Below are 53,741 nucleotides of genomic sequence, written 5' to 3'. Positions count from 1 at the left end.
TGACCGATGACAATCTGGCGGCTGTCGAGGGGGAGCTGACCAGACTGGATCAGCAGATCAGCGGTTATGGCAAAGCCTTCAACGATCTGGTAGCCCAGCAGCAGAAGATTGGTCTGGGGCCGGAGGAGGGGCTCTATGGCAAGCTGAGGGCGGCGGTGCATGAGGTGGAGAATGGGCTCAAGCAGCTGGATCAGCAGGGGTTGCTCATCACCATGTTGCAGCTGAGGCGGGCGGAGAAAGATTTCATGCTGCGCTCCGATATCCAGTATCTGGAGCGTTTCGAGGCCTTGCACAAGAGTTTTCAGGATAGCCTTGCCACTTTGCCGGAGGCGGGTCGCGGCAAGCTGGAGCAGGCCAGCAAGCAGTACCGGCAGGACTTTGTGGCGCTGGTGCAGGGGATGCAGGTACTGGGGCTGAAAGAGGATGAGGGGCTGCGCAACCAGATGCGGGATTTGGTGCATCAGACCGAACAGGGGTTTGCCGCCGTCGATCAGCACATTGTCGCTGAGCTGGAGCGGCAGAGCGCTCGCCTCAACAGCCTGATGCTGGTCTGTGGCGGGGTGATTGTGGTGCTGATCGCCATCATGAGCGTGTTGCTGGGGCGCAGCATCGACCGTCCCATTACTCAGGTGAATGATACCGTCAACCGCATTCGCCAGGATAATGACCTGCGCCTGAAGATAGAGCTGCGCGGGGCAGATGAAATGTCCCAGCTGGCAGGCAATCTCGACGTGATGCTGGACGGGTTTCGCAACCTGATTGGCGAGGTGAAGCAGAGCGTGCACACCCTGACCGAAGCGGCGGATCACCTCTCGGCCAACGTCAAGCGCACCAGTGAAGGGGCGGCGCGCCAGCTGCAGGAGACCGACATGGTGGCGACCGCTTCCACCGAGATGGGCTCCACCATCGAAGAGATCGCCCGCAACACCGAGCAGGCGGCCAACAATGCGCAGGCGACCAACAACAAGGCGATGGAGGGGCGGGCTGCGGTCGAGAATACTGTCGAGCAGATCCGCTCACTGGCGGGCAATCTGGAGAGTTCATCCCGCGAGGTGAGCCAGCTGCAAAAAGAGAGCGAGACCATCGGCTCCGTGCTTGACGTGATCCGCGGCATTGCCGAGCAGACCAACCTGCTGGCTCTCAACGCGGCTATAGAAGCAGCCAGGGCAGGGGATCAGGGGCGCGGCTTTGCGGTGGTGGCCGATGAGGTGCGCAATCTGGCCATCCGTACCCAGAAATCGACCCAGGAGATTGCCGGCATCATCAGCTCGCTGCAGAAACAGACCGGCAGCATCGTCGATGTGATGGCGACCTGCCGCGAGCAGGGCAACCGCAGCTCGGATCAGGCCAGTACCGCAGGGGAGTTGCTGGGGCAGATCACTCAGGATGTTACCCACATCATGGATATGAGCACCCAGATTGCGGCAGCCATCGAACAGCAGAGTTTGGTGGCCAACGAGGTGAACCGCAACGTCAACAACATCCGCGACATCGCCCAGGAGTCGAGCATCATGGCGGAGGAAAATGCGAGATCCAGCGAGGGCCTCAACGAGCAGGCCCAGCTGCTCAACAAGGCGGTGGCAAAATATCGGGTTTAGTGAGCGGACTGGCATCCTTGTGAGGTTTTTGCACCAGAGTGGCAATGATTTGATCGTAATGGCTGTTATTGGGGAAATTCGCTCATATAATCGCCGCCACTATGATGATTCGGAAGGATTCGATGGCAAAGTTGCTGGTGGCCGTATTCGGGCTGCTCTGTTCCTGTCTGGTGTTGGCAGGTTCGGCGCCTCAGGCTACCCCACTCAAGCCCGGTATGGAACCGCTGCTCAGCTGGTTCAACGGGGCCTTTACGAGCCGGGAGCAGGCCAGTTACGACAGCCGCTTTACCAGTGCCGAGCTGCGCCTGATGGAGATCTGGCCCGGCTATCAGGGCTATCGCTGGGTCTATGCCGAGCAGTATCTGAGCATGCGCTCCATTCGCCCCTTTCGTCAGCGCATCTATCGCTTCTCACCCGCCCCTGACGGGCGGATCCTGATGGCCGAACTGACCATGCCCCGTGCCACCGATTTTGCCGGTGCCTGGCATGATCCCGCCCTGCTCGACAGCCTGACCCCACAGCAGCTCTCCTTGCGCCACGGTTGCGAGATCTGGCTGACACGCACTCCCTCCGGCGAATATGCCGGTCACACCCGGGTGGGCCACTGCTCCACCGATTTTGGTGGTGCAACGACGCTGGTGCAGCATATCTGGATTGGTCCCGACAGCGTCAGATTGCTGGATCGCGCCTATGACAACGCAGGGAGCCCGCGCTGGGGTAGCCCGGGTGAGGGGTATGTCTATTTGCGTCGTTCCAAAGGGTTTGGCCAGTAGGGGAGAGTGCGTCTGGCTGCGGGAACATGAAGGATGAAAAACAGGGATCGTAAAAAAGGCGCCCGATGGGCGCCTTTTTCAGAATTCTTCAGAAGTAAAATTACTTCTTGGTGGTCATCGCACCGAAACGCTTGTTGAACTTGTCTACGCGGCCGCCGCTAGAAACTTCTTTCTGCTTGCCGGTGTAGAACGGGTGGCACTCGGAGCACACGTCCAGGTTCAGATCTTTACCGATGGTAGAGAAAGTGTTGATGACGTTACCGCAAGAGCACTTGGCGGTGATGGCTACGTAGTCAGGATGGATACCAGCTTTCATGGACAACCTCAATTAATAGGCCGTGTCGCCATCCGATCTCTTGTCGGACACCACACGATTGTTGAACACAGTTTCAAAGGCTGCGAATAATATAGGAAATGCCTGAGATCAGGCAAGTGGCTTCGCAGAAAAAATAGGCAACCCCTGGTGAATTCTTCCCAAACGCTGGATCTGGTTCGTGTCGCTGTCCCGGTACCGTTACGCCGTCACTTCGACTATCTCTCTCCCCTGCCATTACCTGCCCCCGGTTGCCGGGTCGAGATCCCTTTCGGTCCCCAGACCCTGGTCGGGCTGGTGGTGGATCATCCGGCCGACAGCCAGGTGCCCCGCAACAAGCTCAAGCCCATCAAACGGGTATTGGACACGGCACCAGTGCTAGGGCCGGATATTCTGGCGCTGATGAACTGGAGCGCCAGCTACTACCAGCATCCGCTGGGGGAAGTGCTGCCCCATGCCCTGCCGGTGTTGGTGCGCAAGGGGGAGCCAGCCGCCTATCGGGAGCTGGAGTTCTGGTTTGCCACCGAGGCTGGCATGGCCATCGACCTTAACGAGCTCAAGCGGGCGGCCAAGCAGCAGCAAGCGCTCGCCTTGCTGCGCAAGGGGCCGCAGACACCTTCCGCCCTCAAGCAGGAGGAGATCCAGAGCGCCGCTCTCACCGCGCTGGAGAAGAAGGGGCTGCTGGAGAAGCGCTCGCTGGAGCCAAGCCATGACGGCGACTGGGCCGCCCGTTTTGAACCGGGGGAGGGGCTGCGCCTCAACGGCGAGCAGGCGCTGGCCGTCTCTGCCGTTACCAGCCAGAGCGACAAGTTCGGTGCCTTCCTGCTGGACGGCATCACGGGCTCCGGCAAAACCGAGGTGTATTTAAGCATCCTCGAGCCCTTGCTCAAGGCGGGCAAGCAGGCGCTGGTGATGGTGCCGGAGATCGGCCTCACCCCGCAGACCATCAACCGCTTCCGCCGCCGCTTCAACGTGCCGGTGGTGGCGATGAACTCCGCCATGAACGATCGGGAGCGGCTCGACGCCTGGCTCGCCTGCCGCGACGGCGGCGCCGCCATCCTGATCGGCACCCGCTCCGCGGTGTTCACCCCGTTTCACAACCTCGGCATCATCATCATCGACGAAGAGCACGACGGCTCTTTCAAGCAGCAGGACGGTTTTCGCTACCACGCGCGGGATCTGGCGGTGATGCGGGCTCATCGTGCCGGTATCCCATCCTGCTTGGCTCGGCTACCCCGTCGCTGGAGACGCTGCACAACGCCCGCACCGGCAAGTATCACCACCTCGCCCTGACCCGCCGTGCCGGCAATGCCCAGACCGCCCGGCAGGTGATTCTGGATATCAAGAACGTGCGGCTGCAGGCTGGGCTCTCTCCCCAGCTGGAGCAGCTGATGGCAGAGCATCTGGCGGCGGGCAATCAGGTGATGCTGTTTCTCAACCGCCGTGGCTATGCCCCGGCTCTGATCTGTCACCAATGTGGCTGGAGCGCCGCCTGCGAGCGCTGTGACGCCTGGTACACCTGGCATCAGGCCGGGCGGCGGCTGCATTGCCACCACTGCGACAGCGTGCGTCCCTTGCCCCACCACTGCCCCGAGTGTGGCAGCAACGAGCTGATTGGATCGGGAGTGGGCACCGAGCAGTTGGAACAGCTGCTTACCACTGTGTTCCCGCAATATCCGGTAGTGCGCATCGATCGGGACAACACCCGCCGCAAGGGGGAGCTGGAGACCCATCTCGGCGACATCAAGGCGGGCAAGTACAAGATCCTGATCGGCACCCAGATGCTCGCCAAGGGCCACCACTTTCCGGATGTGACGCTGGTGGGTCTGCTGGATGTGGATGGTGCCCTGTTCAGCGCCGATTTTCGCGCCGCCGAGAAGCTGGCCCAGCTTTACACCCAGGTGGCGGGTCGCGCCGGTCGTGCCAGCAAACCCGGGTTGGTGGTGCTACAGAGCCACCATCCGGAACATGCCCTGCTGCAGGATCTGACCCAGAACGGTTACGGCCACTTCGCCGATACGGCGTTGAAAGAGCGCCGCCTGCTGGGGCTGCCGCCCTTCAGCTATCAGGGGCTGTTTCGGGCCGAGGCCAACGGCCGCGACGAGGTGCAGCTGTTCCTCTCCCGCCTCGCCGATACCCTGCGCAGCGCCCGCTATCCCCACGTTCAGGTGCTGGGGCCCATCAGCGGCTTTATGGAGCGCAAGGCGGGCAAATTTCGCATGCAGTTGCTGGTGCAGGGGCCGAACCGGGCACCGCTGGCCCAACTGCTGGATTGGGCGGTGAAGGAGCTGGAAGGCTGGCCCGAGACCAAAAGGGTTCGCTGGAGTCTGGATATCGACCCCACCGAGCTGAGTTGATGGAGCGGAATTGGTCGCTGGCAGATCTCGTCAGCGACCGGGTTTGCCATGCGGGTGCGGGGTTCAGACCCGCAGATCGATCTGCTGCACCCAGCCTCCTTTACCCTGTTCGGTGAGATAGAGGCCGGATTGGCGCAGCACCCCCTGATTGCCGCTCTCCCCCAGATGGTTGAAGGGGGTGTCGAGGGGGCGTAGCAGGATGGCACCGATCCCCAGTTCGACCAGAGCTATAGGTGCGTGCTCCGGATGCCAGAACTGCAGGGCTGAAAACTGGCTATCCCCCTCATCCAGCACCCCGTTGCCATCCTCATCCAGGGTTGCCAGCTCGCCGAAGCCATTGCCGGAGCGGGCACCAAACAGCTCGCCGCCATCGTCTATGGTGCCGTTGCCATTGCGATCCAGCGCCACAAAGCCGCTGCCTTCACTCAAGCCCGGCAGGCTATCCTCTTTGCTATCCTGATCGATATCGAAGTTGACCCGTGCCTCGGTCAGATCGGCAATCTTGCCATCCAGACTGAGCACCAGCGGGTCTTTCAGGGCATTGAGGGTGGTGCGCCGCTGGCTCACCTCCAGCTGACGCCAGTCGAGCACAAAGCCGAGATCGAGCTGAATAGTCTGACCATCCCGAGTCGCTACGCTGGCCGATGCCACCACGTTGAGCTGCTCCTGTTGCAGCAGGGTGTCCGTCACCTCCACCAGTTGATCCGGCTCGGCGGCCTGAGCAGCGGCATCTCCTTGGGTCACTCCATCGCCCCCCTCTTCGGAGGGTTTGATCGGCTTGGGCAGCTCGATTTCGTGGCCCAGCATCGCCTCAATCATCAGCTTGATCAGCCGCTGGCGGTTATCCAGCCCATCGTCGGGAATGCCATCCTGCTCTTTGCCGACTTCCCCTGCGGGCGGGGAGGGCGGTGTTGCTGCTTGCTGACTGGCGGCTGATTGCCTTGCGGTTTGCAGCGTCAGGGCGCTGGTGAGGGTCAGGGTGCTGCTGCGTTCGCCGCTCACTGCCGCGTTGTTGCCTTCCGGTGGATTGACGACGGGTGGCACGGGCCCGAGGTTGCGCACCTTGCGGCTCTGGGCCTGTTGTTGCCGGTATTGCACCTCCCCCTGGAGGTCGTAGTGATCGATGCGCATATGATCGCCCTCGGCGCTATACATCTGGTCAGTTATCGACCACTTAATGCACAGGGCTTAACACCAAATCGGACTAATCAGGGAGGTGGTTAGTACTAGGTTGCAAGGTGGCGGCGTGGCAGGATGGCAAGAGACTGGATGGTGGCGCTGTAGTTGAACATTTTCAGGTAGCGCGGCGCACTCTGGCTGACAAGCGGCATCGGTGAAGATAGGGAGAATTACATGGGAAATTGTCTGGTGATGGACGTGGCGGGCTATGGTGGATTCCTGTCTGGCGCCCCTTGCATCAATGATGTTGAGGGCTTCACTCATGCGTAACTGTCTGGTGATGGGAGCGGCAGGATATATCGGTTCCTATCTGGTGCCCCACCTGCAGACCCTGGGCTACAGGGTGATTGCCGGGGCGCGCCGTCCCTGCCGCTTGCCTGAGGGGGTCGAGTTTCGCCTCGCCGACAGCCTCAAACCCATCACCCTGCTGCCTGCGCTGGCGGGCATAGATACCGTCTTCTATCTGGTGCATGCCATGGGGGCGGGGGCTGATTTTCACCGGCTAGAGCAGCAGGGGGTAAAGAATTTTGCCGCCGCTGCCCGCGCCGCCGGGGTACGTCGCATCATCTATCTCGGGGCGATCCAGCCCGAGCAGTGCAACAGCCGCCATCTCAACTCCCGCCGCCACTGTGGCGAGCTGTTTCGTGACTCCGGTGTACCGACGGTGGAGCTGCGCGCCGGCATCATCATCGGGCCCGGTTCGGCGGCGTTCGAGGTGATGCGGGATCTGGTGTTCAACCTGCCGATGATGGTGACGCCCAAATGGGTGCGCTCGCGCACGCCGCCGATTGCGCTGTCCAACCTGCTGCACTATCTGGGTGGGCTGGTGGAAGCCGACGAGGTGGATGGCTGCATTTTCAATGCGGTCGGCCCCGAGCTGCTCAGCTATCAGCAGCAGTTGCAGAAGTTCGCCGCCCATATCGGCAAGCGCTGCCCCATCATTCCCATCCCGTTTCTGAGCCCGCGCCTCTCTGCCTGGTGGCTGCAGTTCGTCACTTCTGTGCCGCAGCCGGTGGCCAAGGCGCTGGTAGGTGGCCTCAAGCACGATATCCCGGCCGACGATGGCCCGCTGCGGGCCCTGCTGCCCCAGACTCTGCTCAGCTTCGACGAGGCGCTGGCGGAGAGTCTGGCGCTGGAGCAGAAGCTGGGTGCCGAACAGCAGGGGCAGGAGACGCCCCTTGGCCTGCGCTGGCGCCATCCCGAATATGGCTTCTACGACCGTACCGCCAGCGGCGAGGCCATCTGCCTCGCCTCTCCCGAGGTGGTGTGGCAGGTGTTGCAGCAACTGGGGGGTGAGCAGCGCTACTTCTACATGAACCAGCTGTGGGTGGTGCGCGAATGGATGGATCACCTGATCGGCGGTCCGGCCCGCACCCGTGGCCGCACCAATCCGGATCGCTTCGTGAAGGGTGACATGCTCGACTCCTGGCAGATCCTCGGGGTGGATGAGGGGCGCAGGCTCGATCTCTTGTTCAACATGAAGGCCCCGGGCGTCGGGCGGCTGGAGTTCAACATCCTGCCGGAGGAGTCCGGGTTGACCCGCATCCGGGTCACCGCTCACTGGCACCCGCAGGGCGCCTGGGGGCTGGCCTACTGGCTCGCCATGCTGCCGTTCCACCTCTTTATCTTTCAGGGGATGACCGAAGCCATCGCCCGTCAGGCCGAAGCGAGGGCAGGTATCCCGGTGATGGATTAAACCCTCTTCACACCATTCCCGCTTATAGAGTGCCCCGTTCGGGGCATTTTTTATGCGGCGGCCATGCCCGGTTATGGCAGATAGTGGTAGGCGTCTTATGGCAAAGGCTGGCATCATGCCGCGGTCTTGTTTACCGCGGATAGATAATCAGTCAGAAAAAGAAGGGATTATGAAGAAAAAACCGTCAATTTTGGGGGGCGCCTGCATCATTGCCAGCGTCTGCGTGGGAGCCGGCATGCTCGGTCTGCCGAGTTCGGGGGCGGGGGCCTGGACCCTCTGGTCGGTGCTGGCGCTGACCGTCACCATGGTGATGATGACCCTCTCCGGCTGGATGTTGCTGGAATCCTTCCAGCACCACGATATGCGGGTCTCCTTCAATACCGTGACTCGCGAGCTGCTGGGGGAGAAGCTCAATCTCCTCAACAACCTCTCGGTCTACTTTGTTGGCGGCATACTGCTCTACGCCTATATCACCTCCTCCGGTGCCATCCTGCAGGGCATTCTGGGGATCGACAGCAAGCTTGCATCCGTGCTGTTCGTGGCGCTCTTCTCTGCGGTGGTGTGGCACTCGACTCGCGCCGTTGACCGTATTTCGGTGGTACTGATCGCCTTCATGATCCTCAGCTTCGCTCTCGGTGTGGCCGGTCTGCTCGGCAGTATCAAGCTGCCGACCCTGCTCGATCTGGCGGGCAGCGAGAGTCGCTACGCCCCCTATGCCATGGCGATGCTGCCGGTGGCGCTCACCTCGTTCGGCTATCACCACTCTGTTGCCTCCCTGCGTGCCTACTACCAGAACGAGCAGCAGGCCAGATGGGCCATTCTGGGGGGAACCCTGATCGCGCTGGCGCTCTACGTGCTCTGGCTGCTGGGGATCTTCGGCAACCTGCCCCGTCAGGATTTTGCCCCCGTGATTGCCAAGGGAGGGGACGTGAGCGTGCTGCTCTCCGCGCTTTCAGGGGTGATCGAATCGGAGAAGGTGGCCAGCGCAATCAACGGCTTCTCCATGGCGGCGATCCTCTCCTCCTTTATCGGAGTGGGGCTCGGGGTGTTCGACTATCTGGCTGATCTGTTCAAGTTCGACAACAGCCGCGCCGGTCGCTGCAAGACCTGGGCGGTCACCTTCCTGCCGCCGTTGGTGCTCTCCCTGCTCTTCCCGTTCGGCTTCCTGCTGGCCATCGGCTATGCCGGTGCCGCCGCAACCATCTGGACCTGCATCATCCCGGCATTGCTGGTGCTGCGCACCCGGGCGCGGGCCGAGCGGGGCGAAGTCACCCCCCATTTCGTCACCCCAGGCGGCAAGCTGATGGCCTGGCTGCTGATCCTGTTCGGATTGGCGACCGCGCTGTTCCACTTCCTGTCGATGGCAAATCTGTTGCCGGTCTATCTGGGCAACTGAGTCAGGTCTACAGCACTGACAGAAAGGGCGGCAAGGCCAATTTGCCGCCCTTTTTGCGCCATTTTTATCCCACGCAGCAGAATCTATAACTAAAGTGGTAGGTTTGGGTGGGGTAAGTTGCTGAAATAACTGGTCTGATCTGGCTAGCGGCAGCATGATCTGCTGGGCATGCCCACCGCTTTCTTTTATGATCCCCGCCCTTCTGTGTGCCCCCTGTCGGCACCTCATTTGCACCAACCACATCGGGGTCCCCCATGTCCGATCTGCGTCAAGAAGCACTCGATTACCACGCCCTGCCCGTACCGGGCAAAATTGCCATCGCCCTGACCAAGCCTGCCGAAACCGCCCGCGATCTGGCGCTGGCCTACAGCCCGGGTGTTGCCGAGCCGGTGCGCGAGATCGCCGCCAACCCGGCCGATGCCTACCGCTATACCGGCAAGGGCAATCTGGTGGCCGTCATCTCCAACGGCACCGCCATTCTGGGGCTGGGCAATCTGGGGCCGCTCGCCTCCAAGCCGGTGATGGAGGGCAAGGCCCTGCTGTTCAAGCGCTTCGCCGGTATCGACGCCATCGACATCGAGGTGAAGCACGAAACCAGCCAGCAGTTTATCGACACGGTGGCGGCTATCGCCGATACCTTCGGTGGCATCAATCTGGAAGATATCAAGGCGCCGGAGTGTTTCGAGATTGAAGAGGCGCTGATCGCGCGCTGCGATATTCCGGTGTTCCACGATGATCAGCATGGTACCGCCATCGTCACCGCCGCCGGTCTGCTCAACGCGCTGGAAGTGCAGGGCAAGCAGATCAGTGACAGCCGCATCGTCTGCATGGGGGCGGGGGCTGCCGCCACCGCCTGCATGGATCTGCTGATCAAGTGCGGCGCCAGAGCGCACAACATCTTCATGCTGGATCGTCAGGGAGTGATTCACACCGGCCGCAGCGATCTCAACAAGTACAAGCAGCGCTTCGCCAACGAGACCCCGCTGCGCACCCTGATGGATGTCATCGAAGGGGCGGATGTGTTTGTCGGTGTTTCAGGCCCCGACGTGTTGCCCGCCGAAGCGGTCGCCCTGATGGCGCCCAACCCGGTGATCTTCGCCTGCTCCAACCCGGACCCAGAGATCAAACCGGCGCTGGCCCACGCGGTGCGTAGCGACATCATCATGGGTACCGGCCGCTCCGACTACCCGAACCAGATCAACAACGTGCTCTGCTTCCCCTTCATCTTCCGCGGTGCGCTCGACGCCCGTGCCAGCCGCATCAACGATGCCATGAAGATTGCTGCGGTCGAGGCGATCCGCGCGCTGGCCAAGGAGCCGGTGCCGGCCGAGGTGCTGACCGCAGCCGGGGTGAGCGAGCTCGCCTTCGGCAAGGATTACGTCATTCCCAAGCCGATGGATGCCCGTCTGCTGCCGCGCGTAGCCCGCGCCGTGGCGCTGGCGGCGGTTGCCTCCGGCGTCGCCCGCATCGAGCTGCCCGCGGACTACATGCTGTAATCCGGCGTTGCAAACGGCCCCATAGCGGGGCCGTTTTGATTTCTGCTTCTGGCGACAGCCAGAGACGCCAGTCGGGTGACAGGTTGGGGCTGATGGAGGCAAATCGGGTTCAAAGGTGGTCAAACAGCGCTCTCCTCTGACACAATATTGCCACTATGACGCTAACGAGAATCAAGATGCAGCAGCCTGTCAGCGGCCGTTTGGCCCACGCCCTCTCCTTCTTGCGCCATGATGGTCGCCACTTTGCCCAGTTTGTCTGGGGCCGTTTCCAGCAGGACAGATTGACGGTTACCGCCGGTTATCTGGCCTATGTCACCCTGCTTTCGCTGGTGCCGATGATCGCCGTGGTCTTTGGCATGATGTCCGCCTTCCCGGTGTTCCAGAGCCTCAAGCAGGCGATGGAGCAGTTCGTCTACCACAACTTTGTGCCGACTGCGGGCGACATGCTCAAGGAGTACATCGACGGCTTCGTCGCCAATGCAACCAACACCACGGCTGTGGGGATAGGGGCGCTGGTGGTGGTGGCGCTGATGCTGATCTCCGCCATCGACAAGAACCTCAACTACATCTGGCGTTCGACCCAGGGCCGCCCGCTGGCGCAGGCCTTTGCCATGTACTGGATGATCCTGACCCTGGGGCCTGTGCTTATCGGGGCCAGTATCGCCATCTCCTCCTACATCTTCTCGTTGCGGCTGTTTGGCGCCGAAAGCCTGTTCGGTATCGGTTATCTGCTGCTGCGCGGTTTGCCGTTCCTCTTCTCGGTGCTCACCTTCCTGCTGGTCTATACCGTGGTGCCGAACTGCAAGGTGCGGCTGATCCACGCCTTTATCGGTGCGCTGGTAGCGGCGACCCTGTTCGAGCTGGCCAAGCGCGGCTTTGCCATCTACATCACCAACTTCCCCTCCTATCAGGCCATCTACGGCGCGCTGGCCACCATCCCGATCCTGTTTGTCTGGGTCTATCTCAGCTGGCTGGTGGTGCTACTGGGGGCTGAAACCACGGCCTGCCTCGGTGAATACGAGAAGCCAGCCAGTGAAGAGCTTGGCTAAGCCATCGCCCTGCCCACCAGTTTATTGGTAGCATCGACGACCGCCCCTGTGAGGGGGCGGTCGTTCTGTTTTCAAAGGAGAGGGATGTGATTGCATTGATTCAGCGGGTCAGCGAGGCCAGCGTGACTGTCGAGGGGGAGGTGACCGGCGCCATCGGTCAGGGATTGCTGGTGCTGCTCGGGGTGGAGCAGGGGGATGATGAGGCCAAGGCCGACAAGTTGCTGCATCGGGTCAGTGGTTATCGCATCTTTCCGGATCAGGAGGGCAAGATGAACCTCAATGTCAGCCAGATCGGCGGCAGTCTGTTGGTTGTCTCCCAATTCACGCTGGCGGCGGATACCAAGCGAGGGATGCGTCCCAGCTTCTCCTGCGGTGCTCACCCGAGCGAGGCCGAGCGGCTCTATGACTACTTCGTGGCTAAGGCCGCCGCCAGCGGCATCCCGACCGAAACCGGCCGTTTTGCCGCCGACATGAAGGTGGCGCTGGTCAACGAGGGGCCAACGACCTTCTGGCTACAGGTCTGAAGATGTTTCGTCCCGCGGTGTGACGTGGACGATCACGTTGATAAGCCCCGCAACCGGATAGGGGGTGGCGGGGCCAATCCACTGCTCGATCAGTGTCAGGGCGTGGGTTAGCTCCAGCGCGGTGCGCGGCAGCAGGTTGATCACCAGGGTGCCGCAGAGGCGGGGAGCCAGCGCCCGGTAGAGCCGCTCCTGAAACAGCAGCAGCGGGTTGCCATCCAGACTGAAGAGATCGAGCAGGATGAGGTCGTACTGCTGCTCGCTCTGCTCGAGAAAGGCGAGGGCATCGGCCTGATGGAGTGCCGGCGCGGCGCGTTCATCGCTCTCCTGATGCTGGAAAAACTGCTGATAAACGGTCAGCACCTCTTCGTCGAGGTCGACGCACTCGTGGCGAGCATCTGGCCAGCGTTGGCAGAGATGGCGGGTGAGATCGCCGCCACCCAGACCCAGTTCTAGGATCCGGGTGGCCTGCTCCGGCAGCAGGCAGGCGATGACCCGTTGATGGGGCAGACAGAGGGCGGCGGGGTTGGCGAGCGACATGGCGGATTGTACCACGCCGTCTATCTCCAGCCAGCGGTGCTGGTCATTTTCCTGTACCGTGAGGCGGCGCTGGGGTTTGACGCTGAGGTGCAACAAGTGATCGGCTTGGTACGCTTGCAGATTGAAGTCCATGAATTTGCACGGCAAGATGGTTTCCGACCAGTGTAACTCAAGGATGAAACTATGTACCGGGTAGTCACCCCTCAGACAGTCGCCGAGCTGGATGCCTACTACCAGTTGCGCTGGGAACTTCTGCGTAAGCCCTTCAATCTGCCCGTCGGTTCCGAGCGGGACGAGTACGACACCGTCGCCATTCACCGGTTGATGCTGGCACCCGATGGCACTCCCATCGCGGTAGGCCGCCTCTTTATCGGCGGCGACGAGGCACAGATCCGCTTTATGGCGCTGCGGCCCGAATATCGCGGCCAGGGGCTGGGTGCCCAAATGGTGGAAGATCTCGAGCAGTTGGCCCGCAGCGAGAAGGTGAAACGGCTGGTGATGAACGCCCGTCAGGAAGCGGTGGAGTTCTATCGCAAGTGCGGCTTTCTCGAAGTGGGGGGCGGCCCCGTCTCCTTCGGCCGGATTCCCCATCGCCAGATGATCAAATCCCTGAGCCCGTTGCAGACTATCCAGTACCGGCCGGAGTGGTGTCAGGATCTCACCACCCGCTGGTCGCGCGGGGTACCCATCAGCGAGAAGATGGGGATGCACATCAGCCACTACGATGGCCAGACCTTCCATCTCAAGGCCAATCTGGCGGCCAATTTCAACGTGCATGGCAGCATGTTCGCCGGCAGTGTCTACAGCCAGTGCGTGCTGGCGGGCTGGGGGCTGATCTGGCTGCAGCTTAAAGAGGAGGGGCTGGTGGGCGAGCCGGTGCTTGCCGAGAGCACCATCAAATATCATGGCCCGGTCGATGAGGAGCCTGAGGCGCGAGTGGCCCGCGAGGGGATGCCCGCCGTGCTGCAGCCGCTCAAACGGGGGGAGCCTGCGACTTTCAGCCTCAAGATCCAGCTGTTCAGCGGCGGCAAGCTGGCTGCGGAGTTTTGCGGTCAATACGTGGTGCAGCCGCCCCGCCGCCCGGGCCAGTAACCGCGTCGTTTCCCCATCAAACAACAAGGCCTCATCATGAGGCCTTGTCTGTTTTTACCCTTGCTGGCTGTCGCTTGTCTGCCCGGCTTGGGTCTGCACTTGGGCCTGGTTTTGGGCTCTCGTTGCGGGAGCCGGTCGCCAGAGCGGGGCGCTGTTGCCTTGCGGCGGATAGCGTACTCCCACTTCCCAGCCGCAGGCGTCCTGCTTCTGCGGGAAGCTCCAGGCCAGTGTGGGTTCCGTCAGCGGCCCGCGCCACTGGCCGAGCAGCTCGGCGCAGCGGTTACCATTGAGCACCCCCAGATCGAGCTGCCACTGTTCGTTGACCAGATCGATCCCCCCTTGCAGCGCCAGCAGATGGGTGATGGTGGAGGCGCCAGCCTGCTCGATCTGCAGTTGCCCCTTGTCGATCTTGCCCTGCACCCTGATGCGGTAGAAGGGGGTGTCACCCTCCTGCATCGCCTGCCACAGCTGATCCGGCGTCAGGGTGGGCGGGGTCGTCCCTTTGAACCACTCATCCAGCAGCGGATCTATCTTCACCTTGTCCCAGAACGGCTCGTCGGCATCGAGGGCAAAGCTGCCTTGCAGGGTCTGGCGCCACTCGCCCGCCGTTTTGCCGTGTTCGGCTTGCAGGTCGGCGCTCACGTCCGCTTTGCCAGCGAACGAGACAGGGGAGTGGAATATCTTGCCCCATTGCTGCAGATCCAGCTTGGTCGCCTGCAGTTGGAGGCGGCTGCTCTGGCCCGGTTCGCGGCCCCACTGGCCACTCAGGCTGAGAGTGCCCTCATCCGGCAGCGAGCTGGTGAGTTTGCCCAGTTGCCAGGAGCTGGGGGTCAGCTCCCCATCCAGCTCGCCGCTGCGGGCGCTGAGGCCATCCCACACCAGCTCGAACCATTTGCTCTCGATGCGGGCTCGGCCGAGCAACGGGCCGGGCTGGTTATCGCGCAGGGCGAGATCGCTCAGATAGAGCTGCCAGCCGGTCAGCGACAGGGGCAGGGTATCGTCGAAGGAGAGCACCTTGAGCTTGTCGAACGCCAGCTTGCGGATATCCACCTGCTGCGGGCGCCAGCCCTGCCAATCCTGCCACCACCCCTGTGGCAGGCTGATATCCATGCCGCTCAGCGCCACGTCTTTCAGGGTCAGCTTCTGCTGCTGGCTATCGAGGGAGAGCTCGACATTGAACTCCCCTTCATAGGCTTTGCCCCGCAGTTCCCCGTCGATCTGTTGGGGCGAAAAGGCGAGCTTGCCCTTGATCTCCTCCAGCTGGAACAGGCCACGCCCCATGTCGCCCAGGGTGCCGCTCAGATAGCCGGTGGGCTGGTTGCCCGCCTGCCAGTTGAAGGCGGTGAGCTGGCCGCTGAAGTTGTTGAAGGAGAGCTCCTGATTGATGTCGTTGAGGCTGACGCCGTCCAGCTGGCCGCGATCCAGCGACACGCTTTGCAACGGGAAGCGCTGCGGGAAGCCTTGTTGTGTCAGATCCCCCAGCTCCACCCGCATGCCGCGCGCCTTGAGGTCATGCAGTTGCAGGGCGCGGGCGGGCCAGTCCAGCACCATGCCGGTCTCCAGCAGACCGTCGAACAGGTTGGTCACCAGCTTGTCGGTGCGCAGCACTTCTCCTTCCAGCCGCCCTTGCAGGTTGAGACGGGCGAAGGTGAATTGTGGAGTCTCCAGCTGGCCGATATTGAGGCTCAGGTTGGCCTGTGGCTGGCGTTTCGGATCGATCAGCTCCCAGTCACTCAGGGTGGCATTGAGGCCGCGCAGGGTCAGCTCGGGGCTCTCCAGACTGAGCCGATCTATGGTGCTGTCACTGATGGTGAGGGAGTGCACCGGCAGGTTCGGCAACTGGTTGGGCAGCGGCAGCTTGATGGCGGGGCGAATGAGATCGAGATGGGCGATGCGCACGTCGCGGCTCAGCCAGTCGATGCTCTCGATCTCCAGATAGATCTTGTCGAGTGAGACTGCATCGCCGTAACGTACCTGCTCAGCCAGCAGGGTGTAAGGGTGCAGCGGGTTGAACACCAGTCGCCCTATGGTGACCGGTACGCCGGTCTGCTGGCTGATCCAGCTGGCGATGGGGCCTTTGGCGCGCTCGGCGTCGAACAGGCCGAGGGCAACCCAGACAAACAGCAGCAGGAAGGCGAAGGTGTAGAGCAGGCCGCGTAGCCAGGAATTCATGGTTGCTTTCCTCCTGTTTTGGGATTGGTTGTCAGGCGTTTGAGTAGTGGTCTCGCAGACCGAGCCAACGGCGAATCAAGGGTTCGACATGACTAGGATGCCTATCCATAAGGAAGCGCGCCATTTTTTGCACCTGCGGAATAAGCGGCTGATCCCGCACCAGATCGGCGATCTTGAGATCGGCCAGACCGGTCTGGCGGGTGCCGAGCAGTTCCCCGGGCCGCGCAGTTCCAGATCGCGCTGGGCGATCAGGAAGCCGTCGTTGCTCTCCCGCAGCACCCCGAGCCGGCTCTGGGCCGTCTTGGACAAGGGGGCATGATAGAGCAGCACGCAGTGAGAGGCTACCGCGCCCCGGCCAACCCGGCCGCGCAGTTGGTGCAGCTGCGCCAGCCCGAGCCGTTCCGGGTTTTCGATGATCATCAGGCTGGCGTTGGGCACGTCCACCCCCACCTCGATGACGGTGGTGGCGACCAGCAGTTGCAGTATGCCTGCCTTGAACTCCTCCATCACCCGCTGTTTCTCGACCGGGCGCATCCGGCCGTGCACCAGCCCGATATGCAGACCGGGCAACAGGTTCTGCAGCTCGGCAGCGGTATCCTCGGCGGCCTGACACTCCAGCACCTCCGACTCCTCGATCAGGGTGCAGACCCAGTAGGCCTGCTTGCCCTCGGTGCAGGCGAGTTTGACCCGCTCGATTACATCGCCGCGACGGCTGTCGGGCAGCGCCACCGTGGTGATGGGGGTACGGCCCGGCGGCAGTTCGTCGATGACCGAGGTGTCGAGGTCGGCATAGGCGGTCATCGCTAGGGTGCGGGGGATGGGAGTGGCGGTCATGATGAGTTGATGGGGATGCACCCCCTCACGTTCCCCTTTCTCGCGCAGGGCGAGGCGCTGATGTACCCCGAATCTGTGCTGTTCATCGATGATGACCAAGGCGAGGCGCTGGAACACCACCTGCTCCTGAAAGATGGCGTGGGTGCCCACCACCATCTTGACGCTGCCATCTTTGATCGCGGCCAGCGCCTCTTCCCGCGCCTTGCCTTTCTGTTTGCCCGCCAGCCAGCCGACTCCGATGCCGAGCGGCTCCAGCCACTTGGCGAAGTTGATGGCGTGCTGTTCCGCCAGCAGCTCGGTCGGTGCCATCAAGCCTACCTGACAGCCGTTGCCAATAGCCTGCAGGGCGGCCAGCGCTGCAACCAGAGTCTTGCCGGAGCCCACGTCGCCCTGCACCAGCCGCATCATGGGGTGGCTCTGTTGCAGATCCTTGCTTATCTCGGCCACCACCCGGCTCTGGGCGCCGGTGGGCTTGAACGGCAGGGCGCCGAGCAGCTGTTCGACCAGCGCAGGCGCAGGTTTGAGGGCGCGGGCCAGCTGGGTTTGCGCCTGAGCACGCACCTTGAGTACCGAGAGGTTGTGAGCCAGCAGCTCCTCCAGTACCAGTCGCTGTTGGGCCGGATGCTGGCCGCTTTCCAGCAGCGGCAGCGCTACCGAGGGGGGCGGGCGATGCAGCAGCTTCAGGGCGGCGGCCAGTTCAATCTGGTGGGGATAGAGGCCGGCGGGCAGCAGCTCCTCCACACCATAGAGGTCGAGCTGGGCCAGCGCCTGATCGGTGAGGTTGCGCAGGGTGAGCTGGCGCAGCCCTTCGGTGGTCGGGTAGACGGGGGTGAGCGCCTCTTCGGTCTGGCCTGCCTGCTCCTCGCCGAGCAGCTTGTACTCGGGGTGGGCCATCTCCAGCCCGTATTTGCCGGGGCGCACCTCGCCAAAGCAGCGGATCAGACGACCCGCCGCCAGACTGTTTTTCTGGGCGGCGGTGAAGTTGAAGAAGCGCAGGGTGAGGGTGCCGGTGCCATCGCTGATGCGACAGACCATCATGCGGCGGCGCCCCATCACCAGCTGAGTGTCCTGGATTTCGCCCTCGACAGCGCCGTGCAGGCCGGGCGGCAGATCGCCGATGGGCCACACCTGGGTGCGGTCCTCGTAGCGCAGGGGGAGGTGGAACAGCAGATCCTGTACCGTGGCCAGCCCCAGCCGCTCGAGCTTCTCCAGCATCTTGCTGCCGACACCCTTGAGGCTATCGAGAGGAATTTTATCCAATTTCATCAATTAGATGCCCGAAAACACTGTAAATATGTCCAGATGATAGGGGTTGTTGAGGGGCCGATGCAAGCCGAGTTGCTGCTGGCAGGGCCGCCAAGGCGGGGGAAACGGCGGATATAACAAAGGCCTGCCGAAAACGGGAGGCCTTTGTGCGGCTGCCAACAGGCAAGGTGCGGGCGCATGGCGCCCAAGGTCAGATGATGCGTTTAAGCAGCAGATGGGCCTTGACCCGGTGGATCCGTCCCAGCAGCTTGCGCACCTGTTCCGGGTAGTCCTGGATCTGTTCCACCTGATCGAAGTGGCTGATCCGCTTGGTGTTGGTCAGGATGTTCTCCCGCTCCGCATTGAACTGGGGACGCAGCAGGTGGCGACGATCGTGCACCAGCAGGCCGTTCTCCAGATCCAGCGCCCAGGCGCGGGGGTTGAGGTTGTTGCCGGTGAGCAGGGCCCACTCGTCATCCACGAAGATCCCCTTGAGATGGTAGGAGTTGCGCTCGCAACACCAGAGCATCAGGTTGAGGCGACCGTCGTCGATGTGGCGCTGGTTACGCTCGGCAAACTTGCGCAGGTTGGTTTCGTAGAGATAGGGCAGGCCACCGATGGTCGAGAACTTCTCTTCCGGTGGAATGAAGAAGTCGTTGGCGGTCTTGTCGCCCACTACGATGGTGACTTTGCAACCGCGCTGCAGCAGATCCTCGATATCCTTGCTCAACTCTTTGGGGGGGTTGAAGTAAGGGGTGCAGATGAAGATCTCCCGCTCGGTGGCGCGTACCAGATTGCGGATCATCAGGTTGAGCTGATTGTTGCGCTTGCCCAGACCCACCATGGGGGTGACGGCCACTTCCTGAGTATTGACTGGCATGGTGCTGAAGCGGTACTGGCTCTGGCGCAGGTTCTGCTTGAAGCGGCGGATCGGCCCCTTCAGCTGTTTGGCGCTGGGGATATCGCTGTGATCCAGTCGCTGCACCGCGTCGCTCTTCACGAACAGGTCATCCACATAGTTGACCATGCTGCGGGCCAGCTCCGGGCTGGTGATCTGGTGATAGCGATCGAAGCGGTAGCGATCCTGCTGATGCAGGTAGATGTCGTTGAGGCTGGCGCCGGAGTAGAGCACCACATCATCGAAGATGAAGCCCTTGAGGTGGAGCACGCCGAGCAGCTCGCGCCCCTTGACCGGCACGCCGTAGATTTCGATCCGGTGCTCGTGTTCGGCAGCCATGGCCTGATACATCAGGTGGTTGCCGCCCTGCTTGCCTCTGCCGATCAGGCCGCGCTGGGCACGGTGGAAGTCGACGAACAGCTTGATGTCGAGGGCCGGATTGCGCTGCTTGGCGGCGTAGAGGGCGGAGAGGATCTCCCGGCCAGCTTCGTCATCCTGCAGATAGAGCGCGACCAGATAGATGCGCCGGGTGGCACTGGCGATAAGCGCAAGAATGCGGCGTTTGAAATCCTGGGCGCTGTAGAGCACTTCAAACTGATCCGCTGCGACGGCGATCTGGGGCAGGCGCGCCAGCAGTTGTCGATAATGGGCCGATGAATGCATAGATAAACCTGAAATCACGGGGTTAAGCGTTCCACTCGGAGCGATGAATAGGCGATTCTAGCAATCTCGCCCTCTCAGCCAAAGAAAGAATCATCAGAAAGATGAAAAAGGCCTCACGAGTGAGGCCTTTTTGTCAGCATTTCGCCCTTGTCAGAGGAAGCTGTAGATGATCATCGCCATCACGCCGCCAGTGGTGCCGATGATGGTTTCCATCACGGTCCAGGTCTGCAGGGTCTGCTTCTCGGTCAGGCCGAGGTAGCGGTTCGCCAGCCAGAAACCGGAGTCGTTGACGTGGGAGAGCACGATGGCACCGCCGCCGATGGCGATGGTGACGGCAGCCAGCTGGGCGCCATTCAGGCCGAGCGGCTCCAGCATCGGCAGCACCAGACCGCAGGCGGTCAGCATGGCGACGGTGGCGGAACCCTGAATCACCCGCACCGCAGCGGCCAGAATGAAAGCCAGTGCGACGATGGGCAGACCGGAGTCGGCCAGCATGTTGCCCAGCGCGGCACCCACGCCGGAGTCAACCAGCACCTGCTTGAACACGCCGCCGGCACCGGTCACCAGGATGATGACACCGGCGGGCTGGATGGCGCTGTTGCAGACGCTCATCACCTCGTCACGGGACATGCCGCGGCGAATACCCAGCAGATAGAAGGCGGCCAGACAGGCGACCATGATGGCAGTGAAGGGGTGACCGATGAACTCCAGCCAGTTGTGCAGGGTGGAGCCCGCCTCGACGAAACGACCGACGATGGTCTTGAGGCCGATCAGCAGCAGCGGCAGACCGATGAGGCCCATGGCCAGCCCGAAGGAGGGCAGGGATTTGCTGTCATCGTGGACGCTGTTCTGGGCATCGGCAGGCAGCGGTACATCGACGATCTTGCTGATGAAGTCACCGAACAGCGGGCCAGCCAGGATCAGCGCCGGTACGGCGGCGATCAGGCCGAACAGGATCATGTAGCCGAAGTCGGCACCCAGTTGGGAAGCGACCAGGATCGGGCCCGGCGCCGGGATAAGGAAGGCCTGGCAAGTGGCGATACCGGCCAGCAGGGCGATACCGATCTTCACCACGCTGCCGCCGCCACGACGGACGATGGCGAAGGCGACGCCGATCAGCAGCACCACGGCCACGTCAAAGAAGAGCGGCAGGGCGCAGACAAAGCCGGTCAGGGCCATGGCCCAGTTGGCGCGCTTGACGCCAAACTTGCCGAGCAGAGTGTGGGCTACCCGGTCGAGAGCACCAGTCACTTCCATCACCTTGCCGAACATGGCGCCCAGCGCCACCACTACCGCGACGAAACCGAGGGTGCCACCCATTCCTTTCTGGATGGTGTTGGCGATATCGGCCGGGTTCATGCCGGCGGCGAGACCCGCCACCATGGAGACCAGGATCAGGGCTACCACGGCGTGGAGCCGGGCCTTCATCACTAGGAAGAGCAGCAGCACAATCGAGCCGGCGGCTGTCATGATCAGGGAGAGGTCAGACATTGTTATGCGTTCCTTTTTCCAAGTTCAGTCGTGACACCTTGCCGATCCGTCGGCAAACCATATCTTTATGATTTATTTAGATTTATGGCAAGGGCTCAACATCATATGCCCAGGTGACTATGGGTTTGCTCAGTCTGTGGCAGACTTCACATTTTCAATCGTTACCGGTAACATGTTACCGGTAACGTGTTAGATTAGAACCCATCAACAGCTGGTTTTTTGAAAAGTGGGACAGAGGTCAAATTATGGCGGGTAAGTGCATTATCGTGATGGGTGTGTGTGGTAGCGGCAAATCCAGCGTGGGTCTGAAAGTGGCCGAAGCGCTGGGCGCCAAGTTCATCGATGGTGATGACCTGCACCCCAAGGCCAACATCCAGAAGATGGCTGGCGGCAACCCCCTCAACGATGAGGATCGTGCCCCCTGGCTGGAGCGGATCCGCGACGCCGCCTACAGTCTCGAGCGGAAGAACGAGACCGGCATCATTGTCTGTTCCGCCCTCAAAAAGAAGTACCGCGACCAGATCCGCGAAGGCAACGAGTCGGTCAGCTTCATCTTCCTCGATGGCAGCCAGCCGCTGATCCTCGAGCGGATGCGTGCCCGCAAGGGCCATTTCATGCGTGAAAGCATGGTACAAAGTCAGTTCGATACGCTGGAGCGCCCGGATGGCGAAGCCGGTGTATTCCACATTGATATAGACGGCACCTTCGAACAGGTGGTTGACCGCGCCGTCACAGCATTGGAGCAAGCCCAATGATTCATCAGGTAATTTCCGACGTCACTGCCCGCATCCGCGAGCGCAGTGCCGCCCGTCGTCAGGCCTTTATGGCCCGCATCCAGCGTCAGGCCGAGCAGGGCAAGACCCGCGCCGCACTGGCCTGTGGCAACCTGGCCCACGCCGTGGCCGCCTGCAGCAGTGACGAGAAGGGTCGTATCCTCGACATGACCCGCGCCAACGTCGGCATCGTCACCGCCTACAACGACATGCTGAGCGCCCATCAGCCCTATCAGGGCTATCCGGATATCATCAAGGGGGCGCTGGCCGAGCTGGGTCACAGTGCTCAGGTTGCCGGTGGCGTTCCCGCCATGTGCGACGGCGTGACTCAGGGTCAGCCGGGGATGGACATGTCCCTCTTCTCCCGCGACCTGATCGCTCAGGCAACCGCGCTGTCGCTCTCTCACAACACTTTCGATGCCACCCTGCTGCTCGGTATCTGCGACAAGATCGCCCCGGGCCAGATCATGGGGGCGCTCTCCCACGCCCACCTGCCGACGGCGTTTGTTCCTGCTGGCCCGATGGCGAGCGGTATCAGCAATGACGAGAAGGTGAAGGTGCGTCAGAAGTACGCCGCCGGTGAAGTGGGCCGCGACGCCCTGCTGCAGATGGAGTGCGGCGCCTACCACGCGGCGGGCACCTGCACCTTCTACGGTACTGCCAATACCAACCAGTTGGTGTTTGAGGCCATGGGCCTGATGCTGCCGGGCTCTGCCTTCGTCCACCCGCACAGCGAGCTGCGCCATGCCCTGACCGTTGAGGCGGCCCGCCGCATCAGCGCTATGATCCCGGGTTCCCCGGCCTATCGCCCGCTGAGCGAGGTGCTGGACGAGCGTTCGCTGGTCAACGGTCTGGTGGCCCTGCTCGCCTCCGGCGGCAGCACCAACCACAGCATCCATATGGTGGCGCTGGCCCGCGCCGCCGGTCTGGTGCTGACCTGGGATGATATCAGCGATCTCTCCGACGTGGTGCCGCTGCTGGTTCGCATGTACCCGAACGGCCCGGCCGACGTCAACGCCTTCGAACAGGCAGGCGGCGTGCCCGGCCTGATGCGCCGTCTGGCGCAAGAGGGGCTGATCCACATGGACGCTACTCCGGTCTTTGGCGAGATGCAGGATTACCTCAGCCGTCCGGCACTGGTCGATGGCCAGCTGGTATGGCAGCCGGTCGGCGAAAGCGGCGATGCGAGCGTGCTTTCACCTTCCGGCAGCGTATTCCAGGCCACTGGCGGCACCAAGCTGCTGGCGGGCAATCTGGGCCGCGCCGTGGTCAAGGTCTCCGCCGTGGCTCCCGAGTATCGGGTGATTGAAGCGCCGGCGCGGGTCTTCTCCTCCCAGCATGCGGTGGAAGCAGCCTACAAGGCGGGCGATCTCAATCAGGACGCCGTGATCGTGGTGCGCCACAATGGCCCGGCCGCCAACGGCATGCCAGAGCTGCACAAGCTGATGCCGGTGCTCGGCAATCTGCAAAAAGCCGGTTACAAGGTGGCGCTGGTCACCGATGGCCGTCTCTCCGGTGCCTCCGGCAAGATCCCGGCCGCCATCCACGTCACCCCGGAAGCGCTGCACGGCGGGGCCATCGGCCTGCTTGCTGACGGTGACCTACTGCGGGTTGATGCGGTAAACGGCAGCCTCGACTGCCTGACCGATTTGAGTGGCCGTACCCAGGCCGAGATTGACCTCACTCTGGAACAAGAGGGGTGGGGCCGTGAACTGTTCAGCGTGATGCGTCGCGCGGTATCGAGCGCCGAGTGCGGCGCTACCATCTTTGACTAAGGAAGAGCTATGCAGAACTGGAAAGTGACCCCGGCCGAGGTGTTTGCCGCCTCCCCGCTGGTACCCGTGATGGTTATCAACGAGCTGGATCAGGCCCTGCCGATGGCCAAGGCGCTGCTCGACGGCGGCATCTCTGTCTTCGAAATCACCTTGCGCACCCCGGTGGCGCTCGATGCCATCGCCCTCATCGCCAAGGCGATGCCGGATGCCATGGTCGGTGCCGGTACCGTGCTCAACTGCGAGCAGTTTGACGCCGCCGTCGCTGCCGGTGCCCGTTTCGTCATCTCCCCGGGGATGACCCCGGTCCTGCTGGCCCACGCGGCCAAGAGCACTGCGCCGCTGATCCCGGGCGTGGCTACCCCGTCTGAAGTGATGCAGGCGCTGGAAGCGGGCTACGACCACCTGAAGTTCTTCCCGGCCGAAGCGAACGGCGGTACCAAGGCGCTCTCCGCCATCGCGGCGCCGCTGCCCCAGGTGAAGTTCTGCCCGACCGGCGGTATCGGCCCGAAAAACGTGGCCGACTATCTGGCACTCAAGTGCGTGGCCACCGTCGGCGGCTCCTGGATGCTGCCGGCCGATGCGGTCAAGAGCGGCAACTGGGAAGAGGTGACCCGCCTCTCCCGCGAAGCGGTTGAGCTGGTAAAACGCTAAGCATCAGTTGTGCCGAAAACCAAACAGGCCACCCTCGGGTGGCCTGTTTGCTATCAGCGTGACTTAAGTGGGTGAGGGAAGGGATTACCCCAGACTCTCCCCGACATAGAGGGAGAAGCCGATATCCTTGCGGGTGTCGGGTTGGGATTGGCCGCTGAGACGAGCCAGCAGCATGGTGGCCGCCTCCCGACCGATCGCTTCCCGCGGGGTGGCGATACTGGCCAGTTTGGGGGTCATGGCGTGGCCGATGTCGAGAGCGTTGCAACCGGCGATGGCGATCTGCTGGGGCACCGGGATCCACTTGGCCTGACACTGCAGCAGAGCACCCACCGCCAGGTCATCGTTGGTGCAGAACAGGCCGTCGAGGTCGGGATAGCGTACCAGCGCCTGATCCAGCAGCTCGCCCCCCAGAGTGAAGCTGGAGGATTGTTCGGTCAGCAGATGCTGGCCGGTGAGGCCGAAGTCGGTCATCGCCTGATAGTAACCCTCCATCCGCAGCTGGGTGCGCACGTCGAGCCGCGCCCCCAGATAGACCACCTTGCGTCGGCCCCGGCGCAGCATCTCTGTTACCATGGCCCGGGCCGCGGCTCTATGGTCCATGCCGACCACCATATCGATGGGGGTTTGCGGCAGATCCATGGTCTCCACCACCGGAATGCCGGCGGTGGCGATCATCTTGCGAGTGCGCTCTGTGTGCTGGCTGTCGGAGAGGATGAGGCCATCCACATGGTAGGAGAGTAGGGACGCGACCTGCTCCTCCTCCCGCTCCGGACTGTAGCCGTAGTGGGCCAGCAGGGTCTGGTAGCCGGCCGGTCGGGTCACCGACTCGATGCCGTGGATCACCGCCGAGAATACTTGGTTGGAAAGTGAGGGGATCAGGATGCCGATCGCCTTGCTGGTCGCGTTGGAGAGAATATCCGGCGCCCGATTGGGGATATAACCCAGCTCTTCCACTACAGCTGCGATCCGCTCGCGGGTCCCCTCCGCCACGGTCTGCGGGTCGCGCAGATAGCGGCTGACAGTCATCTTGGTCACGCCGGTCTGGTCGGCGATATCTTGCAGGGTGGGGCGGCGCTTGCGGGTGGGGCTCATAGGGGTGTCCAGCGTGGATGTTACATGTAACATTACCGTTTTTGGCGGATAAAGTCAGCATATGAAGCCGTTTTGGCAGGAGTTTTCCGATGATCAGAGGCAAGCAGTTTGTGGATGTCCGGTTCGAGCAACAGGATGTGGAGGGGGAGCAGTTCTCGGAGTGCCGCTTTATCGGCTGCAACTTCTCCTGGCTGGATCTGAGCGATAGCCGCTTCATCGACTGCAGCTTCTACGATCGGGAGAGTGAACGGGGCTGCCTGTTGCAGGGTTGCGATCTGCGCGAGGCCAGCTTCCTGCGCTGCGATCTCACCATGGCCGATTGCAGCCGCAGCCAGTGTCTGGGGTTGGAGATGCGCGACTGTCAGGCGGTCGGTATTAACTTCGGCCACGCCAGCTTCGCCAACCAGATCACCGCCAAAAGCTACTTCTGCGAGGCCCATCTGACCGGCAACAACTTCAGCTATGCCAGCTTTGAGGGCTGCCTGCTGGAGAAGTGCGAGCTGACCGGCAACCGCTGGCAGGGGGTCAACCTGTTTGGTGCCTCGCTGGCGGGATCCGATCTCAGCGGCTCCGAGTTTGGCCAGATCGACTGGACCAGCTTCAAGCTGCAGGGCTGCGATCTGCGCCAGTGCGATCTGCCGGGGCTGGATCTGCGTCGGGTCGACCTGCAGGGAGTACAGATCAACGAGGATCAGCAGCAGACATTGCTGGAGCAGATCGGTCTGGTTGTCTTCCCCTGAGCCGAGCGAAAAATTAGGTAATTTTTCATCAAATGGGGCCGACGGTGGGGAGGGCGCTCCTGAAATGACAAAAGCCTGCGTGAGGCAGGCTTTTGCTAGTGAGCGTATGACGCGTTTGTCGGCCGGGTTGACTCAACCCTTGGCCAGCCATTTGGTCGGGTTGATCGCCTCGCCCTGATAGCGAATTTCGAAGTAGAGGCCCGGTCTGTCCTGACCGCCACTGTCACCGACCAGCGCTACCGGTTCACCCTGTTCCACATTCTGGCCAACCTGACGCAGCAGCGACTGATTGTGACCGTAGAGGCTCATATAGCCTTTACCGTGGTCGATCACCAGCAGCATACCGAAGCCGTCGAGCCAGTCGGCGTAGACCACTTGTCCCGGTGCAACCGCCTTGACCTGGGTTCCTTCGCTGGCGCCGATCAGGGTGCCTTTCCACTTGAGCTGGGCGGTACGGGGCGAGCCATAGGAGATGAGGATCGGTCCCTGCACCGGCCAGCGCAGGCTGCCATTGGTCTTGAGGCCGCTATAGTGGCCAGCACTGCTGATGCCCGAGCCGCGCTCCGGTTTGCTGCTGGCCACCTCTTCGGCAGGTTCTGCCGGTTTGACGGTTTTGTTCTGCTGGGCAGCGAGTCGTTGTTGCTCGGCGCGGCGCTGTTCAGCCAGCTTGCGCTGACGCTCCTGCTCCGCTTTCAGCTTGGCCAGCCGTTCCCGCTCGGCCCGTTCACGGCGCTCTTGCTCTTCACGCTGGCGGCGCAGCTCTTCCAGCCGGGCTTTCAGCGCCTTCTCCGCCTTGACCAGCTTGGTGAGCTTCTGCTCGTCATCCTGTACTGATTGCTGCAACTGGTTGCGCACCTTGGCCCGGCTCTGCTGGCTGGCCAGCAGGGTCTGGTGATGTTCCTGCTGTTCGGCAAGCAGGGTCTGCAGTCTGGTTTCGGTCTCTTTGGTGGCCTGCTGGTTTTTCGCCAGCTTGTCGCGGGTGGCGCGCAGGGCGTCGATGGCCTCGATGCGGGCCTTGTTGAGGTAGTCGTAGTAGTCGAGGGAGCGGCTCAGTTTGGCCGGATCCTGCTGATTTAGCAGCAGTTTGAGGTAGTCGTGGTTGCCCGCCTGAAAAGCGCTCTCCGCCTGTTTGGCCAGCAACTGCTTCTGATGTTTGGCTTGAACTTCCAGCGCCAGCTTGTCTTTTTGCAGGGTCGCCAGCGTCTGCTGGTTCTGCTTCAACTGCTGCCTGGTCTGGTTGAGTTTGGCGGCGGCGGCCGAGATGGCCTGCTCGTCAGCCTTGAGCTGGGTATTGAGCTTGGCAAGCTCCTGCTTGCTGAGCTTGATGGTCTTCTGTTGCTCTTTGATCTGGGACTGCATGGTGCCCAGCTGCTGATTGGCGGCCAAAGCCGGTGTGCTGGCGCCAAACGACAGGCAAAAAAACAGCGCGCCGGCCAACAGGCCGACGCGACTGGTTTTCTGTGAAATAACTTCGCATCCCCGCATGGGGAAGGATTATTTCAGAATCATCAGGGGCTTGCCAGTCATTTCCGGCGGCACCGGCAGACCCATCAGGGTCAGCATGGTGGGGGCCAGATCGGACAGTTTGCCACCTTCAACTACCTCGGCTTTGCGACCGAAATAGATGAGAGGAACCGGCAGATTGGTGTGGGCGGTGTGGGCCTGACCAGTCTCTTCGTCCAGCATCTTCTCGGCGTTACCGTGGTCGGCAGTGATCAGGCACTCGCCACCCACTTCGGCCAGGGCGTCGGTGACGCGACCGATGCAGTGGTCAACGGCTTCACAAGCTTTGACTGCGGCATCGAATACACCGGTGTGACCAACCATGTCGCCATTCGGGTAGTTACAGATGATGACGTCGTACTTGCCGCTCTTGATGGCCGCAACCAGCTTGTCGGTCAGCTCTTCGGAGCTCATCTCAGGCTGCAGGTCATAGGTCGCCACTTTCGGGCTGGCCACGATCTCGCGATCTTCGCCGGTGAAGCAGGACTCCTCGCCACCGTTGAAGAAGAAGGTGACGTGAGCATACTTCTCGGTTTCGGAGATGCGCAGCTGGGTCTTGCCCTGCTTGGCCAGCCACTCACCCAGGGTGTTGACCAGAGCGGTCGGCGGGTAGGCACAGGCAGTTTTGATGTCGGCCGCGTATTCGGTCAGCATCACGAAGTTCAGTTTCGGCTCGACTGCACGGGCGAAGCCGGTGAAGTCGGTGTCAACGAAGGCGCGGGTGATTTCACGGGCACGGTCGGCACGGAAGTTCATGAAAATCAGCGCATCGCCATCTTCCATCGGGGCAGCTTCGCCGATGCGGGTCGCTTTGACGAACTCGTCGTTCTCGTCGCGGGCATAGGCGGCAGCCAGCGCTTCGGTGGCGCTCTCGGCGGTGAACTCGCCCTTGCCCTGGGTCATCAGGTCATAGGCTTGCTGCACGCGATCCCAGCGGTTGTCACGGTCCATGGCAAAGTAACGACCGATCATGGAGGCGAAACGACCTTTGCCCAGCTTGGCGAACAGGGCGTCGAACAGCTCGATGGAGGACTGGGCGGAGCGCGGCGGAACGTCGCGGCCATCCAGGAAGGCGTGCAGGTAGATCTTCTCGGCGCCACGCTTGGCTGCCATTTCGATCATGCCCATGATGTGCTCTTCGTGGCTGTGTACACCACCCGGAGACATCAGGCCCATGATGTGAACGGCTTTGCCGTTGGTGACGGCAGCGTCAACAGCCTTGGCCAGCTCGACGTTCTGGAAGAATTCGCCGTCCTGGATGTCTTTGGAGATGCGGGTCAGCTCCTGATAGACGATGCGACCGGCACCGATGTTGACGTGGCCCACTTCGGAGTTGCCCATCTGGCCATCCGGCAGACCGACATCCAGACCGGAGCCGGAGATCAGGGTGCTGGTGTAGTCACGGGCCAGACGATCGAGGTTGGGAGTCTTGGCGGCAGCGACGGCGTTGTGCTCTTGCTTGGTGCTGTAGCCCCAACCGTCCATGATGACCAGAACCAAAGGTTTCTTAGCTGTTGACATAAGACTATGTCCTCTCGGATTGGAAAAAATGCGGGAAATGAAACTAGCGTAATATTACTACATCTGCCGAAATAGTCACCTGATAGCCAAGGGGCGCTCCCGCGGCCCCGCAAGCCACGCCTTTCCTGCCATGCTCGCTGCCCAATGATGATGGGAGCCTGCTCGCGCTTTGCCGCCAAGATGGCTGATCTTATCAATACCCCCATGTATACTCGGGCCCTTGTCTTGGTCCCTGGATAGTAGAAGATGCAAGAGTATTTGGATTTTGCGGCCCGTAACCCGCTGCTGACCGCAGCCTGGTTGGGTCTGGCTGGCACCCTGGTTTACACCACTGTGCGTGCCCGTTTGTCCCCGGTAAAAACCGTCAACAACCACACCGCGACCCTGCTGATCAACCGTGAAAACGCCACCGTGGTGGATATTCGCAGTCAGGAAGAGTATGCCAAGGGCCATCTGGCCGGTGCCCAGCACCTGCCGCTGACCCAGATCCAGAGCAATAATCTGGGCCCGGTTGAAAAGCATAAAGATGCCCCCATCATAGTGGTGTGCGAGTCGGGAATGACTGCGGGCGGCGCGGGCCGTCAGCTGAGCAAAGCTGGCTTCAAGCAGGTTTATGTGCTCGGCGGTGGCATGGCCCAATGGCGTGCAGAAAATCTGCCGGTAACCAAGAAACGCTGATTTAAGCAGGGCCTGAGCCCACTTATCCATATAACAAGGAATCAAACGAAATGGCTGACGAGATCAACAACCAGGAAGTACAACCGGAATTCCACATCCAGCGTGTTTACACCAAGGATGTCTCTTTCGAAGCGCCGAACACCCCGCACATCTTCCAGAAAGAGTGGCAGCCGGACGTCAAGCTGGATATGGATACCAAGACCAACATCCTGGCTGAGAACGTCTACGAGGTTGTCCTGACCCTGACCGTGACTTGCAAACTGGAAACCGAAACTGCCTTCCTGTGCGAAGTACAGCAAGCCGGTATCTTCACCATCGGTAACCTGCCTGAGCCGCAACTGGCTCACTGCCTGGCTGCCTTCTGCCCGAACATCCTGTTCCCGTATGCCCGCGAAGCCGTGGCCAACATGGTGAGCAAGGGTTCCTTCCCGCAGCTGAACCTGGCACCGGTCAACTTCGATGCCCTGTTTGCCCAGCACATGGCGCAAGCACAGGCCCAGCAGGCGACTGCGGAAGCCTGATAATGGCTGACCAGATCGCTATCTCGGTCTTGGGGGCGGGGTCTTATGGCTCCGCCCTTGCCATTTCTCTGGCGCGCAACGGTCATCCGACCCTGCTGTGGGGTCACGACCCCGTTCATGTCGCCGAGCTGGAACAAGACCGCTGCAACAAGGCATTTTTGCCTGATGTCCCTTTTCCTGCTGATTTGCAACTGACTGCGGATCTGCAATGTGCGGTACAGGCTGCCCCCGTGCTGCTGCTGGTCGTGCCAAGCCATGTCTTTGGCGATGTGCTGACCCGGATCAAACCCTTCCTGCGCCCCGATACCCGTATCGCCTGGGCCACCAAGGGTCTGGAGCCGGACAGTGGGCGTCTGCTGCAGGATGTGGCCCGTGAAGTGCTGGGTGACGAGATACCGCTGGCGGTGATCTCCGGCCCCACCTTCGCCAAAGAGCTGGCTGCCGGTCTGCCGACCGCCATCTCGGTCGCTTCGACCCACGACGAGTTCGCCGACGATCTCTCCCATCTGCTGCACTGTGGCCGCTCCTTCCGGGTCTATACCAATCCGGACTTCGTCGGTCTGCAGCTGGGTGGGGCGGTGAAGAACGTCATCGCCATCGGTGCCGGTCTCTCCGACGGGCTCGGGTTTGGCGCCAATGCCAGAACCGCGCTCATCACCCGGGGTCTGGTGGAGATGCAGCGTCTGGGTGCGGCACTGGGTGCCGATGCCAAAACCTTTATGGGGATGGCGGGGCTCGGGGATCTGGTGCTCACCTGTACCGACAACCAGTCGCGCAACCGTCGCTTCGGGCTGGCCCTCGGGGCTGGCAAGGATGTGAACACCGCCATGACCGAGATCGGTCAGGTGGTGGAGGGGTATCGCAACACCAAAGAGGTGCATCTGCTGGCGGCCCGCTGCGGCGTCGAGATGCCCATCTGCGAGCAGATCTTCAAGGTGCTCTACGAGGGTAAGAACCCGAAAGAGGCGGCCATCGCTCTGCTGTCGCGAGACAAGAAGGACGAGTAATCTGCCGATTGCCCATGCAAAAGGCCCCGCCAGATGGCGGGGCCTTTTCTTTGCTGCAAGGGCTGCAAATCAGTAGTAGGAGTGGTCGCCGCGCTGGTGCTCGGTGGCGTCTTTCACGCCGTTGAGCTCACCCGGGAACTTCTCCAGCAGCTGCTTCTCGATCCCCTCTTTAAGGGTGTAATCGACCATGGAGCAACCGTTGCAACCACCCCCAAACTGCAGGATGGCCAGTTTGTCTTCAGTCAGCTCGACCAGGGTGACCTTGCCACCGTGACCGGCCAGCATGGGGTTCACTTCGGACATCAACACGTACTCGATGCGCTCGATTAGCGGCGCGTCATCGGCCACTTTACGCATCTTGGCGTTCGGTGCTTTCAGGGTGAGCTGGGAGCCCATCTGATCGGTCACGAAGTCGATGGTGGCATCCACCAGGAAGGGGGCGCTCAGGGGATCGACCATGCAGTCGAAGCCGCTGAAGGGCAGGTGTTGATCTTCCGGGTCCACGGCATCGGGCGGGCAATACGATACGCCACACTCGGCATTCTGGGTTCCCGGATTGACCACAAACACCCGGATATTGGTGCCATCAGGCTGTTTTTCCAGCAGTTTACGGAAATGGGCCTGGGCGGCGTCGGAAATGCTGATCATCACTATCCTCATAAACCTGAGTGTACGACTAGGGTATTCATGATAACGCGGTTATTAATGCTTGGGTAGCATGCCGATGGCTACTTGCTGTGCCGCAGGGTACGACAGATTGCCCACACTTCTACGTTTGTGATGCCGCTCTCATGGAGCAGGCGGCTGAGCTGACCGGCGGTGGCGCCTGTGGTCACAACGTCATCGAGCAGGGCGACATGATGGTATTGGTGGGAGCGGATCCGGAATGCCCCGCGCAGATTGCGGCGCCGTTGCCCGGCGCTCAGGGTTGTTTGCTGCGGTGTTGCCTTGATGCGCTGCAACAGGGTGTTGTCGCAGGGAATGTCGGTGAACTCGCCAAGGGCTTGCGCGATCTCCTCCGCCTGATTGAACCCGCGCCGCCACTGCCGCCACCAGTGCAGGGGAACTGGAATGATCGCCTCCGGCGGCTCGCAGCCATCCAGATGATCGGCCAAGAGGCGTGCCAGTAGCGGTGCCAGCAGGATCTGACCGGAATATTTGAGCCGGGGGATCAGCACGGGGTAGGGGGCCCGGTAGTCGCCAATCACCTGCAACCGCTCCCAGGGAGGAGGTCTGCGCTGGCAGCGACCACAGACCGGTATGCTCTCTTCTATATAGTCAGCCAGCGGTGCGGCGCAGAGGCGGCATCTTGGCTCTGATTGTGCAACGCCTGCCGACACCAACTGCAGAGCAGGGGCTCGTTGTCGCAAGGCTGATGGCAGAGCAGGCAGCTCCCTTGCCAGTCGCCGTGGCTGCCGAGCAGCGGGCTTGCTTTAGCGAGCAGTCGCTTTAACATGCTGACCCCAAGAGCATGAACAGGGATCTTGAGTCTAGATGAGCATATCGGTAGAGCAGTTTGGCCAGGGGCCCGATCTGGTGCTGTTGCACGGTTGGGGGATGAATGGTGCGGTCTGGCATGGTATTGCCCAGCAATTGGCGCTCCACTACAGGGTTCATCTGGTGGATTTGCCCGGCTTTGGCAACAGCCCGCTGGCAGACGAGGTGGATTACAGCCTGCCCTGGCTTGCCGAGCAGGTGGCCGCCATCTTGCCGCAGAAGTGCCATCTGCTTGGTTGGTCGCTCGGCGGTCTGGTGGCAAGCCAGTTGGCGCAGACTCATCCCGATCGGTTGCACTCCCTGATCACGGTAGCCAGCTCCCCCTGTTTTATGGCCCGTGATGAGTGGCCGGGGATCGCCCCCAAGGTACTGACCGGCTTCAACCAGATGCTGGCGGGGGATTTTCGCCAGACCATAGAGCGCTTTCTGGCGATCCAGGCAATGGGCAGCGAACATGCCCGGGACGATATCCGTCAGTTGCGCCACTGGCTGGCCGAGCGCCCGACACCCCAGTTTGCCGCACTCGAGGCCGGGCTGACGCTGTTGGCCGACATTGACCTGCGCGAACCGCTGCGGAAGCTGGATCTGCCTTGGTTGCGGATCTATGGCCGACTGGATTCATTGGTGCCCAAGGCGGCCATTCCCCTGCTGGATGATCTCTACCCTGCCAGCCGCAGCGTGACCCTTAATAAGGCCTCACACGCACCTTTTATCTCCCATCCTGACGAATTCATTGAAATCGTTCGAGATTTTGTTGGCTAAAAAACAGCCTGCAAGCTTCATTAATCCTCTGGTCTGGCGGATAATTAAGCTGTGACCAGAGGAGTAACACCATGCGTATTGATTCTGCTTTCAACAGCGGGGTTCAGGGGTTTCAGCGAGCCGAGCAGATTGCCGACAAGGCATCCAGTCAGATCGCCCGCCTTAACACCCCCAGCGGGGATCAGGTGCAAGTGACCGATGAGCTCGTCAATCTCAAGGTGGCCGAGCAGCAGGCTGGCGCTTCTGCCAAGGTAGTGCAGACGGCCAGCGAGATGATGGGAACCCTGATCGACATCCGGGTGTGAGATGAACATCAATGTCAGTCTGCCTCCCCTTATCCCGACACAGCTGCAACCCCAAGTGGAAGCGGCGAGGACGGATAATCGCCGGGCAGAACTGATCCCGCAGGCCCGAGCGGGCCAAGCCTCCGTTGCCGAATCCGAAGTCGGCTCCCAGAAAGAGAAATCCAAAGCCGCTCAGGCCTCCAGCAATCAGACCTCCCAGAACAGCCGTGAAACCGGGCAATTAGCCCCGACGACACTGCCAGACAATCGCTTTGTTGAGGCAACTGCTGAGGATGGGCAGCGCAAGCAGCAAGATCCCAAACAGCAGGAGCAGCAACAGCGGCAAGAGCAGCAGGTTCAGGATCTTGTCGAGCGTGACAAGGAGGTGCGCACTCACGAGCAGGCGCACCAGTCTGCGGGTGGAGAGTACGCCAGCTCGCCCACCTATCAGTTTACGCAAGGGCCGGATGGCAAGCGTTATGCGACGGGTGGCGAAGTCCAGATCGATACCAGTGTCGTACCCGGTGACCCTGCCGCCACCATCGCCAAGATGCAGCAGATCCGCGCTGCAGCGCTGGCGCCTGCCGAGCCTTCCGCGCAGGATCTGGCCGTCGCGCGCAGCGCCGCCGCGAGTGAGGCCAAGGCACGCAAAGAGCTGATGGCCGAGCAGAGCGCAAAATCGGGCGGCGTGCTGAGTGCCTATATGGACAAGCGCAACAGCGTCATCGCGGGCCACTATCAACAGGCTGTCAGCCCGGCCTCGACCCAGTCCCTCAGTCTGCATATCTGAATCACTCTCGCCAAACTTTCAGCTGCTTTGCCTGTTTTGCAACTAACCTGAAGATCAGGCCCATTCCAATTTCACAGGAGCTGTCATGCATTTCGATGAAGTCAAAGCGGAAGATTTCACCACCTTCTCCCGTGTACCGCCTCCCCACCTGCAGATGGAGCAGTTTCTGATGCAGCTCGGGGGAGGGGGAACTGAAGGAACCAGTTTCAAGAAGAAAGTGATGCTGGCGGCTGGCTGGAGCCACACCGGTGTCGTCTCTTACGGCAAGTATCCGCAAGAGGCCTGCAAGGCATTCAACCGACTGCGGGAGGTGCTGGCCCAGCATGGAGAGCCCGAGAGTATTCTTGCTGCCCTGATGCAGTGATCCTGAGCTTCGCGTGTAAAAAAGCCCCTTGCGGGGCTTTTTGCATTCAGAGGTGTTCTGGAAGGTGTCGTTACTTTTTCGCTTTGGAGAGCGCTGCCGCGAAGGCGTTGCCCATGGCACCACCCATAGGGGGGCTTTGCCGCGGCTCATTTCTTGGCTTGGTGTTGCCGGCACTGCTATTGCGCGCTTCAGCCGGCTTGCGGGAAGCTTGCCCGGCTTTCTCGTCGAGGCGCATGGTGAGGCTGATCCGCTTGCGCGGGGCGTCCACTTCCAGCACCTTGACCCGCACAATGTCGCCCGCCTTGACCACCTCGCGGGGATCCTTGACGAAACGGTCGGTCAGGGAGGATATGTGCACCAGCCCGTCCTGATGAACACCGATATCGACGAAGGCGCCGAAGTTGGTGACGTTGGTGACCACCCCTTCCAGTACCAACTCTGGCACCAGGTCGCTGATCTGCTCCACCCCTTCCTTGAAGGTCGCGGTTTTGAACTCGGGGCGCGGGTCGCGGCCCGGTTTGTCCAGCTCGCCGATGATGTCGGTGACGGTGGGCACACCGAATTGCTCATCGGTGTAATCGTCCGGTTTCAGGCTGCGCAGCAGGCTGCTGTTGCCGAGCAGGCTCTCCACGGTCTGCTCCAGCTTGGCGAGGATCCGCTCCACCACCGGATAGGACTCCGGGTGTACCGCCGAGCTGTCGAGGGGATTGCTGCCGCCGCGAATGCGCAGGAAGCCGGCGCACTGTTCGAAGGCTTTGGGGCCGAGTCGGCTCACTTTCAGCAACTGCTGACGGCTCTTGAATGCGCCGTGCTCATCCCGGTAGGCGACGATGTTCTGGGCCAGCGTCTGGGATAGGCCGGAAACCCGGTTGAGCAGGGCGACCGAGGCGGTGTTCACATCCACCCCGACCGCGTTTACGCAATCCTCGACCACGGCATCCAGCCGGCGGGCCAGCTGGCTCTGGCCAACATCGTGCTGATACTGGCCCACCCCGATACTCTTGGGGTCGATCTTGACCAACTCGGCCAGCGGGTCTTGCAGGCGGCGGGCGATGGAGACGGCGCCACGGATCGAGACATCGAGATCCGGGAATTCCTGGGAGGCAAGCTCGGAGGCGGAATAGACCGAGGCTCCCGCTTCGCTTACCACGATTTTCTGGGCCTTGGCGGCCGGATAGCGTTCGAACAGATCGCTCACCAGCCGGTCGGTCTCCCGCGAGGCGGTACCGTTGCCGATGCTGATGAGCTCGACCTTGTGCTTCTGGCAGAGCTCGCTCAGGGTCTTGAGGCTCTGATCAATCTGGCGTTTTGGTTCGAACGGATAGATGGTGGCGTGATCGACCAGCTTGCCGGTGGCATCCACCACGGCAACCTTGACCCCGGTGCGGATGCCTGGATCCAGCCCCATGGTGCAGCGCATGCCGGCCGGGGCCGCCATCAGCAGATCCTTGAGGTTCATGGCGAACACCTTGATTGCCTCCTCCTCTGCCGACTCGCGGATACGGCCGATCAGCTCGGTCTCCATCTGAAGCGACAACTTGATCTTCCAGGTCCAGCTCACCACCCCTTGCAGCCATTTGTCAGCCGGGCGGTTCTGCAGATTGAGCTTGAGGTGGTGGGCAATGATCCCTTCGCAGGGGCTGGCACTCTCATCGTCACCGGTTACCAGCGCCAGATTGAGGATCCCTTCATTACGGCCGCGCAACATGGCCAGCACCCGGTGGGAGGGGGCCTTGTGCAGGGGTTCGTCGTGTTCGAAATAGTCCTTGAACTTGGCCCCTTCCTGCTCCTTGCCTGCCACCACGCGGGCGCGCAGGGTGGCATTCTGCCACAGGTAGTCGCGCAACTTCTCAAGCAGGTCGGCCTGCTCGGCGAAGCGCTCCATCAGGATATAGCGGGCGCCGTCGAGGGCAGCCTTGCTGTCGGCAATGCCCTGTTCGGGATTGAGGAAGGTGGCTGCAGCTTGCTCGGGATCCTGCATCGGGTCGCTGAGCAGCAGGTTGGCAAGCGGCTCCAACCCGGCTTCGATCGCCATCTGCCCCTTGGTGCGGCGCTTGGGCTTGTAGGGGAGGTAGAGGTCTTCCAGTCGGGTCTTGCTGTCGGCGTCATTCAATTCGCGCATCAGCTCGGGGGTCAGTTTGCCCTGCTCTTCGATGGAGCGAATGATCACCTGACGGCGATCTTCCAGTTCACGCAGATAGCCGAGGCGGCTCTCCAGAGTACGCAGCTGGCTGTCGTCCAGACCGCCAGTCACCTCTTTACGGTAACGGGCGATAAAGGGCACGGTCGAGCCTTCATCCAGCAGGCGCACAGCGGCCTGCACCTGCTCCGGGCGAGCATTGAGCTCACCGGCAATCTGTCTCTCTATGGTTTGCATCATGATGTTGTTGAGGGCCTCTGTGGTCGAGTCCGCGCCATCAGGCGCCAAGTGTGAGCACTATATGGGGTCGTGTTGCGGGATGCCACCCTGCGCCGGGGTCTGCACCAGTCAGACTGATAAGTCGCAGGGGAGAGCGCATATCTTGCCATTGCACCTGTGACTCAGGATGTGCCTGTGGCAAGCAGCTCACCAGCAGCCCGGCTATTTGGGGTAGCTGATCTCGTTGATATACCAGCAGACGTCACCAACTGGCGTACGGACGATGGCCTCATCACCGACCTCTTTCTTGAGCAGGGCGCGGGCCATGGGGGAGTCGATGGAGATGTAATCCTTGCGCTCGAAGATCTCGTCATAGCCGACGATGCGAAAGCGCTTGGTCTCGCCCTCTTCGTTTTCCACCTCGACCCAGGCGCCGAAGAAGACCTTGCCCTCCTGCGCGGGGGCATAATCGACGATCCCCAGCTCTTCGAGGCACTTGCGCAGGTAACGCACCCGCCGATCGATCTCCCGCAGCCGCTTCTTGTTGTACTGGTAGTCGGCATTTTCGCTGCGATCCCCCAGACTGGCGGCCCATGCCACCTTCCTGGTGACCTCGGGGCGCTCCTGGCGCCAGAGGAAATCGAGCTCTTCTTTCAGCTTGTTGTAGCCTTCGCGGGTGATCAGCTTTGTCTTCATGGTGATGCGGACCTGGTCAAAGGGGGGTATTCATCGCTAACTGCTCGGGAATATTAGCTTTTGTCCTCTTGCTGTCGAGGGAAATCGTGATGGCTCGGCTGGCGCCATTCAGGGAGTCGCTGGCCAGCGCAGTGACTTGATGGCCGTCACGCTCTCGGGACGGGTAATAACCGGTAACATATTTGTGCTTTGCTCCCGCTATATCCCCCCCTAGTATTGGGGGCAGCTAAAGAATGAAGAGGCAAAGCAATGAGTCAGCAGCAATACAAGGTCCTGGTCGTGGACGATGACCTGAAATTACGTTCCCTGTTGGAGCGCTATCTCACCGAGCAGGGATTCGTAGTGCGCGGCGTGGCCAATGGCGAGCAGGCCGATCGCTTGCTGACTCGTGAAAATTTCAGCCTGATGGTGCTCGACCTGATGTTGCCGGGGGAGGATGGGCTCTCCATCTGCCGTCGTCTGCGGGAAGCGGGCAACCAGATCCCGGTGCTGATGCTCACCGCCAAGGGGGATGAAGTGGATCGCATCGTCGGGCTCGAGATGGGGGCCGATGACTATCTGCCCAAGCCGTTCAACCCCCGCGAACTGTTGGCGCGGATCCGTGCCGTGCTGCGCCGCCATACCGTCGAGCTGCCGGGGGCTCCCTCTGCTGCAGAAAAGGTGGTCAACTTCGGAGCTTTTCAACTCAATCTCGCGACCCGCGAGCTGAGTCGGGATGGCGAGCCGATGGCGCTCACCAGCGGTGAATTTGCGGTGCTCAAGGTGCTGGTCAGCCATCCGCGCGAGCCGCTCTCCCGCGACAAGCTGATGAATCTGGCCCGTGGCCGTGAATACACCGCCACCGAGCGCAGCATCGACGTGCAGGTCTCTCGCCTGCGCCGCCTGCTGGAACAGGATCCGGCCCAGCCCCGCTATCTGCAGACCGTCTGGGGTCTGGGGTATGTGTTCGTGCCAGATGGTGACGGTGCATGAAAAAGGTCGGCAGCATGTTCTCGCGCATGCTCTGGTTTCTGGCTGCCGTTCTGGTGGTCTATCAAGCGGTTTCCTATGTCACCTTCTACAACTATCTGCTGGCGCCAACCGTCAAGCAGATCAGTCACTTGCTGGCCAATCAGGTCAAGCTGATCTTTCCGGTCAACACGGAACAACTGGCGCTGAGCGAAGATGCCGAGGCGCTGGTCTATGTGACGACCGGTACCGATATCTATACCCAGAGCGAGGCGGTGCAACATGGCTTCAACGAGGCCAAGCCATACCCCTATCTGGAGGAGAACATCAGTCGCGAGCTGGGTGGCCCGGCCAAGGTGCGGGTCGAGATCCAGGATCACTACATCATCTGGATCCAGCCGCCGCAGGCCAGCAAAATCTGGGTGCGGATCCCGCTGACCGAGATTGAAGATGACGATATCGAACCCCTCATCATCTATCTGAGCGTGCTGCTGGTGATCACCCTGTTTGCGGCCTGGCGCTTTGCACGGCAGCTGGTGCGCCCGCTCGAGGATCTCGAGGCTGGTGCAGTTGCGGTGGCCAGAGGCCATTTCCCCGAGGCGCTGGGGGAGCTGGGATCACGGGAAGTAAGGCGACTGACCCGCACCTTCAACCACATGTCGCACTCCATCAAGAGCCTGATCGAGGAGCGTAACCTGATGATGGCGGGGGTTTCCCACGATCTGCGCACTCCGCTGACCCGCATCCGGCTGGCGACCGAGATGATGTCCTCCGGTGACGAGTACCTCAAGGAGAGCATCAACGCCGACATCGATGAGTCCAATGCCATCATCGATCAGTTCATCGATTACATCCGCCCGGATGAGGGCCAGGATCTGGAGCCGATCGATCTGACCCAGCTGGTGCACGATACCTTGCTGATCTACTCGGAGCAGGGGCTGGAGGTTGATCTGGCGCTGCCGCAAGAGGCGGTGCGGGTGGCCTGCAATCCGGTCAGTATCCGGCGGGTGTTGAACAACCTCTCAAGCAACTCGCAGCGTTATGGGGCGAGCCGCTTGTATGCCGAGTTGAAGGACGATGGACACTGGGTGCGCCTGCGCCTCTCCGATGATGGCCCCGGCATTCCGGAGCAGGACTATTCCCGGGTGCTCAAGCCGTTTACTCAGGGGAATGTGGCGCGTACCGTTGGCGGCAGTGGCTTGGGGTTGGCCATCGTGGCCAAGATAGTCGCCCAGCACCACGGCACTATCCGGTTGGGAAGCTCGGATCTCGGCGGCTTGTTGGTCGAGATGCGGCTGCCGAAACATCAGCCACAGGAGTGGATGGATTGAGAGAAGGGCGTATCCGTGGATACGCCCTTCTGCATGGTCAGCTCTTTGTTTCGACTGATGCACGATAACGTTTGCCGTACTTGAGTTGCTGGATCAGCAGGGCGGCAACGATGAGCGCCAACCCGATGGGAGTGGCTGGATGGATGGCTTCGCCGATCAACAGGTTGAGCAGCACCAGTGAGGCAAACGGCGAGATAAAGATGAGGTTGCTGATGGGGGCCGTGTTGGTGGCATGGCGCAGCGCCATCAGCCAGAGCACAAAACCGAAGCCCATTTCGAACAGTCCCACATAGATGGCACCAGCCCATCCCTGCCAGGCGGTCATGGCAAAATCGGAGAGCAACCAGGTCGCCACGACGATAAAAGGCAGGCTGATCATAAAGCCGAGCAACAGGCTGACGATGGGATCTCCCTGATTGCGGGTGTTGAGGATCCAGTAGCTGGCCCAGATGAGGGTCGAGACCAGCGCCAGCGTCACGCCGAGGGGGCTGTCGAACTGGAGGCCGAATACATCCCCTCTGGTGGCGATCACCAGCGCGCCAAAATACCCCAGCACGATAGCGACGCCATCACGCCGACGCAGCTTCTGGCCGAGGAAGGGGACGGCCAGCAGACTGAGGGTAATGGCCCAGGTGTAGTTGAGGGTCTGTGCCTGCTGGGCAGGCAGCAGATCATAGGCTTTGAACAGCAACAGGTAATAGAGAAAGGGATTCAGCACGCCCAGAGTCAGGTAGTAGAAAGGGCGGGCTTTGATGTAGCTCCTCAGCAGCGGCAGTTTGCCCTGTTTGGCGACGACGGCTGTCAGCGTGAGAGTCGAGGTGAAGGCGGCCACAAGCAACAGTTGCACAGGTTCGAAATAGGCGAGGGAGATCTTGAAGGCTGTGGCGACCGTCGACCAGAGGGCAACGGCGCAAAGGCCATACTGATAGGCTTTCTTTTGATCTTTGAGCATGGGATGTCGTTCCACTGACAGAGGCAAGCGCACAGTCTACCAGTCTGCTTGTAACATTGTCGTTACCTGGGTGTTGGCAGCAGAGTGCGCTGCCGCAGGCGAGATCCATCTGTCACATAAAACTGCGCATAATCTGTTCGCTTTCCCTTGCGCAAATTTGAAAAATCCGTATAATCCCCTCCGCTTACCCATGAGGTAAGCCAGACGATATGTCTGCTGCTGAGTTTCCTGTTTACAGGAGCCAGCCATACAGTCCTCCCGATATGGGGGGAAACGTGAAAAATCACACCTCTGGCGGGAGAAATCTCGGTCGGGCGGTGTTGATTTATGTTCTTTTATCTATTGGAGCTCTGTCAATGCAGAACCAAAGAATCCGTATCCGCCTGAAGGCTTTTGATCATCGCCTGATTGATCAATCCACTGCGGAAATCGTTGAAACTGCTAAGCGCACTGGCGCGCAGGTTCGCGGTCCTATTCCGCTGCCGACTCGCAAAGAGCGCTTCACCGTCCTGATCTCCCCGCACGTCAACAAAGATGCGCGTGATCAGTACGAGATCCGCACTCACAAGCGTCTGGTAGACATCGTTGAGCCGACTGACAAGACCGTAGACGCCCTGATGCGTCTGGATCTGGCAGCTGGTGTAGACGTCCAGATCAGCCTGGGTTAATTACGGAAAGAGGTTGATAACAATGACAATCGGTCTTGTAGGTCGCAAAGTGGGTATGACTCGCATCTTCACTGAAGATGGCGTTTCTATCCCGGTGACTGTTATCGAAGTTGAAGCTAACCGTGTAACTCAGGTCAAATCTGTAGAAACCGACGGCTACAACGCTATTCAGGTTACCACTGGCGCCAAAAAAGCCAGCCGTGTGACCAAGCCGGAAGCTGGCCACTTCGCCAAAGCTGGTGTAGAAGCCGGTCGCGGTCTGTGGGAATTCCGCCTGAACAACGGTGAAACTTTCACTGTTGGTAGCGAGCTGAAAGTAGATCTTCTCGCTGACGTTAAGCTGGTAGACGTTACCGGCACATCCAAAGGTAAGGGCTTTGCTGGTACTGTTAAGCGCCACAACTTCCGCACCCAGGATATGACCCACGGTAACTCCTTGTCTCACCGCGTTCCGGGTTCTATCGGTCAGAACCAGACTCCGGGTCGTGTATTCAAGGGCAAAAAGATGGCTGGTCACATGGGTGCTGAGCGTGTAACGACTCAGAACCTGGAACTGGTTCGTGTTGACGCTGAACGCAACCTGCTGCTCATCAAAGGTGCAGTACCGGGTGCAACCAACGGCAACGTGATCGTCAAACCTGCCGTCAAAGCGTAACGTCTGAGGAGATAGTAATGGAATTGGTAATGAAAGACGCCAAGAGCGCTCTTGAAGTTTCCGAGACTACCTTCGGGCGCGAATTCAACGAAGCTCTGGTTCACCAGGTCGTCGTTGCATATGCCGCTGGTGCCCGTCAGGGTACTCGTGCGCAGCTGACTCGCTCTGAAGTGTCTGGTGGCGGCAAAAAGCCGTGGCGTCAGAAGGGTACTGGTCGTGCCCGTGCTGGCTCCATCCGTTCGCCCATCTGGCGTTCCGGTGGTGTGACTTTTGCTGCTAAGCCGCAAGATCACAGCCAGAAAGTAAACAAGAAGATGTACCGCGGCGCTATCCGTAGCATTCTGTCCGAGCTGGTACGTCAAGAGCGCCTGATCGTTGTTGAGAAGTTCGGCATCGAAGCTCCGAAGACCAAAGAACTGATCGCCAAGCTGAAAGAAATGGAACTGACTGACGTTCTGATCGTGACTGCTGAAGTCGATGAGAACCTGTTCCTGGCTGCTCGCAACCTGTACAAAGTTGACGTGCGTGACGTTGCCGGTATCGACCCGGTCAGCCTGATCGCTTTCGACAAGGTTCTGATGACTGCTGATGCAGTTAAGCAAATCGAGGAGATGCTGGCATGATCCGTGAAGAGCGTCTGCTGAAAGTTCTGAAGGCTCCGCACATCTCTGAAAAGAGCACCATGGTTGCAGAAAAGCAGAACACTATCGTGTTCAAAGTTGCTGTTGATGCTACCAAGGCGGAAGTCAAAGCTGCAGTTGCGAAACTGTTCGAGGTCGAAGTTGAGACCGTCCGTACCCTGAACATGAAGGGTAAGACCAAGCGCGCAGGTGCACGCGTAGGCCGTCGTTCCGATTGGAAAAAGGCTTATGTGACCCTGAAAGCTGGTCAGGACATCGACTTCATGGGCGCAGCCGAGTAAGAGGAGTTCTCAAAAATGGCAATCGTTAAGTGCAAGCCTACTTCTCCGGGCCGCCGCCACGTCGTCAAGATCGTCAATCAAGAGCTGTACAAGGGCAAGCCCTTCGCCGCTCTGCTGGACAGCAAAAGCAAGTCCGGTGGTCGTAACAACAACGGCCGTATCACTACCCGTCATATCGGTGGTGGTCACAAGCAGCACTACCGTATCGTCGACTTCAAGCGCGACAAAGACGGTATCCCGGCTAAAGTAGAGCGCCTGGAATACGATCCGAACCGTACCGCTAACATCGCTCTGGTGTTGTATGCAGACGGTGAGCGTCGTTACATCCTGGCTCCGAAAGGCCTGAAAGCTGGTGACGCGATCGCTTCTGGTGCTGATGCAGCCATCAAGGTAGGTAACGCCCTGCCGATGCGCAACATCCCGGTTGGTTCTACCGTTCACGCTGTAGAGATGAAGCCTGGTAAAGGTGCCCAGCTGGCTCGTTCCGCTGGTACTTTCATCCAGATCCTGGCTCGTGAAGGTAACTATGTAACTCTGCGTCTGCGTTCCGGCGAAGTACGTAAAGTTCTGGCCGAGTGCCGCGCTACCATCGGTGAAGTCGGTAACTCCGAGCACATGTTGCGTCAACTGGGTAAAGCCGGTGCAAACCGCTGGCGTGGTATTCGTCCGACCGTTCGCGGTATGGCGATGAACCCGGTTGACCACCCGCACGGTGGTGGTGAGGGTCGTAACAAGGGCATGCAGCCTGTGTCCCCATGGGGCCAGAAGGCTAAAGGCTTCAAGACCCGTAAGAACAAGCGTACCGACAAGTACATCGTACGTCGTCGTAACAAGTAATTGTTAACATAGAGGAATCACCATGCCACGTTCTCTCAAGAAGGGTCCATTTATTGACCTGCACTTGCTGAAGAAGGTAGAGAAAGCGGTGGAAAGCGGGGATAAAAAGCCGGTTAAAACCTGGTCCCGTCGTTCAATGATCATCCCGAACATGATCGGTTTGACCATCGCTGTCCATAATGGTCGTCAGCACGTTCCGGTTTTCGTTACCGAAGAAATGATCGGTCACAAACTGGGTGAATTCGCACCGACTCGTACTTATCGCGGCCATGCTGCTGATAAGAAGGCTAAGAAGCGCTAAGGGATAAATGATGGAAGCTATCGCTAAACACCGTTATGCCCGTACTTCTGCCCAGAAAGCTCGTCTGGTAGCCGATCAAGTACGTGGTCTGTCCGTAGACAAGGCTCTGAATATCCTGACCTTCAGCCCGAAAAAGGCTGCAGTGCTGGTTAAGAAAGTGCTGGAATCTGCCATTGCAAACGCTGAGCACAACGAAGGCGCCGATATCGACGCGCTGCGTGTTGCTACTATCATGGTCGACGAAGGTCCCTCCATGAAGCGCATCCGTCCGCGTGCCAAAGGTCGTGCGGATCGTATCCTCAAGCGTACCGCTCACATCACTGTAGTGGTATCCGACGCTAAGGCTGGGAGATAAGCAATGGGTCAGAAAGTACATCCTAATGGCATTCGCCTGGGTATTACCAAGCCTTGGAATTCTACCTGGTTCGCGAACACCAAAGACTTCGCTGACAACCTGTACAGCGATTTTCAAGTACGCCAGTTCCTGACCAAGGAACTGAAAAACGCGTCCTTGTCCAAGATCACCATTGAGCGTCCGGCCAAGAGCATCCGTGTGACCATTCACACCGCTCGTCCGGGTGTTGTAATCGGTAAGAAAGGCGAAGACGTTGAGAAGCTGCGCAAAGCTGTAGCCACTATTGCTGGCGTGCCTGCTCAGATCAACATTTCCGAAGTCCGCAAGCCGGAGCTGGATGGCAAACTCGTTGCCGACAGCATCACTTCCCAGCTGGAGCGTCGTGTAATGTTCCGTCGTGCTATGAAGCGCGCCGTACAGAACGCAATGCGCCTGGGTGCCAAGGGCATCAAAGTGGAAGTTTCCGGTCGTCTGGGCGGCGCTGAAATCGCGCGTACCGAATGGTACCGTGAAGGTCGTGTGCCGTTGCACACCCTGCGTGCCGACATCGACTACGCAACTTCTGAAGCCCACACCACTTACGGTGTGATCGGCGTTAAAGTTTGGATCTTCAAGGGCGAAGTTCTGGGCGGTCTGGCTGCTGTTAACGCTGCCGCTGCTCAAGAGCAAGCTCCTGCAAAGCCCAAGCGTGACAACAAGCGCCGCGCTGCTAAGTAAGGAGATTCGGTAAATGTTGCAACCTAAGCGTACTAAATTCCGCAAGACCCACAAGGGTCGTAACCGCGGTCTGGCCACCTCTGGTAACGAAGTATCCTTCGGTACCTTTGGCCTGAAGGCGACATCCCGTGGTCAACTGACTGCTCGTCAAATCGAAGCAGCCCGTCGTGCCATGACCCGTCACGTTAAGCGTCAAGGTAAGATCTGGATCCGTGTGTTCCCGGACAAGCCCATCACCGAAAAGCCCCTCGAAGTTCGTATGGGTAAAGGTAAGGGTAACGTGGAATACTGGGTTTGCCCGATCCAGCCTGGCAAGGTTCTGTACGAGATGGACGGTGTACCTGAGGCTCTGGCGCGTGAAGCGTTTGCCCTGGCCGCAGCTAAGCTGTCTGTTCAGACCACTTTCGTAATTAAGACGGTGATGTGATGAAAGCCCAAGATCTGCGTCAAAAGAGCGTCGAAGAACTGAACCAGGAGCTGCTGGGCCTGCTGCGTGAGCAATTCAACATGCGCATGCAAGCGTCCACCGGCCAGCTGGCTCAGACTCACACTCTGAAACAAGTGCGTCGTGACGTCGCACGTATCAAGACTGTACTGACTGAGAAGGCAGGTGCGTAATGACTGACAAGATCCGTACTCTGCAAGGTCGTGTAATCAGCGACAAGATGGACAAGTCCATCACTGTTGCTATCGAGCGCAAGGTAAAGCACCCGATCTACGGTAAGATCATCAAGCGCACTACCAAGCTGCACGTGCATGACGAAAACAACGAGTGCAAAGCTGGCGACCTCGTGGAAATCCGCGAATGCCGCCCGCTGTCCAAGACCAAGTCCTGGACCCTGGTTGCCGTTGTAGAAAAGGCCTAATCGGTACTTTGTAGTCCAGCGGCCCCTTTCAGGGGCCGTTTGTTTTTTAGGCTACCTTTTCTGAAAATCCTGTGTTATAGTTTCGCGCCTTTTGAAGGCAGCCAGATCCCATTAGGGATAAGAAGTAAACAAAGCGGAGCACTAAGATGATCCAGATGCAAAGTATGCTGGGTGTTGCCGACAACTCCGGCGCTCGCAGTGTAATGTGTATTAAGGTTCTGGGTGGCTCGCACCGCCGTTACGCCGGCATCGGCGACATCATCAAGGTTTCCATCAAGGAAGCCATTCCTCGCGGTAAAGTGAAGAAAGGTGATGTGTATAACGCGGTGGTCGTACGCACCCGTAAAGGCGTTCGTCGTCCGGACGGCTCTGTCATCCGTTTCGACAACAATGCGGCTGTGTTGCTTAACAACAACCAACAGCCAATCGGTACTCGTATTTTTGGCCCGGTGACCCGTGAACTGCGTAATGAGAAGTTCATGAAGATTGTGTCCCTGGCACCCGAAGTACTGTAAGGAGTCGAACGATGGCAGCTAAAATCCGTCGCGAAGACGAAGTGATTGTTCTTACCGGTAAAGACAAGGGCAAGCGTGGCAAAGTCACTCAAGTCCTGATTGCAAAAGGTAAGGTAATCGTGGAAGGCATCAATCAGGTGAAGAAACACCAGAAGCCGGTACCCGCACTGGGTCAGGCTGGCGGTATCGTCACCAAAGAAGCCCCCATCGATGTATCAAACGTAGCGCTGTTCAACTCTGCCACTGGCAAAGCTGACCGCGTTGGTTTCCGGATTGAAGACGGCAAAAAAGTCCGTTTCTTCAAATCCACCGGCGAACTTGTGAAGTAATTGGAGTTTAACGATGGCGAAACTGCATGATTACTACAAATCCGATGTAGTAAATGAACTGTCCAAGCAGTTCGGTTACAAGACTATCATGCAAGTCCCTCGGATCGAGAAAATCACCCTGAACATGGGTGTTGGTGAAGCGATCTCTGACAAGAAATTGCTGGAAAATGCTGCTGCCGATATGGCTGCCATTTCCGGTCAGAAGCCGCTGATCACCAAAGCTCGCAAATCTGTTGCGGGCTTCAAGATTCGTGAAGGCTACCCGATAGGTTGTAAAGTAACCCTGCGTGGCGAGCGTATGTGGGAGTTCCTGGAACGGCTGATCTGCATCTCCGTACCGCGTATCCGTGACTTCCGTGGCCTGAACGCTAAAGCGTTCGACGGTCGTGGTAACTACTCCATGGGCGTGCGTGAGCAGATCATCTTCCCGGAAATCGACTATGACAAAGTCGATCGCGTCCGTGGTCTGGATATCACCATCACCACTTCCGCGAATACCGATGAAGAAGGCCGTGCTCTGCTGGCTGCCTTTAACTTCCCATTCCGCAAGTAAGGTTAGGGTTATGGCTAAAACATCCATGAAAGCGCGCGAAGCAAAGCGTGCCAAGCTGGTAGCCAAGTACGCGACCAAGCGTGCCGAGCTGAAAGCTATCATCGTTGACATGAACGCTTCTGAAGAAGCGCGTTGGGATGCTGTACTGCAACTGCAACAGCTGCCCCGTGATTCCAGTCCGTCCCGCCAGCGTAACCGTTGCAATATTACTGGTCGTCCGCACGGTTTCCTGCGCAAGTTTGGCCTGTCTCGCATCAAAGTGCGTGAGCATGCCATGAAGGGCGAAATTCCGGGCCTGAAGAAGGCTTCTTGGTAACGAATCTCGGGAGTTAGACTTATGAGCATGCAAGATCCGATCGCGGATATGCTGACCCGCATCCGTAACGGTCAGGCGGCGAGCAAAGTTGCGGTTTCCATGCCTTCTTCCAAGCTGAAAGTGGCTATCGCCAAAGTGCTGAAAGAAGAAGGTTACATCGCTGGCTACTCCGTAGCTGGTGACGTGAAGCCGGAACTGGAAATTGAACTGAAATATTTCCAGGGCAAGCCAGTTGTAGAACTGATCCAACGCGTAAGCCGTCCAGGCCTGCGTATTTACAAGCGCACTACTGATCTGCCGAAAGTTATGGGCGGTCTCGGTGTTGCTATCGTGTCCACGTCTAAAGGTGTGATGACTGACCGTGCTGCTCGCAAAGCAAGCATGGGCGGTGAGATCATCTGCTACGTCGCTTAATAGGAGGTAGGAAATGTCTCGTGTTGCTAAGGCACCCGTCACTATTCCTGCTGGCGTAGAGGTGACTCTGAACGGCCAGGAACTGACCATCAAAGGTGGTAAAGGTTCTCTGGTTCGCTCTATTCACGCCGGTGTAGAAGTGACCAAAGAAGACAATGTACTGAAGTTCGCCCCGCGCGGCAGCATCGCTGGTGCTGACGCTCAGGCCGGTACTGCCCGTGCATTGGTCAACAACATGGTAATCGGTGTTACCCAAGGCTTCGAGCGCAAGCTGCAGCTGGTTGGTGTAGGTTATAAAGCCTCCATCAAGGGCAATGCTGTTGCGCTGGCTCTGGGCTTCTCTCACCCGGTAGAGCATGCGCTGCCGGCTGGTGTGACCGCTGAGTGCCCGACTGCTACAGAAATCGTTCTGCGTGGCGTCGACAAGCAGCTGGTTGGCCAAGTCGCCGCCGATATCCGTGCTTACCGCGCTCCGGAGCCCTACAAGGGCAAGGGTGTACGCTATGCCAACGAGCAAGTGCGTACTAAAGAAGCTAAGAAGAAGTAAGGTAACACTATGGACAAGAAAGCAGCTCGTCTCCGTCGTGCTACTCGTGCTCGGAAAAAGATGCAGGAACTGGGAGCTACCCGTCTGGTTGTTCACCGTACCCCGCGTCATATCTATGCGCAGGTTATTGCAGCCAACGGTTCCGAAGTTCTGGCCTCTGCTTCCACAGTAGAGAAAGCCATCAGTGAAGCTCTGAAATACACCGGTAACGCAGATGCTGCTACCGCTGTAGGTAAGGCTATCGCTGAGCGTGCTATTGCCAAAGGCGTTCAGAACGTATCTTTCGATCGTTCCGGTTTCAAGTATCACGGTCGCATTGCTGCCTTGGCAGCTGCCGCACGTGACGCTGGTCTTCAGTTCTAAGCTAGGAGTCGAAGATGGCTAAAGTCGAATCTCAAGCCGGCGAACTGCAAGAAAAGCTCATTGCAGTAAACCGTGTTTCGAAAACTGTTAAAGGTGGTCGTATCATGTCCTTCACCGCGTTGACCGTGGTGGGTGATGGTAACGGCCGTGTAGGTTACGGTTACGGTAAAGCCCGTGAAGTTCCGGCTGCTATTCAAAAAGCAATGGAACAGGCTAAGCGTAACCTGAACAAGGTTGAGCTGAACAACGGCACTCTGCACCACCCGGTGCGTGGTGTTCACTCTGGCTCCACCGTGTTCATGAAGCCGGCCTCCCAAGGTACTGGTATCATTGCAGGCGGCGCCATGCGCGCTGTTCTGGAAGTTGCCGGTATCCACAACGTGCTGGCCAAGACCTACGGTTCCACCAACCCAATCAACGTTGTTCGCGCTACTGTAGACGCTCTGGTTCACGGTCAATCACCGGAACAGATCGCTGCCAAGCGTGGTCTGCGCGTTGAAGAAATTCTGGGGTAATGCGACATGGCTAACACTGTAAAAGTAACTCAAACTCGCAGCTCTATCGGCCGTCTGCCAAAGCACAAGGCGACTCTGCGTGGTCTGGGTCTGCGTCGCATTGGTCACACCGTTGAGCTGGAAGATACTCCTTGCGTACGCGGCATGATCAACCAGGTTTATTACATGGTTAAGGTGGAGGGCTAAGCATGCGTCTGAACACTCTGTCTCCGGCCGCTGGTTCCAAGCCTGAAAAACAACGTCGTGGTCGTGGTATCGGCTCCGGCCTGGGCAAGACTGGTGGTCGTGGTGTTAAAGGCCAAACCTCTCGTTCCGGTGGCGGCAAAGTTCGCAACGGTTTCGAAGGTGGCCAGATGCCTTTGAAAATCCGTCTGCCGAAGTTCGGTTTCTTCTCTCGCAAATCTTTGGTTTCTGCCGAAGTGCGTCTGAACGAAATCGCCCTGGTAGAAGGTGATGTGGTCGACCTGAGCACTCTGAAGCAAGCCGGTGTTGTTACTAAGAACATCGTGTTCGCTAAAGTTGTTCTGTCAGGCAACATTGACCGTGCTGTGACCGTTCGTGGTCTGTCCGTCACCAAAGGTGCACGCGCAGCCATCGAGGCCGCTGGCGGTAAAATCGAGGAATAATCAGTACAATGGCTAAGAAACCAGGATTGGATGTTAAAGCACAGGGTGGTCTGAGTGAACTGAAGAGCCGTCTGCTCTTCGTTCTCGGGGCGATTATCGTTTTCCGTGCAGGCTCTTATGTGCCGATTCCTGGTATTGACGCCGCCGTACTGGCCGAGTTGTTCCAGCAACAGAAGGGCACCATCATTGAGATGTTCAACATGTTCAGTGGTGGTGCACTCTCGCGTGCTTCTATTCTTGCGTTGGGGATCATGCCGTACATTTCGGCGTCGATCATTATCCAGCTGCTGACAGTGGTTCACCCCACTCTTGCTGAACTCAAGAAAGAAGGTGAATCCGGCCGTCGCAAGATTAGCCAATATACCCGTTGGGGCACGCTGGTTTTGGGAACTTTCCAGGCCATTGGTATTGCAACCGGTCTGCCGAATATGATGCATGGACTCGTGACTAATCCGGGTCTAGGATTCTATTTCACAGCGGTTGTGAGTCTGGTCACCGGTACCATGTTTTTGATGTGGTTGGGTGAACAGATTACCGAGCGTGGGATTGGTAATGGTATCTCGTTGATTATTTTCACAGGTATCGTTGCTGGTCTGCCGCATGCCATTGGCGCTACGGCCGAACAGGCACGTCAAGGGGAATTGCACATCCTGCTGTTGTTGTTGCTGGGCTTGATTGTTTTCGCAGTGACTTACTTTGTGGTGTTCGTGGAGCGTGGTCAGCGTCGTATCGTCGTTAACTATGCCAAGCGTCAACAAGGCCGCCAGGTATTTGCCGCGCAAAGCACACACCTGCCGTTGAAAGTGAATATGGCTGGTGTGATTCCTGCGATTTTCGCATCCAGTATCATCCTCTTCCCGGGGACCATTACCTCCTGGTTTGGTCAGGGTGAGGGTAAAGTAGCTGATATCCTGCAACAGGTCTCTATGGTCCTGCAGCCGGGTCAACCGCTTTACGAGATGCTGTATGCAGCAGCCATTATCTTCTTCTGCTTCTTCTATACCGCGCTGGTGTTCAACCCCCGCGAGACAGCAGATAATCTGAAGAAGAGTGGAGCCTTTATCCCGGGGATTCGCCCGGGCGAGCAGACAGCACGTTACATCGATAAGGTTATGACTCGCCTGACATTGGCAGGTGCGCTCTATATAACCTTTATCTGTCTGGTACCCCAGTTCTTGATGACTGCCTGGAACGTACAGTTCTACTTCGGTGGCACTTCGCTGCTGATTATCGTGGTAGTTATCATGGACTTCATGGCTCAGGTACAAACCCATATGATGTCTCATCAATATGGCGACGTCCTGAGGAAGGCCAACCTGAAGGGCTACGGCCGCTAAAGGTCGGCGTAGTTACGGAGTTAAGCAATGAAAGTTCGTGCTTCCGTTAAGGCAATCTGCCGTAACTGCAAAATCATCAAGCGTCACGGTGTGGTGCGTGTGATTTGCAGCGAGCCAAAGCATAAACAGCGCCAAGGCTAATTTTTTACGGTTAGTACTTGCAACAAATAGTTGTGCTGGCTAATATAGCCAGCCAACTTTTGTTGTGTATTGGTTGACCGCCACGTATCCGCTCACGGGCTTTGTGGTGGTCGTAATCTACTATATGTAGGAGTGAATAGTGGCCCGTATCGCTGGCATTAACATTCCTGACCATAAGCATGCAGTCATCGCTTTGACTGCGATTTATGGCGTCGGTCGTACCCGCTCCAAGGCCATCTGTGCCGCAGCCGGTATCGCTGAGAATGTGAAAATTAAAGACCTGGACGAAGCTCAGATCGAGAGTCTGCGTGAACAAGTAGGTAAATTCACCGTTGAAGGTGACCTGCGTCGTCAGATTTCCATGAACATCAAGCGATTGATGGATCTGGGTTGCTACCGTGGTTTGCGTCACCGTCGTAGCCTGCCTGTTCGTGGTCAACGTACCAAGACCAACGCTCGTACCCGTAAGGGTCCGCGCAAGGCTATCAAGAAGTAACGGGAAGGTAGAAAATGGCTAAAACTCCGACTCGTGCTCGCAAGCGCGTTAAAAAGCAAGTGAGCGACGGTATTGCGCACGTTCATGCATCTTTCAACAACACAATCGTGACCATTACTGACCGTCAGGGCAATGCTCTGTCTTGGGCTACTTCTGGTGGTTCCGGTTTCCGTGGTTCTCGTAAGTCCACCCCGTTCGCTGCTCAGGTAGCTGCCGAGCGCGCTGGTGAGATGGCCAAAGAATATGGCGTCAAGAACCTGGAAGTCATGGTCAAAGGTCCGGGTCCCGGTCGTGAGTCTTCCATCCGCGCCCTGAACGCGGCTGGTTTCCGCATCACTAACATTACTGATGTGACTCCGATCCCGCACAACGGTTGTCGTCCTCCCAAGAAGCGCCGCGTATAACGCTGTAGCTACTTGGTCTAGGATTGTTGGAGAAAGAAGATGGCAAGATATATCGGTCCTAAGCTTAAGCTTAGCCGTCGTGAGGGCACCGACCTCTTCCTGAAGTCAGGTGTTCGTGCGATTGATTCTAAGTGCAAGATTGACACCGCCCCTGGTCAGCACGGTGCGCGTAAAGCGCGTCTGTCGGACTACGGTGTTCAGCTGCGCGAGAAACAAAAAGTTCGTCGTATCTACGGCGTATTGGAAAAACAGTTCCGCAACTACTACCGCGACGCTGCCCGTCAAAAGGGTAACACCGGTGAAAACC

General features: G+C 59.5%; 60 protein-coding genes and 3 pseudogenes (2 of these 63 cut by a window edge). 48 read left to right on the top strand and 15 right to left on the bottom strand.

The window, feature by feature from the left end:
• Together ACTG2B_RS21910 and ACTG2B_RS21905 are read left to right on the top strand one after the other, a co-directional pair.
• Positions 1-1,598: the 3' portion of a methyl-accepting chemotaxis protein gene (locus tag ACTG2B_RS21910; protein WP_115521500.1), read on the top strand. 256 nt of this gene lie to the left of the window's left edge; 1,598 of the gene's 1,854 nt are visible here — the last part of the coding sequence; its start codon lies off the left edge, out of view; its stop codon occupies positions 1,596-1,598.
• A 122-nt stretch (positions 1,599-1,720) separates the two neighbouring features.
• Positions 1,721-2,371 (top strand): chromophore lyase CpcT/CpeT, encoded by a 651-nt coding sequence (locus tag ACTG2B_RS21905; RefSeq protein WP_069527634.1) that lies wholly within the window; start codon positions 1,721-1,723, stop codon positions 2,369-2,371.
• A gap of 100 nt (positions 2,372-2,471) precedes the next feature.
• Here ACTG2B_RS21905 and rpmE read toward each other — a convergent pair whose 3' ends face one another.
• The gene (gene rpmE, locus ACTG2B_RS21900; protein ID WP_005340673.1) at positions 2,472-2,687 is read right to left on the bottom strand and encodes a 50S ribosomal protein L31; all 216 of its coding nucleotides are present in this window, start codon (positions 2,685-2,687) and stop codon (positions 2,472-2,474) included.
• A gap of 147 nt (positions 2,688-2,834) precedes the next feature.
• Between rpmE and priA the strand changes: the two are divergent.
• A pseudogene (gene priA, locus ACTG2B_RS21895) lies at positions 2,835-5,041 on the top strand (primosomal protein N').
• A gap of 63 nt (positions 5,042-5,104) precedes the next feature.
• Here priA and ACTG2B_RS21890 read toward each other — a convergent pair.
• Positions 5,105-6,196, bottom strand: coding sequence for a hypothetical protein (locus ACTG2B_RS21890; protein ID WP_439996841.1), 1,092 nt, complete (start codon positions 6,194-6,196; stop codon positions 5,105-5,107).
• A 286-nt stretch (positions 6,197-6,482) separates the two neighbouring features.
• On the opposite strand from ACTG2B_RS21890, the gene ACTG2B_RS21885 reads away from it, so the two are divergent.
• From ACTG2B_RS21885 to dtd, 5 genes are all read left to right on the top strand, one after another.
• Positions 6,483-7,916: a DUF2867 domain-containing protein gene (locus ACTG2B_RS21885; RefSeq protein WP_342401753.1), complete on the top strand. Its 1,434-nt coding sequence runs from the start codon at positions 6,483-6,485 to the stop codon at positions 7,914-7,916.
• Between the two features lie 169 nt (positions 7,917-8,085).
• Positions 8,086-9,312, top strand: coding sequence for an aromatic amino acid transporter (locus ACTG2B_RS21880; protein ID WP_005355439.1), 1,227 nt, complete (start codon positions 8,086-8,088; stop codon positions 9,310-9,312).
• A gap of 254 nt (positions 9,313-9,566) precedes the next feature.
• On the top strand, positions 9,567-10,808 hold the full coding sequence (locus ACTG2B_RS21875; protein WP_439996840.1) for a malic enzyme-like NAD(P)-binding protein: 1,242 nt from the start codon (positions 9,567-9,569) through the stop codon (positions 10,806-10,808).
• Between the two features lie 176 nt (positions 10,809-10,984).
• Positions 10,985-11,857: a virulence factor BrkB family protein gene (locus tag ACTG2B_RS21870; protein ID WP_005340664.1), complete on the top strand. Its 873-nt coding sequence runs from the start codon at positions 10,985-10,987 to the stop codon at positions 11,855-11,857.
• Between the two features lie 86 nt (positions 11,858-11,943).
• Positions 11,944-12,381, top strand: coding sequence for a D-aminoacyl-tRNA deacylase (gene dtd / locus ACTG2B_RS21865; protein ID WP_005356887.1), 438 nt, complete (start codon positions 11,944-11,946; stop codon positions 12,379-12,381).
• Here dtd and ACTG2B_RS21860 read toward each other — a convergent pair.
• Positions 12,370-13,050 carry a spermidine synthase gene (locus ACTG2B_RS21860; protein ID WP_439996974.1) on the bottom strand — a complete coding sequence of 227 codons (681 nt, stop codon included), beginning with the start codon at positions 13,048-13,050 and terminating at the stop codon, positions 12,370-12,372. The genes dtd and ACTG2B_RS21860 overlap by 12 nt on opposite strands.
• 51 nt (positions 13,051-13,101) lie before the next feature.
• Here ACTG2B_RS21860 and ACTG2B_RS21855 point away from each other — a divergent pair, with 51 nt between their 5' ends.
• A complete protein-coding gene (locus ACTG2B_RS21855; protein ID WP_346215060.1) occupies positions 13,102-14,010 on the top strand; it encodes a bifunctional GNAT family N-acetyltransferase/hotdog fold thioesterase in 909 nt (302 codons plus the stop codon).
• Between the two features lie 54 nt (positions 14,011-14,064).
• Here the strand turns inward: ACTG2B_RS21855 and ACTG2B_RS21850 are convergent, their stop codons facing one another.
• The 4 genes and pseudogenes from ACTG2B_RS21850 to gntU form a co-directional block, all read right to left on the bottom strand.
• Positions 14,065-16,182: a membrane assembly protein AsmA gene (locus tag ACTG2B_RS21850; protein ID WP_439996839.1), complete on the bottom strand. Its 2,118-nt coding sequence runs from the start codon at positions 16,180-16,182 to the stop codon at positions 14,065-14,067.
• A 31-nt stretch (positions 16,183-16,213) separates the two neighbouring features.
• A pseudogene (gene recG, locus ACTG2B_RS21845) lies at positions 16,214-18,282 on the bottom strand (ATP-dependent DNA helicase RecG).
• Positions 18,283-18,472: 190 nt separating this feature from the next.
• On the bottom strand, positions 18,473-19,822 hold the full coding sequence (gene pssA / locus ACTG2B_RS21840; RefSeq protein ID WP_439996838.1) for a CDP-diacylglycerol--serine O-phosphatidyltransferase: 1,350 nt from the start codon (positions 19,820-19,822) through the stop codon (positions 18,473-18,475).
• Between the two features lie 150 nt (positions 19,823-19,972).
• On the bottom strand, positions 19,973-21,313 hold the full coding sequence (gntU, locus tag ACTG2B_RS21835) for a gluconate transporter (protein ID WP_005355418.1): 1,341 nt from the start codon (positions 21,311-21,313) through the stop codon (positions 19,973-19,975).
• A gap of 245 nt (positions 21,314-21,558) precedes the next feature.
• On the opposite strand from gntU, the gene ACTG2B_RS21830 reads away from it, so the two are divergent.
• From ACTG2B_RS21830 to ACTG2B_RS21820, 3 genes are read left to right on the top strand one after another with little or no spacing between them, the layout of a single operon-like run.
• Positions 21,559-22,068, top strand: coding sequence for a gluconokinase (locus ACTG2B_RS21830; protein ID WP_439996837.1), 510 nt, complete (start codon positions 21,559-21,561; stop codon positions 22,066-22,068).
• Positions 22,065-23,861, top strand: a complete 1,797-nt coding sequence (gene edd, locus ACTG2B_RS21825; RefSeq protein ID WP_439996836.1) for a phosphogluconate dehydratase — start codon at positions 22,065-22,067, stop codon at positions 23,859-23,861. The genes ACTG2B_RS21830 and edd overlap by 4 nt, the downstream gene beginning before the upstream one ends.
• A gap of 9 nt (positions 23,862-23,870) precedes the next feature.
• Entirely contained in the window at positions 23,871-24,512 is a 642-nt protein-coding gene (locus ACTG2B_RS21820; RefSeq protein ID WP_302246947.1) for a bifunctional 4-hydroxy-2-oxoglutarate aldolase/2-dehydro-3-deoxy-phosphogluconate aldolase, read from the top strand.
• 84 nt (positions 24,513-24,596) lie between these two features.
• Here the strand turns inward: ACTG2B_RS21820 and ACTG2B_RS21815 are convergent, their stop codons facing one another.
• A complete protein-coding gene (locus tag ACTG2B_RS21815; protein WP_043821541.1) occupies positions 24,597-25,604 on the bottom strand; it encodes a substrate-binding domain-containing protein in 1,008 nt (335 codons plus the stop codon).
• Between the two features lie 89 nt (positions 25,605-25,693).
• On the opposite strand from ACTG2B_RS21815, the gene ACTG2B_RS21810 reads away from it, so the two are divergent.
• Entirely contained in the window at positions 25,694-26,344 is a 651-nt protein-coding gene (locus ACTG2B_RS21810) for a Qnr family pentapeptide repeat protein (RefSeq protein ID WP_439996835.1), read from the top strand.
• Between the two features lie 132 nt (positions 26,345-26,476).
• Here the strand turns inward: ACTG2B_RS21810 and envC are convergent, their stop codons facing one another.
• The gene (gene envC / locus ACTG2B_RS21805; RefSeq protein WP_439996834.1) at positions 26,477-27,829 is read right to left on the bottom strand and encodes a murein hydrolase activator EnvC; all 1,353 of its coding nucleotides are present in this window, start codon (positions 27,827-27,829) and stop codon (positions 26,477-26,479) included.
• Between the two features lie 9 nt (positions 27,830-27,838).
• The gene (gene gpmM / locus ACTG2B_RS21800) at positions 27,839-29,368 is read right to left on the bottom strand and encodes a 2,3-bisphosphoglycerate-independent phosphoglycerate mutase (protein WP_005356867.1); all 1,530 of its coding nucleotides are present in this window, start codon (positions 29,366-29,368) and stop codon (positions 27,839-27,841) included.
• 246 nt (positions 29,369-29,614) lie between these two features.
• On the opposite strand from gpmM, the gene ACTG2B_RS21795 reads away from it, so the two are divergent.
• Genes ACTG2B_RS21795 through gpsA form a run of 3 tightly spaced genes read left to right on the top strand, consistent with a single transcriptional unit; the run spans position 29,615 to position 31,574 of the window.
• Positions 29,615-30,046 (top strand): rhodanese-like domain-containing protein, encoded by a 432-nt coding sequence (locus tag ACTG2B_RS21795; protein WP_005340640.1) that lies wholly within the window; start codon positions 29,615-29,617, stop codon positions 30,044-30,046.
• Positions 30,047-30,096: 50 nt separating this feature from the next.
• A complete protein-coding gene (secB, locus tag ACTG2B_RS21790; protein ID WP_005340639.1) occupies positions 30,097-30,567 on the top strand; it encodes a protein-export chaperone SecB in 471 nt (156 codons plus the stop codon).
• A 2-nt stretch (positions 30,568-30,569) separates the two neighbouring features.
• Positions 30,570-31,574, top strand: a complete 1,005-nt coding sequence (gene gpsA, locus ACTG2B_RS21785) for an NAD(P)H-dependent glycerol-3-phosphate dehydrogenase (protein WP_421321432.1) — start codon at positions 30,570-30,572, stop codon at positions 31,572-31,574.
• Positions 31,575-31,643: 69 nt separating this feature from the next.
• Here gpsA and nfuA read toward each other — a convergent pair whose 3' ends face one another.
• Both nfuA and ACTG2B_RS21775 read right to left on the bottom strand, forming a co-directional pair.
• Positions 31,644-32,222, bottom strand: coding sequence for a Fe-S biogenesis protein NfuA (gene nfuA, locus ACTG2B_RS21780; RefSeq protein WP_005340636.1), 579 nt, complete (start codon positions 32,220-32,222; stop codon positions 31,644-31,646).
• Positions 32,223-32,302: 80 nt separating this feature from the next.
• Positions 32,303-33,030: pseudogene (locus ACTG2B_RS21775) on the bottom strand (ComF family protein).
• Positions 33,031-33,068: 38 nt separating this feature from the next.
• On the opposite strand from ACTG2B_RS21775, the gene bioH reads away from it, so the two are divergent.
• From bioH to ACTG2B_RS21755, 4 genes are all read left to right on the top strand, one after another.
• Positions 33,069-33,833: a pimeloyl-ACP methyl ester esterase BioH gene (gene bioH, locus ACTG2B_RS21770; protein WP_439996833.1), complete on the top strand. Its 765-nt coding sequence runs from the start codon at positions 33,069-33,071 to the stop codon at positions 33,831-33,833.
• A 71-nt stretch (positions 33,834-33,904) separates the two neighbouring features.
• Complete coding sequence (locus ACTG2B_RS21765) at positions 33,905-34,138, top strand: flagellar basal body rod C-terminal domain-containing protein (protein ID WP_069527608.1); 234 nt, start codon at positions 33,905-33,907, stop codon at positions 34,136-34,138.
• Position 34,139: 1 nt separating this feature from the next.
• Positions 34,140-34,907, top strand: a complete 768-nt coding sequence (locus tag ACTG2B_RS21760; protein ID WP_439996832.1) for a putative metalloprotease CJM1_0395 family protein — start codon at positions 34,140-34,142, stop codon at positions 34,905-34,907.
• 85 nt (positions 34,908-34,992) lie between these two features.
• Positions 34,993-35,271 (top strand): hypothetical protein, encoded by a 279-nt coding sequence (locus ACTG2B_RS21755; RefSeq protein WP_219594986.1) that lies wholly within the window; start codon positions 34,993-34,995, stop codon positions 35,269-35,271.
• 70 nt (positions 35,272-35,341) lie between these two features.
• Here the strand turns inward: ACTG2B_RS21755 and ACTG2B_RS21750 are convergent, their stop codons facing one another.
• Positions 35,342-37,651, bottom strand: a complete 2,310-nt coding sequence (locus ACTG2B_RS21750) for a Tex family protein (protein WP_439996972.1) — start codon at positions 37,649-37,651, stop codon at positions 35,342-35,344.
• A gap of 201 nt (positions 37,652-37,852) precedes the next feature.
• Positions 37,853-38,326: a transcription elongation factor GreB gene (gene greB / locus ACTG2B_RS21745; RefSeq protein WP_005355349.1), complete on the bottom strand. Its 474-nt coding sequence runs from the start codon at positions 38,324-38,326 to the stop codon at positions 37,853-37,855.
• Positions 38,327-38,575: 249 nt separating this feature from the next.
• Here greB and ompR point away from each other — a divergent pair, with 249 nt between their 5' ends.
• Positions 38,576-39,298, top strand: a complete 723-nt coding sequence (gene ompR, locus ACTG2B_RS21740; protein ID WP_005340625.1) for an osmolarity response regulator transcription factor OmpR — start codon at positions 38,576-38,578, stop codon at positions 39,296-39,298.
• Positions 39,295-40,605: a two-component system sensor histidine kinase EnvZ gene (gene envZ / locus ACTG2B_RS21735; protein ID WP_064339174.1), complete on the top strand. Its 1,311-nt coding sequence runs from the start codon at positions 39,295-39,297 to the stop codon at positions 40,603-40,605. The genes ompR and envZ overlap by 4 nt, the downstream gene beginning before the upstream one ends.
• A 37-nt stretch (positions 40,606-40,642) precedes the next feature.
• Here envZ and ACTG2B_RS21730 read toward each other — a convergent pair whose 3' ends face one another.
• On the bottom strand, positions 40,643-41,557 hold the full coding sequence (locus ACTG2B_RS21730) for a DMT family transporter (protein WP_106844201.1): 915 nt from the start codon (positions 41,555-41,557) through the stop codon (positions 40,643-40,645).
• Between the two features lie 356 nt (positions 41,558-41,913).
• On the opposite strand from ACTG2B_RS21730, the gene rpsJ reads away from it, so the two are divergent.
• From rpsJ to rpsD, 26 genes are all read left to right on the top strand, one after another.
• A complete protein-coding gene (gene rpsJ, locus ACTG2B_RS21725; RefSeq protein WP_005307944.1) occupies positions 41,914-42,225 on the top strand; it encodes a 30S ribosomal protein S10 in 312 nt (103 codons plus the stop codon).
• A gap of 22 nt (positions 42,226-42,247) precedes the next feature.
• Positions 42,248-42,880, top strand: coding sequence for a 50S ribosomal protein L3 (gene rplC / locus ACTG2B_RS21720; RefSeq protein ID WP_005340620.1), 633 nt, complete (start codon positions 42,248-42,250; stop codon positions 42,878-42,880).
• A gap of 17 nt (positions 42,881-42,897) precedes the next feature.
• Positions 42,898-43,503: a 50S ribosomal protein L4 gene (gene rplD, locus ACTG2B_RS21715; RefSeq protein ID WP_005340616.1), complete on the top strand. Its 606-nt coding sequence runs from the start codon at positions 42,898-42,900 to the stop codon at positions 43,501-43,503.
• A complete protein-coding gene (gene rplW, locus ACTG2B_RS21710; protein WP_005307955.1) occupies positions 43,500-43,802 on the top strand; it encodes a 50S ribosomal protein L23 in 303 nt (100 codons plus the stop codon). Before rplD ends, rplW begins: the two co-directional genes overlap by 4 nt.
• Before the next feature lie 15 nt (positions 43,803-43,817).
• Complete coding sequence (rplB, locus tag ACTG2B_RS21705; protein ID WP_005340614.1) at positions 43,818-44,639, top strand: 50S ribosomal protein L2; 822 nt, start codon at positions 43,818-43,820, stop codon at positions 44,637-44,639.
• A gap of 22 nt (positions 44,640-44,661) precedes the next feature.
• Complete coding sequence (gene rpsS, locus ACTG2B_RS21700) at positions 44,662-44,940, top strand: 30S ribosomal protein S19 (RefSeq protein ID WP_005307960.1); 279 nt, start codon at positions 44,662-44,664, stop codon at positions 44,938-44,940.
• A 10-nt stretch (positions 44,941-44,950) separates the two neighbouring features.
• Positions 44,951-45,295 carry a 50S ribosomal protein L22 gene (rplV, locus tag ACTG2B_RS21695; RefSeq protein WP_005319741.1) on the top strand — a complete coding sequence of 115 codons (345 nt, stop codon included), beginning with the start codon at positions 44,951-44,953 and terminating at the stop codon, positions 45,293-45,295.
• A gap of 3 nt (positions 45,296-45,298) precedes the next feature.
• Positions 45,299-46,012 (top strand): 30S ribosomal protein S3, encoded by a 714-nt coding sequence (gene rpsC, locus ACTG2B_RS21690; protein WP_005307962.1) that lies wholly within the window; start codon positions 45,299-45,301, stop codon positions 46,010-46,012.
• Positions 46,013-46,025: 13 nt separating this feature from the next.
• Positions 46,026-46,439, top strand: a complete 414-nt coding sequence (gene rplP / locus ACTG2B_RS21685; protein ID WP_005340612.1) for a 50S ribosomal protein L16 — start codon at positions 46,026-46,028, stop codon at positions 46,437-46,439.
• Positions 46,439-46,630 carry a 50S ribosomal protein L29 gene (rpmC, locus tag ACTG2B_RS21680; protein ID WP_005307965.1) on the top strand — a complete coding sequence of 64 codons (192 nt, stop codon included), beginning with the start codon at positions 46,439-46,441 and terminating at the stop codon, positions 46,628-46,630. Before rplP ends, rpmC begins: the two co-directional genes overlap by 1 nt.
• A complete protein-coding gene (gene rpsQ, locus ACTG2B_RS21675) occupies positions 46,630-46,878 on the top strand; it encodes a 30S ribosomal protein S17 (protein WP_005307966.1) in 249 nt (82 codons plus the stop codon). Before rpmC ends, rpsQ begins: the two co-directional genes overlap by 1 nt.
• Before the next feature lie 146 nt (positions 46,879-47,024).
• A complete protein-coding gene (gene rplN / locus ACTG2B_RS21670) occupies positions 47,025-47,393 on the top strand; it encodes a 50S ribosomal protein L14 (protein ID WP_005307975.1) in 369 nt (122 codons plus the stop codon).
• 11 nt (positions 47,394-47,404) lie between these two features.
• Complete coding sequence (gene rplX, locus ACTG2B_RS21665; protein ID WP_005307977.1) at positions 47,405-47,722, top strand: 50S ribosomal protein L24; 318 nt, start codon at positions 47,405-47,407, stop codon at positions 47,720-47,722.
• A 13-nt stretch (positions 47,723-47,735) separates the two neighbouring features.
• A complete protein-coding gene (rplE, locus tag ACTG2B_RS21660; RefSeq protein ID WP_005331162.1) occupies positions 47,736-48,275 on the top strand; it encodes a 50S ribosomal protein L5 in 540 nt (179 codons plus the stop codon).
• 10 nt (positions 48,276-48,285) lie between these two features.
• On the top strand, positions 48,286-48,591 hold the full coding sequence (gene rpsN / locus ACTG2B_RS21655) for a 30S ribosomal protein S14 (RefSeq protein WP_005340609.1): 306 nt from the start codon (positions 48,286-48,288) through the stop codon (positions 48,589-48,591).
• A gap of 21 nt (positions 48,592-48,612) precedes the next feature.
• Positions 48,613-49,005, top strand: a complete 393-nt coding sequence (gene rpsH / locus ACTG2B_RS21650; protein WP_005307980.1) for a 30S ribosomal protein S8 — start codon at positions 48,613-48,615, stop codon at positions 49,003-49,005.
• A 13-nt stretch (positions 49,006-49,018) separates the two neighbouring features.
• Positions 49,019-49,552 carry a 50S ribosomal protein L6 gene (rplF, locus tag ACTG2B_RS21645; protein WP_005340607.1) on the top strand — a complete coding sequence of 178 codons (534 nt, stop codon included), beginning with the start codon at positions 49,019-49,021 and terminating at the stop codon, positions 49,550-49,552.
• A 9-nt stretch (positions 49,553-49,561) separates the two neighbouring features.
• Positions 49,562-49,915, top strand: coding sequence for a 50S ribosomal protein L18 (rplR, locus tag ACTG2B_RS21640; RefSeq protein WP_005340606.1), 354 nt, complete (start codon positions 49,562-49,564; stop codon positions 49,913-49,915).
• Positions 49,916-49,929: 14 nt separating this feature from the next.
• Positions 49,930-50,430, top strand: coding sequence for a 30S ribosomal protein S5 (gene rpsE / locus ACTG2B_RS21635; RefSeq protein ID WP_005340605.1), 501 nt, complete (start codon positions 49,930-49,932; stop codon positions 50,428-50,430).
• A gap of 6 nt (positions 50,431-50,436) precedes the next feature.
• Positions 50,437-50,616, top strand: a complete 180-nt coding sequence (gene rpmD / locus ACTG2B_RS21630) for a 50S ribosomal protein L30 (RefSeq protein ID WP_005307985.1) — start codon at positions 50,437-50,439, stop codon at positions 50,614-50,616.
• A gap of 2 nt (positions 50,617-50,618) precedes the next feature.
• Entirely contained in the window at positions 50,619-51,056 is a 438-nt protein-coding gene (rplO, locus tag ACTG2B_RS21625; RefSeq protein ID WP_005340604.1) for a 50S ribosomal protein L15, read from the top strand.
• An 8-nt stretch (positions 51,057-51,064) separates the two neighbouring features.
• Positions 51,065-52,393: a preprotein translocase subunit SecY gene (gene secY, locus ACTG2B_RS21620; protein ID WP_201968347.1), complete on the top strand. Its 1,329-nt coding sequence runs from the start codon at positions 51,065-51,067 to the stop codon at positions 52,391-52,393.
• Positions 52,394-52,420: 27 nt separating this feature from the next.
• Positions 52,421-52,534 carry a 50S ribosomal protein L36 gene (gene rpmJ, locus ACTG2B_RS21615; protein ID WP_005319705.1) on the top strand — a complete coding sequence of 38 codons (114 nt, stop codon included), beginning with the start codon at positions 52,421-52,423 and terminating at the stop codon, positions 52,532-52,534.
• A gap of 139 nt (positions 52,535-52,673) precedes the next feature.
• Positions 52,674-53,030, top strand: coding sequence for a 30S ribosomal protein S13 (gene rpsM / locus ACTG2B_RS21610; RefSeq protein ID WP_005307991.1), 357 nt, complete (start codon positions 52,674-52,676; stop codon positions 53,028-53,030).
• A 14-nt stretch (positions 53,031-53,044) separates the two neighbouring features.
• Positions 53,045-53,434 (top strand): 30S ribosomal protein S11, encoded by a 390-nt coding sequence (rpsK, locus tag ACTG2B_RS21605; RefSeq protein ID WP_005307993.1) that lies wholly within the window; start codon positions 53,045-53,047, stop codon positions 53,432-53,434.
• 39 nt (positions 53,435-53,473) lie between these two features.
• Positions 53,474-53,741 carry the 5' end (the start) of a 30S ribosomal protein S4 gene (gene rpsD, locus ACTG2B_RS21600; protein WP_005340600.1) on the top strand. 353 nt of this gene lie beyond the right edge of the window, so the window shows 268 of its 621 coding nt (coding positions 1-268); its start codon is at positions 53,474-53,476; its stop codon lies off the right edge, out of view.

Origin of the sequence: Aeromonas sp. 30P, assembly GCF_051919805.1 — a bacterium.
GTDB lineage: Bacteria > Pseudomonadota > Gammaproteobacteria > Enterobacterales > Aeromonadaceae > Aeromonas > Aeromonas veronii.
The sequence above is the reverse complement of the archived record's forward strand: the minus strand, read 5'-3'. Positions and strand labels throughout refer to the sequence as shown.

Bases quoted from the DNA above. Each gene is read 5' to 3' on its own strand.
- ACTG2B_RS21905 (WP_069527634.1), top strand. From the start codon at position 1,721: ATGGCAAAGTTGCTGGTGGCCGTATTCGGGCTGCTCTGTTCCTGTCTG.
- rpmE (WP_005340673.1), bottom strand. From the start codon at position 2,687: ATGAAAGCTGGTATCCATCCTGACTACGTAGCCATCACCGCCAAGTGC.
- ACTG2B_RS21890 (WP_439996841.1), bottom strand. From the start codon at position 6,196: ATGTATAGCGCCGAGGGCGATCATATGCGCATCGATCACTACGACCTC.
- ACTG2B_RS21885 (WP_342401753.1), top strand. From the start codon at position 6,483: ATGCGTAACTGTCTGGTGATGGGAGCGGCAGGATATATCGGTTCCTAT.
- ACTG2B_RS21880 (WP_005355439.1), top strand. From the start codon at position 8,086: ATGAAGAAAAAACCGTCAATTTTGGGGGGCGCCTGCATCATTGCCAGC.
- ACTG2B_RS21875 (WP_439996840.1), top strand. From the start codon at position 9,567: ATGTCCGATCTGCGTCAAGAAGCACTCGATTACCACGCCCTGCCCGTA.
- ACTG2B_RS21870 (WP_005340664.1), top strand. From the start codon at position 10,985: ATGCAGCAGCCTGTCAGCGGCCGTTTGGCCCACGCCCTCTCCTTCTTG.
- ACTG2B_RS21860 (WP_439996974.1), bottom strand. From the start codon at position 13,050: ATGGACTTCAATCTGCAAGCGTACCAAGCCGATCACTTGTTGCACCTC.
- ACTG2B_RS21855 (WP_346215060.1), top strand. From the start codon at position 13,102: ATGTACCGGGTAGTCACCCCTCAGACAGTCGCCGAGCTGGATGCCTAC.
- ACTG2B_RS21850 (WP_439996839.1), bottom strand. From the start codon at position 16,182: ATGAATTCCTGGCTACGCGGCCTGCTCTACACCTTCGCCTTCCTGCTG.
- pssA (WP_439996838.1), bottom strand. From the start codon at position 19,822: ATGCATTCATCGGCCCATTATCGACAACTGCTGGCGCGCCTGCCCCAG.
- gntU (WP_005355418.1), bottom strand. From the start codon at position 21,313: ATGTCTGACCTCTCCCTGATCATGACAGCCGCCGGCTCGATTGTGCTG.
- ACTG2B_RS21830 (WP_439996837.1), top strand. From the start codon at position 21,559: ATGGCGGGTAAGTGCATTATCGTGATGGGTGTGTGTGGTAGCGGCAAA.
- edd (WP_439996836.1), top strand. From the start codon at position 22,065: ATGATTCATCAGGTAATTTCCGACGTCACTGCCCGCATCCGCGAGCGC.
- ACTG2B_RS21820 (WP_302246947.1), top strand. From the start codon at position 23,871: ATGCAGAACTGGAAAGTGACCCCGGCCGAGGTGTTTGCCGCCTCCCCG.
- ACTG2B_RS21815 (WP_043821541.1), bottom strand. From the start codon at position 25,604: ATGAGCCCCACCCGCAAGCGCCGCCCCACCCTGCAAGATATCGCCGAC.
- ACTG2B_RS21810 (WP_439996835.1), top strand. From the start codon at position 25,694: ATGATCAGAGGCAAGCAGTTTGTGGATGTCCGGTTCGAGCAACAGGAT.
- envC (WP_439996834.1), bottom strand. From the start codon at position 27,829: ATGCGGGGATGCGAAGTTATTTCACAGAAAACCAGTCGCGTCGGCCTG.
- gpmM (WP_005356867.1), bottom strand. From the start codon at position 29,368: ATGTCAACAGCTAAGAAACCTTTGGTTCTGGTCATCATGGACGGTTGG.
- ACTG2B_RS21795 (WP_005340640.1), top strand. From the start codon at position 29,615: ATGCAAGAGTATTTGGATTTTGCGGCCCGTAACCCGCTGCTGACCGCA.
- secB (WP_005340639.1), top strand. From the start codon at position 30,097: ATGGCTGACGAGATCAACAACCAGGAAGTACAACCGGAATTCCACATC.
- gpsA (WP_421321432.1), top strand. From the start codon at position 30,570: ATGGCTGACCAGATCGCTATCTCGGTCTTGGGGGCGGGGTCTTATGGC.
- nfuA (WP_005340636.1), bottom strand. From the start codon at position 32,222: ATGATCAGCATTTCCGACGCCGCCCAGGCCCATTTCCGTAAACTGCTG.
- bioH (WP_439996833.1), top strand. From the start codon at position 33,069: ATGAGCATATCGGTAGAGCAGTTTGGCCAGGGGCCCGATCTGGTGCTG.
- ACTG2B_RS21765 (WP_069527608.1), top strand. From the start codon at position 33,905: ATGCGTATTGATTCTGCTTTCAACAGCGGGGTTCAGGGGTTTCAGCGA.
- ACTG2B_RS21760 (WP_439996832.1), top strand. From the start codon at position 34,140: ATGAACATCAATGTCAGTCTGCCTCCCCTTATCCCGACACAGCTGCAA.
- ACTG2B_RS21755 (WP_219594986.1), top strand. From the start codon at position 34,993: ATGCATTTCGATGAAGTCAAAGCGGAAGATTTCACCACCTTCTCCCGT.
- ACTG2B_RS21750 (WP_439996972.1), bottom strand. From the start codon at position 37,651: ATGATGCAAACCATAGAGAGACAGATTGCCGGTGAGCTCAATGCTCGC.
- greB (WP_005355349.1), bottom strand. From the start codon at position 38,326: ATGAAGACAAAGCTGATCACCCGCGAAGGCTACAACAAGCTGAAAGAA.
- ompR (WP_005340625.1), top strand. From the start codon at position 38,576: ATGAGTCAGCAGCAATACAAGGTCCTGGTCGTGGACGATGACCTGAAA.
- envZ (WP_064339174.1), top strand. From the start codon at position 39,295: ATGAAAAAGGTCGGCAGCATGTTCTCGCGCATGCTCTGGTTTCTGGCT.
- ACTG2B_RS21730 (WP_106844201.1), bottom strand. From the start codon at position 41,557: ATGCTCAAAGATCAAAAGAAAGCCTATCAGTATGGCCTTTGCGCCGTT.
- rpsJ (WP_005307944.1), top strand. From the start codon at position 41,914: ATGCAGAACCAAAGAATCCGTATCCGCCTGAAGGCTTTTGATCATCGC.
- rplC (WP_005340620.1), top strand. From the start codon at position 42,248: ATGACAATCGGTCTTGTAGGTCGCAAAGTGGGTATGACTCGCATCTTC.
- rplD (WP_005340616.1), top strand. From the start codon at position 42,898: ATGGAATTGGTAATGAAAGACGCCAAGAGCGCTCTTGAAGTTTCCGAG.
- rplW (WP_005307955.1), top strand. From the start codon at position 43,500: ATGATCCGTGAAGAGCGTCTGCTGAAAGTTCTGAAGGCTCCGCACATC.
- rplB (WP_005340614.1), top strand. From the start codon at position 43,818: ATGGCAATCGTTAAGTGCAAGCCTACTTCTCCGGGCCGCCGCCACGTC.
- rpsS (WP_005307960.1), top strand. From the start codon at position 44,662: ATGCCACGTTCTCTCAAGAAGGGTCCATTTATTGACCTGCACTTGCTG.
- rplV (WP_005319741.1), top strand. From the start codon at position 44,951: ATGGAAGCTATCGCTAAACACCGTTATGCCCGTACTTCTGCCCAGAAA.
- rpsC (WP_005307962.1), top strand. From the start codon at position 45,299: ATGGGTCAGAAAGTACATCCTAATGGCATTCGCCTGGGTATTACCAAG.
- rplP (WP_005340612.1), top strand. From the start codon at position 46,026: ATGTTGCAACCTAAGCGTACTAAATTCCGCAAGACCCACAAGGGTCGT.
- rpmC (WP_005307965.1), top strand. From the start codon at position 46,439: ATGAAAGCCCAAGATCTGCGTCAAAAGAGCGTCGAAGAACTGAACCAG.
- rpsQ (WP_005307966.1), top strand. From the start codon at position 46,630: ATGACTGACAAGATCCGTACTCTGCAAGGTCGTGTAATCAGCGACAAG.
- rplN (WP_005307975.1), top strand. From the start codon at position 47,025: ATGATCCAGATGCAAAGTATGCTGGGTGTTGCCGACAACTCCGGCGCT.
- rplX (WP_005307977.1), top strand. From the start codon at position 47,405: ATGGCAGCTAAAATCCGTCGCGAAGACGAAGTGATTGTTCTTACCGGT.
- rplE (WP_005331162.1), top strand. From the start codon at position 47,736: ATGGCGAAACTGCATGATTACTACAAATCCGATGTAGTAAATGAACTG.
- rpsN (WP_005340609.1), top strand. From the start codon at position 48,286: ATGGCTAAAACATCCATGAAAGCGCGCGAAGCAAAGCGTGCCAAGCTG.
- rpsH (WP_005307980.1), top strand. From the start codon at position 48,613: ATGAGCATGCAAGATCCGATCGCGGATATGCTGACCCGCATCCGTAAC.
- rplF (WP_005340607.1), top strand. From the start codon at position 49,019: ATGTCTCGTGTTGCTAAGGCACCCGTCACTATTCCTGCTGGCGTAGAG.
- rplR (WP_005340606.1), top strand. From the start codon at position 49,562: ATGGACAAGAAAGCAGCTCGTCTCCGTCGTGCTACTCGTGCTCGGAAA.
- rpsE (WP_005340605.1), top strand. From the start codon at position 49,930: ATGGCTAAAGTCGAATCTCAAGCCGGCGAACTGCAAGAAAAGCTCATT.
- rpmD (WP_005307985.1), top strand. From the start codon at position 50,437: ATGGCTAACACTGTAAAAGTAACTCAAACTCGCAGCTCTATCGGCCGT.
- rplO (WP_005340604.1), top strand. From the start codon at position 50,619: ATGCGTCTGAACACTCTGTCTCCGGCCGCTGGTTCCAAGCCTGAAAAA.
- secY (WP_201968347.1), top strand. From the start codon at position 51,065: ATGGCTAAGAAACCAGGATTGGATGTTAAAGCACAGGGTGGTCTGAGT.
- rpmJ (WP_005319705.1), top strand. From the start codon at position 52,421: ATGAAAGTTCGTGCTTCCGTTAAGGCAATCTGCCGTAACTGCAAAATC.
- rpsK (WP_005307993.1), top strand. From the start codon at position 53,045: ATGGCTAAAACTCCGACTCGTGCTCGCAAGCGCGTTAAAAAGCAAGTG.